This is a genomic window from Alphaproteobacteria bacterium (assembly GCA_019635875.1).
Taxonomy (GTDB): Bacteria; Pseudomonadota; Alphaproteobacteria; order Reyranellales; family Reyranellaceae; genus JAFAZJ01.
In genome coordinates this window covers 1-56,907 of the sequence record JAHBYP010000007.1, presented here as the reverse complement: position 1 = coordinate 56,907, position 56,907 = coordinate 1, and the positions used below count along the sequence as shown (strand labels likewise).

Genomic DNA, 56,907 nt, shown 5'->3' with positions numbered 1-56,907 from the left:
GCGCGACGCCGCTCCCAGCCTTCAGGTCGAGCGTCACGCCGCGCTTGTTGCGATTGACCATCAGGAAGGAATGGCGCGTCTCGTAGGGCGGCGGGTCCCCGTCGATGATGCCATCGAAGCCGCGCCACCAGTCGTAATGCGCGCACGACTCGACCTTGACGACATCGGCGCCGAGATCGGCGAAGTGCCGCGCCGCCAGCGGGCCGGCCCAGCCCATGGTCAGATCGAGGACGCGGATGCCCTCGAGCGGCAGCGTCGGCGTGCTCGTGCGTCGCTCCGGCGTTGAAGGGTCGGCCGCGCCTGTCTCGATATGGAAAGGCATGCTCGGTCCGAAGGCGTGGACACCGGGCACCGGCACGAAGCTGGCGCGGCCCTGCCAGTGCAACGTGCGCGGCAGATCGGCGAGGTTCGGCACAGGCGCCAGGGGAATGCGCCGGCGCTGACCCTCCTCCAGCAGCCATTTGGCCGATTTCGCGCGCAGCGCCGGCACCAGGATGGGGTCGAGCTCGTCGGCGCGCTCAAGGCGCAGCAGCGAGATCGCGTTGCGCCTGTCCTGCGCCAGCTCCGGGTGGTCGATCATGTCGCAGAACGACGCCCATTGCGGCGGCGTCAGCGCGGTGACGCCGATCCAGCCGTCGCTTGCCCGGTAGATGCCGCCGGGAAAGGTCGGCGTGAAGCGGTTGACGCCGCGGCGCACCACCTTGTCGCCGGTCAGCGCCAGCGTCGACGCACCACCCTCGGAGAAGCACAGATTGGCGGTGAGGATGTCGACGTCGACAAGCCTTCCCGTCCATCCGTTGTCGCGGCCGATGATCGCGCCCAGCGCGGCGATGAAGGCGGTGGCGCCGGCCACCACCTGCGGCGCGTGCCCACGCGGCAGCATCGGCCGGCCGTCCTTCGGGCCGGTGGCATAGGCCACGCCGCTCATCGCCTGGATCACCGCGTCGCTGCCGACCCGGTTGCGATAGGGACCATCCGGGGCGAACCAGGTGAGACCGACGCGGATCGTGTCGGCGGCACGCGCCGCATCGGCTGCCGCGATCTCGGCGATGCTCTGGCCGGCGATGATCAGGTCGAGCTTGCCGGCCGAAACGATGCTGTCGACGCGCCGCTTGCCGTGGTCGAGCCAGACGGCGTACGCCTCGCTCGCCCTGCCGCCGTAGCCGACGCCGGTCTGATCGGGTGCGCCGAGCTGCAGCACCGTCGCTCCGTGCCTGGCGAACAGCCGGCCGCAATAGCGCGCGGCCACGCCACCGGGCATCTCCAGCACGCGCAGACCGGTAAGCGGCGCAACCATCGGCTCAGCTCCAGTGGATCGCCGCAGGATTTGCTCGACGCGGCCTTGAGGCCACGCCGCAGTTGCAGCCTCCGCTCGACTCCCCTTGCATGCGCCACCCCCGGGGCCATCTTGAAGACGACCGCAACCCCAGGGAAGCCATGACAGATCATGCCATCAAGTCCGCTACACCGCAGGACGAGGCGGCCGTCGCCGACGTCCTGACGCTGGCCTTCTGCACCGATCCCGCCGCGCGCTGGAGCTGGTCGGATCCCCGACGCTATCTCGCGAGCTTCCCGCGCTTTGTCCGCGCCTTCGGCGGGCAGGCATTCCCGCGTGGCACGGCTCATGTCATCGAGGGCTGCAAGGGCGCGGCACTCTGGCTGCCGCCCGGCGCCGAACCCGATGAGGCGGCCATGGGCGCGCTGATGCAGGAGACCGTCGACCAGCACGCGCTCAGCGACGCCGGCGCGTTGATCGAACGGATGGCCAGCTACCATCCGACGGAACCACATTGGTATCTGCCGTTGATCGGTATCGACCCCGCTTGTCAGGGCAAGGGGTTGGGCAGCGCGCTCATGCGACATGCGCTGGCGGAATGCGATCGAGAGGGCAGCCTCGCCTATCTCGAATCGAGCAATCCGGCCAACGTGCCGCTGTATCGGCGTCACGGCTTCGAATTGCTCGGAACGATCCAGGTCGGCGGCTCACCCGAGATCTTCCCCATGCTGCGCCGGCCGCGCCGCAGAGGCTGATGCAGGCTTGCCGCACAGCGGCATTGCGGTGCGGGCGCTTGCGACTCCCGCGCCGGGGCAGGCTAGGATGCGCCCGAACGCCAGATCATCCAGCGGGAGGGAACTCATGAGCGCGGAACCCGTGGCATCAGGTGCGGCCAAGCAGGACATCGGCATCAGCAGCGAAGGCCATGTCGGCATCGTCGAGATCCAGCGTCCGCCGCACAATTATTTCGACAACGCGCTGATCAACCAGATCGCCGACGCCTACGAGGCGTTCGACCGCGACGACAACATCCGCGCCATCGTGCTGTGCGCGCAGGGCAAGTCGTTCTGCGCCGGCGCCGATTTCGCCAACCGCCCGGCGACCGGCGCGGCCGAGTCCGGCAAGCACCTCTACAAGGAGGCCACGCGCATCTTCCGGGCCCAGAAGCCGCAGGTCGCCGCCGTGCAGGGCGCCGCGATCGGCGGCGGGCTCGGCCTGGCACTGTCGGCCGATTTCCGCGTCACCTGCGAGGAGGCGCGCTTCTCCGCCAACTTCACGCGGCTGGGTTTCCACCCCGGCTTCAGCCTGACCTTCACCCTGCCGCGCCTGGTCGGCCAGCAGAAGGCCAATCTGCTCTTCTATACGGGCCGTCGTGTCACCGGCAGCGAAGCCGTCGCGATGGGCATGGCCGACGTCCTGGTGCCGTTGGCCGACGTGCGCAAGGGCGCGATGGCGCTGGCCAGGGAGATCGCCGAGTCGGCGCCGCTGGCGGTGCTGTCGACGCGCGAGACCATGCGGCGCGGCTTCGCCGACGAGGCCGAGCGCGCCACCGAGCGCGAGCTGGTCGAGCAGGACTGGACGCGCAAGACCGCCGACTTCAAGGAAGGCGTGAAGTCCTGGGCCGAGCGGCGGCCGGGCAATTTCCAGAAGCGGTAATTCTGTCATCCCGAGCGTAGCGAGGGATCCAGGGCATCCTGGATCCCTCGCCTTCGCTCGGGATGACGCGTTCGGGGAGACATCATCATGGGTCAGGTTGACGGCAAGGTCGCCCTTGTCACGGGCGGCGCGTCGGGTATCGGCGAGGCGTGTGCGCTCACCCTGGCGCGCGAGGGCGCGCGCGTGGTCATCACCGATATCGACGATGCGCGCGGCAAGGCGCTGGCGGCGAAGATCGGCGGCGGCGCGCTCTACCTCGACCAGGACGTGGTCTCGGAGCCGCGCTGGATCGAGGTCGTGGCCGAGATCGAGAAGCAATGCGGCAAGCTCGACGTGCTGGTGTCCAACGCCGGCATCGGCATCGCCACGCCGATCCTCGACATGACGCTGGAGGACTGGCAGCGCCAGCAGGCGATCAACCTCGACGGCGTGTTCCTGTCGGTGAAGCATTCGGTGCCGCTGATGCGCAGGGGCGGCGGCGGCTCGATCGTGCTGATGTCGTCGGTCGCCGGCCTGCGCGGCGCGCCGGGGCTGGCGGCCTATGCCGCGACCAAGGGCGGCGTGCGGCTGTTCGGCAAGTCGGTGGCGCTGGAGCTGACCAACGAGAAGATCCGCGTCAACACCATGCATCCCGGCATCATCGCCACGCCGATCTGGGGCAAGATCCCGACGGGTGCGCGCGGCATGGGCCACAACGCGCCGGTCGATCCCTACGAGCGCGCCAGGCTCGCGGTTCCCCTGGGCTTCGCTGGTGAGGCGCAGGATATCGCCAACGGCGTTTTGTGGCTGGCCTCCGACGCTTCGCGCTATGTTACCGGCATGGAGATGGTGATCGATGGCGGCATGATGGCCGGGAACCCCTGGCGCCGCCTGTAAGGAGAGCACGTCATGGCGGCCGAGGTCGGCGACATCAAGGACTGGCACGCCCATGTCTATTTCGACGCCGACAGCAAGGACGCGGCGCTGAAGCTGCGCGCCACCATCGTCGCGCGCTTCGTCGCCGAGATGGGCCGCGTGCATAGCAGGCCGATCGGCCCGCATCCGCGCTGGAGCTACCAGGTCGCCTTCCCGCCCGCGATGTTCGCCGAGTTCGTGCCGTGGCTGGCGCTGAACCGCGGCGATCTGGTGGTGCTGGTGCATCCCAACACCGGCCACGACCTCACCGACCACCGCGACCGCGCCCTGTGGCTGGGCGAGAAGGTCGACCTCGAGCTGTCCATCCTGAAGGACTGACGCGACGCGTCATCCTTCGCGGCGCACGCGATGACGCGAACGGGAGACTTCACCATGCAGGACCTGCTGCCCATCGCGGCGCGCATCGGCGAGCGGCTCAAGGCGCGCGGCGAGACGATATCGGTCGCCGAGTCCTCGATCGGCGGTCTCGTCTCCGCCGCCCTGCTCGCGGTGCCCGGCGCTTCGGCCTACTACGTCGGCGGCGCGGTGATCTACACCCGCGCCGCCGGCGACGCGTTGCTGATGATCCCGCCCGAAGCCCGCGTCGGTCTGCGCGCGTCGACCGAGCCCTATGCCATGCTGATGGCGCGCACCATCCGTCAGCGGCTGGGCACCACCTGGGGCATCTCCGAGACCGGCGCCAGCGGCCCCACCGGCAATCGCTATGGCGATGCCGCCGGCCACGCCTGCGTCGGCATCAGCGGGCCTGCGGAGCGCAGCATCACCATCGAAACCGGCAAGACGGACCGCGTCGACAACATGCGCCGGTTCGCGCTGGAGGCATTGACCCTGCTCGATGAAGCCCTGCGCTAGGCGGTCAACCTCCGATCTGACCTTAAGTGGTGACAGGACAACGAGAATCCCGATTCTCCAAAGAATCGGCAGGACTTAAAACAATTCCCTTGCGTTCACGATCAAATCACGATAAAAGATGGATCGTTAACGTTTAATTATTAATACACATTGATATGGGGGATTTCCGCTATGCGTTTTCTTCAGAACCTTCTGCGTGACGAGTCCGGCGCCACCGCCATCGAGTACGGTCTGATCGCCGCCCTGATCTCGGTCGCCGCCATCACCGCGTTCAGCACGGTGGGCACCAAGCTCAGCGGCATGATGATGAACACCTCCAACAGCCTGCAGTAGTCGGACGCGGAACACCGCTCCGGAGAGTCTGGGGATCTCAACAGCGTCAGCAAAGAGGCCGGCACCACGCGATGGTGCCGGCCTCTTGTCGTTCCGGGCCCGCTACACCCGCGCGTTGCGCCGCCGATCCTCGTCCCACATCAGGTAGTGCGGCCCCAGCGCGGCGAGATCGGGCGCGCCGATCTGGGCCATCACCAGGTCGACCTCGCGGCGGAAGATGCCCAGCGCCTTGGTGGCGCCGGCCAGGCCGCCGGCGGCGGCACCGTAGAGCGTCGGGCGACCCATGAAGATGAACTTCGCGCCCAGGCACAAGGCGGTGATCACGTCGGCGCCGCGGCGCACGCCGCCGTCGAGCATCAACGTCATCTTGTCGCCGACCGCCTCGACCACCGCCGGCAGCACGTCGAGCGGCGAGGGCGCGCGGTCGAGCTGCCGGGCGCCGTGGTTGGACACCATGATGCCGTCGACGCCGATCGACTGGGCGCGCAGCGCGTCGTCGGGATGCATGATGCCCTTGATGACGAACTTGCCGGGCCACAGGCGGCGGAAATTCTCGACGTCCTTCCAGGTCACCGAGGTCGGCGTCTGGGTGGCAACGAAGGCGGCGACGTCGTCGGCGCTGGCGCCCTTGGGCGCGTAGGGCTGCCAGTTGGAGAACATCGGCGTACCGGTGCGCAAGTACTCCATCATCCAGCCGGGATGGCGCAGCGCCTCGAACTTCACCGCCCAGGTCATGCGCAAGGGACGCGAGAAGCCGTTGCGCACGTTGCGCTCGCGGTTCGAGCCGACCGGCACGTCGACGGTCATCGCCAAGGTCTTCAGACCGGCGTCCTTCACCCGGCGGATCATGTCCTCGGAGATGCCGCGGTCCTTGGCCGTGTAGAGCTGGTACCAGCCGTGGTCCGGCGCCAGCTTGCCGAGATCCTCGATCGAGGCGGTGCTGGCGCCCGACATGATGAACGGCACGTTGGCGTCGCGCGCCGCCTGGGCCAGCATCAGATCGGCGCCGGGGCGGAACAGGCCGGCCAGCCCGGTGGGGGCAATCCCGAAGGGGCTCGAATAGCTGCGCCCGAACAGCACCGCGCTCTGGTCACGCTTGCTGACGTCGACCATGTAGCGCGGCACCAGCTCGCGGCGGCGGAAGGCGTTCTCGCAGCCGTCAAGGCCGTGCTCGTCCTCGACGCCGCCCTCGATGAAGTCGAAGGCGATCCTGGGCAGCCGTCGCTTGGCCGCCTTGCGCAGATCCTCGATGTTGACCACGCCGTCCACACGTCTCTCCCGCATGTCTTGTCGCGCCATTCTTGCCCGGACCGGCGGCCCATCCAAGGTCCGGCAGCGCATGGGAGCCAACGGCCCGCGTCTTGCGTATGATCGTCCCGGGACGGAAACACCACGGGGTTCGATGTCGATCGCCAGTCCGATCGTGCCGATTGCCGATGTCGAGGCCGCCACGCGCGCCGAGAGCATCCGTCGGAGCCTGGCCGACGAGATCATCACCGGCCGCCTGGCGCCCGGCACGCGGCTGGACGAGGTCGGCACGGCCGAGCGCTTCGCCGTGTCGCGCACCCCGGTGCGCGAGGCGCTGAACCAGCTGGTCGGCATCGGCCTGGCCCAGCGCCAGGGCCGCGGCCTGGTGGTCGCCCAGCTGGCGCCGGCCATGGTCACGGAAGCCTTCGAGCTGATGGCCGACCTGGAGGCGCTGTGCGCCCACTACGCGGCGCAGCGCATGACGCCGGTCGAGCGGCGCCTGCTGGCGCAGATCCACGAGCGCGCGGGCGAGGCAATGCGGCACGGCGTGCGCGAGGACTACGATGCGCTGAACACCGAATTCCATGCCGCGATCTACCGCGGCAGCCACAATCGCCCGCTCGAGGACGCCGCGCACGCCGCGCGACGGCGCGTCGCGCCCTATCGCACCGGGCAGTTCAACGTTTCGGGCCGGCTGGCGAGGTCCTTCGGCGAGCACGCGCTGGTGGTCGAGGCGATCCAGCGCGGCGAGGCGGCCCGGGCCGCCGCCCATGTGCGCGCCCATGTCCACACGGTGAGCGACGCGTCGCTGACCTATGTCGCGGCGGCGCGCGCGAGGTAGCCGCGCCAGCCGCCGCAGGAGGAGATGTCCTCGGCGCCCTCGACGGCCGCCGCTTCGCAGAGGAAGCCCTTCACCTTGCGACCGTCGGCGAGCGTGATGTCGCCCAGCCCCAGCGGCGAGGGAACGCGGGCCAGCAGCGCGCCGACCGCTTCCGTCGGCAGGCGCCAAATCTCGCCGTCGATCGCCACGCCTTCCGTGGCGACCCGGACCAACCCCGGTCGCGCCACGCCCGCTCCGGGCAGGCGGTAGAAGCGATAGGTCGGCGCCGTCGCGCAGGCCGACTCGAAGCGCGCGCCCAATGCCTTAAGCTCGCGATTGAGCGGCAGGTCGCGCATGTGCGCGCCGACCACGACGATCGGCATGTCGGGATAGTCCGGCGCGGCGCCCGCCACTTCCGCCGGCGGCAGCGCGACGCCGGTCGCGCCCATCGTGCCACCGACATCGCGATGGAAGGCCTCGCCGAGCGCCGCCAGGCGACCCTCGCGGAAAGCCGGCGCGATCAGCGTCAGCCCGGCGGGCAGTCCATCGGCACGCAAGCCGGCCGGCACGGCGATGGCCGAGAGGTCGAGCTGGTTCACGAAATTGGTGTAATGGCCGAGATTGCTGTTGAGCCGCACCGGATCGGCGAGCACCTCCTCGACACGGTAGATCGTGCCCGAGGTCGGCACCGCCAGCACGTCGCAGTCGGCGAAGATCGCTTCGGCGTGGCGGCGCAAGGCGCGCAGCCGGTCGCGCGCGCGATAGACGTCGACGGCGGTGGCCGTGCGGCCGCTGTCGATGATGGCGCGCGTCACCGGGTGCATGTCCGCACCGCGCTCGGCGATGAAGGCGTCGATCGCCGTGGTGCGCTCGGCGGCGCCGGCCGGGCTGTAGAGCACGGCGGCGGCTTCGGCGAGCGGCGCATAGTCGACCTCGACCAGGGTCGCGCCGAGGTGCCGCAGGCGGTCGAGCGATCGCGCATAGATCGAAGCGGCCTGCGCATCGCCGAAGAACGCGCGTTGGTCGGGCCGTGGCACGGCGCAACGGAACCGCGCCGGCGGCGCGGTGAGATCGGCGACGAAGCCGGCCGGCGCGGCACGCGAATAGATGTCGGCCGCATCGAAGCCCATCGCCGCGCGCAGCACGGCGAGGCTGTCGCCGACGCCGAGCGCGAAGATCGAGACCACGTCGAGCGCGCGACAGGCCGGCACCACGCCCGAGGTCGAGAGCAGGCCGATGCTGGGTTTCAGCCCGACGATGTTGTTGAAGCCCGCCGGCACGCGGCCCGAGCCAGCGGTGTCGGTGCCCAGCGCGAAGCTCACCAGTCCCGAGGACACGGCGACCGCCGAGCCCGAGCTCGAGCCGCCGGGCAGATAGGCGGCATCGAACGGATTGCGCGCCACGCCATAGGGCGAGCGCACGCCGACAAGACCCGTGGCGAACTGATCGAGGTTGGTCTTGCCGACGACGATCGCGCCCGCTGCCGTGAGCCGATCGACGACGGTTGCCGACTTCCCGGGTGTGTAGGCGAAGGCCGGGCAGGCCGCCGTCGTCGGTAGCCCCGCAACGTCGATATTGTCCTTCACCGCGAAGGGCACGCCGAACAGTGGCAGGCGATCGAGGACCGTCGGGTCGTCAGCCCATGCCCGGTCGAGCCCGACGGCCTGCGAGCGCAATGCGTCGTCGGGGAAGCGGCTGATCCACACCGCGTCATCGCCGGCGGCGGCGATGCGCGCCAGCACCGTTTCGATGACAGCCGACGGCCTGCGGCGGCCCGCGCAGTAGTCCTGACGCAGGCGCTGGATATCCAGACTGTCAGATGCCGACGCCATCACGCCTCCCCCTCGCATGATCCCCTTCTAATCAAGGCCTGTGCCACGCGTAGAACGCCGGATCAGTTCCAGCTTGCCTAATTAGTAGGCATGAAGCGACTTATTGTATGCAAAGTGGCTCCCCCCTCGTCAGACAACCCCGTGAATCCATGGGAAAGCCGCTGGCACACCCCTTGCTGCCTGTGCGTCGGGGCAGACGGGGAGATCCATCATGAAGCGCCGCACCTTTCTCGCATCTTCGAGCGCCTTGGCCACGTCAATGGCGGCGCCGGCGGTGTTCTCGCCGCTGAAGGCGCAGTCCCGGCAGGAGACGCTGCTGATCGTCGCCGAGAACACGCCCAACATGATGGACATCCACGGCGTGGGCGCCAACCGGCCGTCCTACGAGGTGTCGTGGAACACGCATGACCGGCTGATGACCTATGGCGTGAAGAAGGATTCCAGCGGTCACGACCACTACGACTATTCCAAGCTCGAGCCCGAACTGGCGACCGACTTCAACGTCACCGCGACCTCGGCGACCTTCAAGCTGCGCAAGGATGCCAAGTTCCACGACGGCACGCCGATCACGGCGAAGGACGTGAAGTGGTCGTTCGACCGCGCCGTCAAGGTGGGCGGCTTCCCGACCTTCCAGATGCGGGCGGGCTCGCTGGAGAAGCCCGAGCAGTTCGTCGCCGTCGACGATCACACTTTCCGCGTCGATTTCCTGCGCGCCGACAAGCTCACCATGCCCGACCTCGCCGTGCCGGTGCCAGTCGTCATGCATTCCGAGCTCTGCAAGAAGCACGCGACCGCCACGGACCCCTGGGCGATGGAGTGGACCAAGAACAACCTCGCCGGCGGCGGCGCCTACAAGGTCGAGCGCTGGCAGCCCGGCCAGGAGGTCGTCTACGCGCGCAACGAGGACTGGAAGAACGGCACGCTGCCCAAGATCCGCCGCGTGATCCTGCGCATCATTCCCAGCGCCGGCAACCGGCGCGCGCTTTTGGAGCGCGGCGACGCCGACATCTCATTCGATCTCGGCTCGAAGGATTTCGCCGAGCTCAAGGCCTCGCCCAAGCTCAGCATCGTCGGCACGCCGGTCGAGAACGCCATGCAGTACATCGGCATGAACGTGAAGCAGAAGCCGTTCGACAACGTCAAGGTGCGCCAGGCGGTGGCCTATGCCATCCCCTACCAGAAGATCCACGAGGCCGTGATGTACGGCCAGTCGATCCCGCTCTACGGCGGCGCCGACAACAAGGCCAAGGGCACGAGCTGGCCGCAGAAGCACGGCTACACAACGGACATCGCCAAGGCCAAGGCGCTGCTGGCCGAGGCCGGCCATGCCAACGGCTTCGAGACGACGCTGAGCTTCGACCTCGGTCTCGCCGGCATCAACGAACCGCTCAGCGTGCTGGTGCAGGAGGCCCTCGGCCAGATCGGCATCAAGGCGACGATCAACAAGATCCCCGGCGCCAACTGGCGTGCGGAGCTCTTGAAGAAGCAGATGCCGATGATCACCAACACCTTCGGCGGCTGGCTGAACTACGCCGAGTACTTCTTCTTCTGGTGCTATCACGGCCAGAACGCCGTCTTCAACACCATGAGCTACCAGAACCCCGCCATGGACGCGCTGATCGACAAGGCGCGTTTCAGCACGGGACCGGAATACGAGGCGGCGGTAAAGGGCTTCGTCGACACGGCGTTCGAGGACGTGCCGCGCATCCCGCTGTTCCAGCCGCTGCTCAACGTGGCGATGCAGAAGAACGTCACCGGCTACCGCTACTGGTTCCATCGCCAGCTCGACTACCGCCAGCTCGTCAAGGGCTGAGGTACATCGGCGATGCTCGGCCAGATCCTGTCGCGCCTGGCGACGGCCGTGCCGAGCGTCATCGGCGTGGTGATCGTCACCTTCATGCTCACCCGCCTGCTGCCGGGCGATCCGGCAGCGTATTTCGCCGGGCTCGCCGCCACGCCGCAGGCGATCGCCGAGATCCGCGCCAAGCTCGGGCTCGACAAATCGCTGCCCGAGCAGTTCGTCGTCTATGTCGGCGACCTGCTGAGCGGCAATCTCGGCACCTCGCTGTCGACCGGCCAACCCGTCGTCAGCGAGATCGCCACCCGCCTGCCCGCCTCGGCCGAGCTGACGCTGGTGGCGCTTTTCGTCTCAGCGGGGATCGCCATCCCGCTGGGTGTGCTGGCGGCGGTGAAGCAGGGCTCGTGGATCGACCATCTCTGCCGAATCGTCACCACCGCCGGCGTGTCCTTGCCGGTGTTCTTCACCGGCCTGCTCTTCGCCTATGTCTTCTATTACCTGCTGCAGATCGCGCCGGCGCCCACCGGCCGGCTCGACATCTTCGTCTCGCCGCCGACGCACATCACCGGTTTCTACCTGATCGACAGCCTGCTGACCGGCAACGGCGAGGCCTTCTGGGGCAGCCTGCGGCAGCTGGCGCTGCCCGCCTCGGCGATGGCGATCTTCTCGCTGGCGCCGCTGGCCCGCATGACGCGCGGCTCGATGCTGTCGGTGCTGGGCAGCGACTTCATCCGCACCGCGCGCGCCAGCGGCCTGGCGCCGCGCACCGTGATCTTCACCTACGCCTTCCGCAACGCCGTGCTGCCGGTGATCACCACGCTTGGCATGGTGTTCTCCTTCCTGCTGGGCGCCAACGTGCTGGTCGAGACGGTGTTCGCCTGGCCGGGCATCGGCCTGTATGCCGTCAACGCACTGATCACCTCGGACTACGCACCGGTGCAGGGCTTCGTGCTGACCATGGCGGTGCTCTACATCGCCCTGAATCTGGTGATCGACATCCTCTACGGCTTGGTCGATCCGCGCGTGAGGCTCGACGCGTGAGGGAGGCCACGCACCTTTACCTTCCCCCGAAGGGGGAAGGTGCCCGAAGGGCGGAAGGGGGATGTCGAAGACGGACTCTTGCGTTCGTCTTCGACATCCCCCTTCCGTCGTGCTGCGCGCGCCACCTTCCCCCTCCGGGGGAAGGGAGTTAGCCATGCTCCCCCTGCTGCGCCACGCCCGCTACGTGCTGTCGGAGAATCCGGTTACGGCCTTCGCCTTCGGCCTGTTCGCCCTGTTCCTGCTGGCGGCGATCTTCGGACCCGTGATCGCGCCCCATGATCCGCTGGCGACCAACACCAGCCTCGCCCTGAAGCCGCCCTCGGCGGCGCACTGGTTCGGCACCGACCAGCTCGGCCGCGACATCTTCAGCCGCGTGCTGGTGGCGACACGGCTCGATCTCACCATCGCCTTCGCCTCGGTGATCCTGGCCTTCCTGCTCGGCGCGGTCTCCGGCGTCGCCGCCGGCTATTTCGGGGGATGGCCGGACAGGATCGTCGGCCGGCTCGCCGACACCATCATGGCCTTCCCGCTCTTCGTGCTCGCCATGGGTATCGTCGCGGCGCTCGGCAACAAGGTCACCAACATCATCATCGCCACGGCGATCATCAACTTCCCGCTCTATGTCCGCGTGGCGCGCGCCGAGGCCAATATCCGCCGCGAGGCCGGCTTCGTCGAAGCCGCGCGACTATCGGGCAACGGCGAGGCGCGCGTGCTGTTCGGCCACATCCTGCCCAACATCATGCCGATCATGATGGTGCAGATGTCGCTGACCATGGGCTACGCCATCCTCAATGCCGCGGGCCTGTCGTTCATCGGCCTGGGCGTGCGCCCGCCGGCCCCGGAATGGGGCATCATGGTCGCCGAGGGCGCCAACTTCATCCAGTCGGGCGAATGGTGGATCGCGCTGTTTCCCGGCGCGACGCTGATGCTGGCGGTGTTCTGCTTCAACCTGCTGGGCGACGGGCTGCGCGACATCATCGACCCGAGGAAGCGCACATGAGGAAGCGCACATGAGCGCCGCGCCCGCGCTCGCCGTCGAGGATCTCAGCGTCGAGTTCCGTACCCGCTCCGGCGTGGTCAAGGTGCTCGACCAGGTCGGCTTCAGCATCGCCAAGGGCGAGACGGTGGCGCTGGTCGGTGAAAGCGGCTCGGGCAAGTCGGTCACCGCCTTCGCCGTCATGGGCATCCTCGATCCCGCCGGCCGCGTCACGTCAGGGACGGCGATGTTCGGCGGCTCCGATCTGCTGAGCCTGCCCGAGCGTGAGCTGGCCGAGCTGCGCGGTCGCGAGCTGTCGATGATCTTCCAGAACCCGCGCACGGCGCTCAATCCGATCCGCCGCGTCGGCGAGCAGATCGCCGACGTGCTGGTGCGCCACGGCGGCGCCACGCGCGCGCAGGCGCCGAAGCTGGCGATCGAGATGCTGAAGAAGGTGCGCATCCCCGACCCGGAACGCCGCGCCAAGGCCTATCCCTTCGAGCTCTCCGGCGGCATGTGCCAGCGCGTCATGATCGCCATCGCCATCGCCTGCCGGCCCAGCCTGCTGATCGCCGACGAGCCCACGACCGGTCTCGACGTCACGACCCAGGCGGTGATCATGGACCTGATCGCCGAGCTGGCACGGGAGACCGGCACCGCGACGATCTTCATCACCCACGACCTGACGCTCGCGGCGGAGTACTGCGACCGCATCGTCGTCATGCATGCCGGCCACATCGTCGAGAGCGCGCGCAGCGCCACGCTGTTCAACGCCGCGCGCCATCCCTATTCCGCCCGGCTGCTGGCGGCGACGCCCGGCGAGAGCGGTGCGCTGGCCTCGCTTGCCTCGATTCCCGGCTCGCTGCCCGACCTTCGCCGCGCCGACCTGCCGAGCTGCCGCTACAGCGAGCGTTGCGAGCGCCGCCTCGAGGCCTGTGCCGGGCCGCTGCCGCGCACCGCGCTGGCCGAGACGCACATCGTGGCCTGCCGGAATCCGCTATGAGCGCGCCACTGCTCGACATCGCCGAGCTGCACAAGCACTTCGAGGTCGGCGGCAAGCGCGGCGCCTGGCAGCGCCTGCGCGAGCGGCTGCGGGGCGAAGCGGCGCCGTCGCCGACGCTACGCGCGGTCGACGATGTCAGCCTCGCCATCGGCCGCGGCGAGACCGTCGGCCTGGTGGGCGAATCGGGCTGCGGCAAGTCGACTCTGGTGCGGCTGATCAACCGCCTGCTCGATCCCACCGACGGCATGATCCGCCTGGGCGCCACCGAGCTGTCGCTGTTCCGCGCCCGCGACTTCGCCGCCAACGAGAACCGCGCGCGCATCCAGATGGTGTTCCAGGATGCCGGCGATTCGCTGAACCCGCGCTACACCGCCTTCGACGCGATCGCCGATCCGCTGCGCCGCCTGAAGCGCACCAGCGGCGAAGCGTTGACCGACCGGGTCAACGACCTCGCCGACATGACCGGCCTGCCGCGCGAGTTGCTGAGCCGCTTCCCACACCAGCTCTCCGGCGGCCAGAAGGCGCGCGTCGGCATCGCCCGCGCCATCGCCGTCGAGCCCGAGCTGCTGATCCTCGACGAGCCCACGGCGGCACTCGACGTCTCGGTGCAGGTCGTGATCCTGCAGCTGCTGCAGGACCTCAAGGCGCGGCTGGGCATGAGCTATCTCTTCGTCAGCCACGACCTCAACGTCGTGCGCCTGCTGTGCGATCGCGTGCTGGTGATGTATCTCGGCAAGATCGTCGAAGCCGGTCCGGCGGCCGAGGTCTTCGCCAGGCCGCTGCATCCCTACACGCGCGCATTGATCTCGGCGATCCCGCAGGCCGATCCGGCGCGGCGCGCCGGCCGCCTGCGCCTGTCGGGCGAGCCGCGCAGCCCGATCGACCCGGATCCCAATGTGTGCCGCTTCTACGGCCGCTGCCCGGTGGGCACCCGCGACTGCGCCGAATCGATGCCCGCCTTGCGCCGCGTGAGCCCGGTGCGCGACGTTGCCTGCCACTTCGCCCAATCAGGGGAGGATTGAGCATGCAGCCCGAGGACGATACCGGCACCTATGTCGACGCCATGGCAAGGATCATCGGCCTGCCGATCGATCCGGCCTTGCGCGACAAGGTGATCGCCAGTTTCGATATCGCGCGCACCATCGCCGGGCTGGCGCTCGCCGCGCCGCTGCCCGACGCCACCGAGAGCGCGCCCGTGTTCGAGCCATGAGCCTCGATCCGACCTCGGCGCAGGCGACGGCCAGCGACATCGCGCTGGCGGTCAGGGCGAAGCGCGTCACCGCGTCGGCCGTGACCGAAGCGGCGTTGGCGCGCATCGCCGCGCGCGACGGCGCCCTCAACGCCTTCACCATCGTGACGACGGAACGCGCGCGCAGGAAGGCGGCGGCGATCGACGCGATGATCGCGGCGGGCGGCGATCCCGGCCCGCTCGCCGGCACACCCTTCGCGGTGAAGAACCTGTTCGACATCTCGGGCGTGCCGACCCTGGCCGGCGCGAAGATCAACGCCGACCTGCCGCCGGCGCCGCGCGACGCGGCCCTGATCGAGCGCATGGAGGAAGCCGGCGCCGTCCTGCTGGGCGGCCTGAACATGGGCGAATACGCCTACGACTTCACCGGCGAGAACAGCCACTACGGCCCTTCGCGCAATCCCCGCGATCCGTCGCGCATGACCGGCGGCTCGTCGGGCGGCTCGGGCGCCGCGGCGGCCGGCGGGCTGGTGCCGATCGCGCTGGGCTCCGACACCAACGGCTCGATCCGCGTGCCGTCGTCGCTCTGCGGCCTGTTCGGCCTGAAGCCGACCTATGGAAGGCTGAGCCGCGCGCGCAGCTTTCCCTTCGTCGACAGCCTCGACCATCTCGGCCCGCTGGCGCGTTCGGCGGCGGATCTCGCGCTGTCGTTCGACGCCATGCAGGGGGCCGACGAGGACGACCCGGTCTGCACCGGGCGACCGGCGATGGCGACCATGCCGCTGCTCGGGGAGGGCATCGGCGGTCTGCGTATCGCCGTCGCGGGCGACTACTTCGAGCGCCAGCTCGAGCCCGTGGCCGCCGAAGCCGTCGCCACCGTCGCGCGGGCTCTGGGCGCGACACGCAGGGTTGCGATCGTCGACGCCGCGCGCGCACGCGGCTGCGCCTACATCATCACCGCCTCCGAGGGCGCCGCGCTGCATCTCGACCGGCTGCGCGCCCAGCCGCAGGATTTCGACCCCGACACGCGCGAGCGCTTCATGGCCGGTGCGCTGATTCCGGCTGCCTGGTACATCAAGGCGCAACGCTTCCGCCGCGTCTTCCGCAGCCAGACGCTGAGGCTGTTCGACGAAGTCGACGTGATCCTCGCGCCGGCGACGCCGACCACCGCGCCGTCGCTCGGCCAGAAGACGATGAGCATCGCCGGAGTCGAGATGCCGGTGCGCGCCAATCTCGGCATCTTCACCCAGCCGATCTCGTTCATCGGTCTGCCCGTCGTGGCGGTGCCGGTGCAACGACCTGGGGGACTGCCGATCGCGGTGCAGGTGATCGCGCGGCCGTTCAACGAGCAGGCGGCGCTGCGTGTCGCCGCCTGGCTCGAGAGGGAAGGAATTTGCACCGCGCCGCCGGCGTGAATGCTGAACCCATCACTCTGTCATCCCGAGCGCAGCGAGGGATCCAGGATGGCGGCCCTGGATCCCTCGCTGCGCTCGGGATGACGGGGCAGCACTGCCGCATTCTGTGCTAAGGAAGACGCCGATGAGCCACGAGATCAACATCCCGGAGATCGTCCGGGAGGTCACCGATGCGTTCTATCGCTACGAGACGGCGCTCAACACCAACGATGTCGAGACGCTCGACGCGCTGTTCTGGAAGAGCCCGCACACGCTGCGCTACGGCATTGGCGAGCAGCTTTACGGCCATGACGAGATCGCCGCCTTCCGGTCCGGCCGCGACCCGGCCTTCGTGCTGAGCCGCGACCTTCTGAAGGTGTGGATCGTCACCTACGGTCGCGATTTCGGTACCGCCAATGTCGAGTTCCGGCGCCACGGCATGACGCGCACCGGCCGGCAGAGCCATACCTGGATGCGCACGCCCGAAGGCTGGCGCATCGTCACCGCGCATGTCTCCCTGCTCGGCGAAGCGACGCCGATGCGCCCGTGAAGTCGCCAACCGTGAAGCTGCTGCTGACGCATACACCGCAATCGCGCCGCCAATACTACGGCGCCAGGCCGCTCGAGCTGCTGCGCGGCCTGGTCGAGCTCAGCACGCATGAGGCAGACACGCCGCTCGATGCCGCAGGCCTGATCGCCGCGGCGCAGGACGTTGAGCTGGTCATCGTCGATCGCTCGACGCCGGTGCCGGCGGAGGTCTTTGCCGCCCTGCCGAAGCTACGCGCCGTGATGCGCACCGCCGTCGACATCCGCAACATCGACGTCGAGGCCGCCTCGAAGGCCGGCATCCTGGTGACGCGCGCCGAGCCGGGTTTCGTGAAATCCGTCGTCGAGCTGGCGTTGGGCTTCCTGGTCGATCTCTCGCGCGGCGTCTCGCGCGCCGCGGCCTCGTACCATGCCGGACAGAAGCCGGAGATCCGCGTCGGTCGCCAGCTCGCGGGCAGCACGGTGGGCATCATCGGCTATGGCCGCATCGCGCGTGATCTCGCGCCGCTGCTCACGGCCATCGGCATGACGGTGCTGGTGTCGGACCCCTACGCCCAGGTCGACGACCCGCGCTTCATCAAGCTGCCCATGGAGGAGCTGCTGGGCCGCGCCGACTATGTCGTCTGCCTCGCCATCGCCAACGAGGAGACCGAGAACCTGCTCGACGCGACCGCCTTCGCGCGCATGCGGCCGGAGGCCTTCTTCATCAACCTCTCGCGCGGCAATCTCGTCGACGAGGCCGCGCTGGCGGCGGCCCTGGCCGAGGGCCGCATCGCCGGTGCGGCGATGGATGTCGGCCGCGCACCCGACCAGATGCCCTCGCCCGAGCTGGCGCGCCTGCCCAACGTGATCGCCACGCCGCATATCGGCGGCCTGACGCCGCCCGCGAGCGAGAGCCAGGCGATGGACACGGTGGGCCAGGTGCGGGCGCTGCTGCGCGGCGAGATCCCGCCCGGCGCGGTCAACGCGTCGAGCTGGTCGCGCCGGCCATAGCGTTCACTCCGCCGCCATCGCCCAGGCATCGGCCGGCATGCGTGCGGCGACGCCCACGGCGTCACCGATCAGCACCAGCGCCGGCCGCGAAACATCGAGCGATGCCGCAAGCCCCGGCAGGCTCGCCAGGGTTCCGGCGATCACACGCTGCGTCGGCCGCGTGCCGTCGATCACCACCGCCGCCGGCGTGCTGCCCGGCAGGCGATGGGCGATGAGCTGACGCGAGAGCTGCGGCAAGGAGACGAGACCCATGTATACCGCCAGCGTCTGGCGCGGTCGGGCGAGCACGTCCCAGTTCAGATCGAGGATGCCGTCCTTGAGATGGCCGGTGACGAACAGGCAGGTATGGGCGTGATCGCGGTGGGTCAGCGGGATGCCGGCATAGGCGGCGCAGCCGGTGGCCGCGGTGATGCCCGGCGTCACGTCGCAGGCGATGCCGGCCTCGAGCAGCGCCTCGATCTCCTCGCCGCCGCGGCCGAAGACGAACGGATCGCCACCCTTCAGCCGCACGACGCGCCTGCCGGCGCGGGCATGCTCGATCAGCAGGGTATTGATGTCGGGCTGCGGCACGCAGTGATGGGCGCGGCGCTTGCCGACATAGATGCGCTGGGCGTCGACCCGCGCGAAGGCCAGGATCTCCTCACCGACCAGCCGGTCATGCACGATCACGTCGGCCGACTGGATCAGGCGCAGAGCGCGCAAGGTCAGCAGCTCGGGATCGCCCGGTCCCGCGCCGACGAGGTGCACGACACCGCGCGGCTGAGCCTCGGCGCCGCTCAGCAGTGCCCGCGCACGCCGATCCGCCTCCGCGACATCGCCGTCCAGCGCCGCCTCGGCGACGGCGCCCTCGAAGAAGCGCTCCCAGAACCGCAGCCGCGACGCGGGAAGCGGCAACGCGGCCTTCACCCGCGCGCGCCATGACTCGGCGAGACGGGCGAGAGCGGCCATCTGCGCCGGCACGGCCCGTTCGATGCGCGCACGCAGCAGGCGCGCGAGCGTCGGCGCGGCACCCGCGGTGCCGATGGCGATGGTGATCGGATCACGATCGACGATCGCCGGCCAGGTCACCGTGCAGTAGCGCGGCCGATCGACCGCGTTGACGGGAACGCCGCGCGCCCTGCACAGCTCGAAGGCGCGCCGGGCAGCGTCCTCGTCGGCCCCCGCGACAACGACCAGTGCGACATCGTCCAGGTCATCGGCCGTCGCGCGGTGGACCACCCGCGCGCCGAGCGACTCCAGCACCGCCGCCTTGCGTAGCGCGGCCTCGCCGCCGCCGATCACGAGGCAGAGGCGGTCACGCAGATCGTGGAAGAGCGGCAACGCGCGCATGAACAGCCCGCCGATCACGACGATGCACGACAACTGTGCCGCAGGGACCGTGCGACATCGTTGCCGCCCCGGTGACCCAATATAAGCAACCGGCATGCCAGCCCTGCGATTCCAATGGGTTATGGCTTCGTCGATAGCCCCATCTGAGCGAAATTTGTGCAATGCAGCGCACAATGGTGCGGCGCGGCATGGCGATTGCTAAGGAAGCGGGCATGAAGGGCACCTGCGATGCACCGCTGCGCATCCTGCTCGTCGACGCGGACAGCGAACGCGCGGCGATGCTGGAGCGCACCCTGGCGGATGCCGGGCATCAGGTCGTGGCGCGCGTGCCGGGCGCCGACGACCTGCTCGAGCGCGTGCGCACCCATACGCCGGACATGATCATCGTCGACGTCACCTCGCCCAACCGCGACATGCTTGAGCAGATGCGCTCGGTGTCGCGCGAACGCGCCCAGCCGATCGTGATGTTCGTCGATGAGACCGACGAGACGCTGGCCGTCGAGGCCGTGCGCGCCGGCGTGACGTCCTACGTGGTCGACGGGCTGAGCCCGGCGCGCGTCAAACCGATCATGGACGTGGCGATCGCGCGCTTTCGCGCCGTGCAGGAACTGCGCGACGAGCTGGCGCGCACCAAGGCGACGCTGGTCGAGCGCCGCCAGATCGACCGCGCCAAGGGCATCCTGATGAGCCAGCGCGGCATCACCGAGGATGAGGCCTACAAGGCGCTGCGCAAGCTGGCGATGGACAAGGGCAAGCGGCTGGTCGAGATCGCCGAGCAGGTGATCTCGGTGAGCGAGCTGCTCGGCAGCGGCAAGAGCTGAGCTGGACGAAACTTCGGCAGCCGCGCGCGCTTTGGGCAGCACGCGTCGGCTCGTGCAAGGCCGACCCAGCGCAAACGCGGCGTTTCAGGCTTGGCACGCTCCTTGAATAGAGAGCGGCGTTGCCCAACGGCGGGCGACTCCCGTGACCGGGCCAATGGCGGCTCGACCTCCGACGATCTGGAGTCGTTCGCGCCGTGCGTTCCCTGGAAAAGACCGAGCTGGATCTTGGCTTCGTGGCGCTGGTCGACGGCGCGCCGCTGATCGTGGCGCGCGAGCGCGGCTTCTTCGCCGACGAGGGCCTGTCGGTGCGGCTCGTGCGCCAGGCGTCATGGGCGGCGGTGCGCGATCTCGTGGGGTCGGGCGTGCTCGATGGCGCACACATGCTGGCGGCCATGCCGCTGGCCAGCGCGCTGGGCCTGAGCGGGCGGCGCGTGCCGATGACCGTACCCATGTCGCTCAACGTCAACGGCAATGGCGTGACGCTGTCGACGGCCCTGGCCGAGGACGTCGAGGCCGCGCGCACGAGGGGCGGGAGCGGCCCGCTTGCCACGGCGCGCGCGCTGCGCGCGGCGCTGGCGAAGCGGCGCGCCGACGGCCTGCCGCCACCGACCTTCGGCGTCGTCTTCCCCTACTCCAGCCACAACTACATGCTGCGCTACTGGCTGGCCGCCGGTGGCATCGACCCCGATCGCGACGTGCGCCTGCTGGTCGTGCCGCCGCCGCAGATGATCACCTACCTCACGGCGCGGCGCATCGACGGCTATTGCGTCGGCGCGCCGTGGAACAGCCTCGCCGAGCGCCTGGGTGTCGGTCGCGTCGTGGTCAACGGCTACGACATCTGGAACAACGCCCCCGAGAAGGTCCTCGCCGTCACGACCGACTGGGCGGAGCGCCATCCCGTCGCGATGCGCGCGCTGCTGCGCGCCCTGATTCGCGCCGCGGCCTGGCTGCGCTCGCCGGCCAACCACGCGGAGGCGGCGTATTGGCTGTCCAATCCGGAGGCCGTCAACGCGCCCGCCGACGCGATCGAGGACGCGCTGGCCACCGGCGCCGACACCGACGGCATCGGACCGACCTTCGATCGCTACGCCGCCAGCCTCCCCTGGCGTTCGCACGCGCGCTGGACGCTGAGCCAGATGCGGCGCTGGGGCCAGATGGGCGACGATGTCGATATCGCGGCGATCGCCGACACGGTCTACCGCCCCGAACCGTTCCGCCTGGCCGCCTCGGATCTCGGCCAGCCTGTGCCGGCCGACGACTTCAAGCGCGAGGGCGTGCATGCGGCGCCGTGGAGCGCCGCCGCCGCCAAGGGTGGGGCCGTCACCCTGGGTGCCGACCTGTTCTGTGACGGTCGCCATTTTGATCCGATGCGTGTCGATGCGTATCTCGCCGGTTTCGACGCAGGTCGGCCGGCCACTGAAAGCCATCCGGGAAGAGACGCAGAACCATCAGCGGCCCGGGAGGCCAGATCGACATGACCAAGCGACACGTCACCGCCGGCAGCCTGTCGGGAACCACCCGCAGGCGCACGCTGCTCGGCGCCGCCGCCTCCGCCCTCACCATCGGCCAGGCCGCGAGCCGGCGCGCGCAGGCGGCGAAGCTCGAGAAGGACACGCTGAAGCTCGGCTTCATCAAGCTGACCGACATGGTCCCGTTGGCCATCGCCCAGGAGAAGGGGTTCTTCGAGGACGAGGGCCTGTTCGTCAGCCTGGAGCCGCAAGCCAACTGGAAGGTGCTCCTCGACCGCACGATCGACGGCGCGCTCGACGGTGCCCACATGCTCGCCGGCCAGCCGCTGGGTGCCACCATCGGCTTCGGTACCAAGGCGGATGTCATCACCGCGTTCAGCATGGACCTCAACGGCAACGCCACCACGGTGTCGAACGAGGTATGGGACATCATGAAGGCCGTCGTGCCCCGGCAGCCCGACGGCAAGCCGGTGCGGCCGATCAAGGCCGAGTATCTCAAGCCGGTGATCGAGGCGTTCCGCGCCAAGGGCCGCGCCTTCAAGATGGGCATGGTCTTTCCGGTGTCGACCCACAACTACGAGCTGCGCTACTGGCTGGCCTCGGGCGGCATCCATCCCGGCTATTATTCGAGCACCGACATCACCGGCAACATCATGGCCGACGCCCTGCTGTCGGTGACGCCGCCGCCGCAGATGCCGGCGACCCTGGAGGCCGGCACGATCAATGGCTACTGCGTCGGCGAGCCATGGAATCAGCAGGCGGTGTTCAAGGGCATCGGCGTGCCGGTGATCACCGACTACGAGATCTGGAAGAACAACCCCGAGAAGGTCTTCGGTGTCACCCGTGCCTGGGCCGAGAAGCACCCGAACACCCATCTCGCGGTGGTCAAGGCGCTGATTCGCGCCGGCATGTGGCTCGATGCCGACAATGACAAGAACCGGCCCGAAGCGGCCAGGATCATCTCGAAGGCCGAGTATGTCGGCGCCGACTACAACGTCATCGCCAACTCGATGACCGGCACGTTCGAGTACGAGAAGGGCGACAAGCGTCCGGTTCCCGACTTCAACGTCTTCTTCCGCTACTTCGCGACCTATCCCTACTACTCCGACGCAATCTGGTACCTGAGCCAGATGCGCCGCTGGGGCCAGATTACCGAGGGCAAGCCGGACTCCTGGTACCACGACGTCGCCAGGAAGGTGTACCGGCCGGACATCTATCTCGCGGCCGCCCGGCAGCTGGTCACCGAGGGCAAGGCGAAGGAAGCGGACTTCCCCTGGAAGACCGACGGCTACCGCGCGCCGACCTCGGACAACATCGACGGCGTCGCCTACGACGGCCGCACGCCCAACGCCTACATCGACTCGCTGAAGATCGGCCTCAAGGGCATGCAGCGCGTCGACGGCGCCAAGGTCGTCAGCAACTGACATTGCGGCACCAGACCGCATCAACCGAAAGCGAGACCCGGCGATGAGCGCAATGGCGGAACAGGCGATGGCGACACCATCGGCATCGGCGGCGATCCGGCGCGAGCGGCTGCACGCCCGGATCAGCAAGATCGCCGGCTATCTCGACCTGGTCGGGATCGGCTGGGTCTCGCCGATCCTGCGCATGGCCGCGGGCGACGACATCCGCGTGCAGAGCCGCCACCTCTGGCGGTTGCTGGGTGTCCCGCTGCTGGCCATCCTGCTCTTCCTCGGCGCCTGGCATCAGGTGGCGCCGACCGTGCGCACCAGCCTGGGCGCCGTGCCCGGTCCCGTCGAGGTCTGGGATCAGGCCGTCGGCCTGTACCTCGACCACAAGGCCGAGCGGCGCAAGGCGGACGATTTCCACGCCCGCCAGGAGAAGCGCAACGCCGAGCGCCTGGCGGCCAATCCCGCCGCCGAGATCAGGTGGCGCCCGTACACCGGCAAGCCGACCTACTTCGACCAGATCCTGACCAGCCTGAAGACCGTGTTCCTCGGCTTCCTGCTCGCCACGCTGATCGCCGTGCCGCTGGGAATCCTGTGCGGGCTGAGCTCCAGCGTCAACGCGGCGCTCAATCCGCTGATCCAGATATTCAAGCCGGTTTCGCCCCTGGCGTGGCTGCCGATCGTCACCATGGTGGTGAGCGCGGTCTATGTCAGCGACGATCCGATGTTCGAGAAGTCGTTCCTCAACTCGGCGATCACCGTGACCCTGTGCTCGCTGTGGCCGACGCTGATCAACACCGCCGTGGGCGTGGCGTCGATCGACCGCGACCTGGTGAATGTCGGCCGCGTGCTGCAGCTCAAATGGACGACCAAGGTGTTCCGGCTGGTGCTGCCGTCGTCGCTGCCCCTGATCTTCACCGGCCTGCGGCTGTCTCTGGGCGTCGGCTGGATGGTCCTGATTGCCGCCGAGATGCTGGCGCAGAACCCGGGCCTCGGGAAGTTCGTGTGGGACGAGTTCCAGAACGGCTCCTCGGCGTCCCTCGCCAAGATCATGGTGGCGGTGCTCACCATCGGCATCATCGGCTTCATGCTCGATCGCCTGATGCTCGCCATCCAGGCCGCGTTCACCCACTCCGCCCAGCGCTGATCCGGAGCACCGTCATGGCGTTTCTCGAGCTGCGCGGCGTGCGCAAGAGCTACGGCGAAGGCGATCGCCGCTCGGTCGTGCTGCACGACATCAACCTCGAGGTGCGCGAAGGCGAGTTCATCGCCATCGTCGGCTTCTCGGGCTCAGGCAAGACGACGCTGATCTCGTCCATCGCCGGGCTGACCCAGCCGGATTCCGGCGACATTCTGCTCAACGGCCAGCCGATCACCGGCCCGGGGCCCGATCGCGGCGTGGTCTTCCAGAACTACTCGCTGATGCCGTGGATGACGGTCTACGGCAATGTCGCCCTGGCCGTCGATGCGATATTCGCCGGCGAGTCGCGGCGCGCGCGCGACGCGCGCACGCGCCGCTACATCGACATGGTCGGTCTGGGGCACGCCATCGATCGTCGACCGGCCGAGCTGTCCGGCGGCATGCGTCAGCGCGTGGCGGTCGCCCGGGCGCTGGCCATGAACCCCGAGATCCTGCTGCTCGACGAGCCGCTGTCGGCGCTGGACGCGCTGACGCGCGCCAAGCTGCAGGACGAGCTCGAACGCATCTGGTCGCAGGCGCGCAAGACCGTGGTGATGATCACCAACGACGTCGACGAGGCCATCATCCTGGCCGATCGGATCATCCCGCTGACGCCGGGCCCGGACGCCACGCTGGGTCCGTCGTTCAAGGTCGACCTGCCGCGTCCGCGCGATCGCGCGGCGATGAACCACAATCCGACCTACAAGGCCCTGCGCGCCGAGGTAACGCGTTACCTGATGGACATCGGCACCGAGCGCCGCTCGCCCGCGGACGAGGGACGTCAGCCGCCGAAGGTCGTGCCGATCACGCAACTGCCGCCGCCAAAGGCCTACACCGACGCCGCGCGCGCCAAGATCGAGGAGCGCTACGTCGAGTTCAGCCAGGTGAGAAAGGCCTACCCGACGCCGAAGGGGCCGCTCGTGGTCGTCGACGGCTTCGACATGAAGATGCGCCGCGGCGAGTTCGTGTCGCTGATCGGCCATTCCGGCTGCGGCAAGTCCACGGTGCTGTCGATGGCGGCCGGCCTGAACGAGACGACGACCGGCGGCATCATCCTCGACGGCCGCGAGGTCGACGGCGCCGGCCCGGAGCGCGCCGTCGTGTTCCAGGCGCCGTCCCTCTTCCCCTGGCTGACGGCGATCGAGAACGTGGCGCTGGGCGTCGATCGGGTCTATCCGCAGGCCACTGTCGCCGAGCGACAGGAGGTCTGCGAGTACTATCTCGGCCGCGTCGGGCTCGCCGATTCCCGCGACAAGCTGGCGTCCGACCTGTCGAACGGCATGCGGCAACGGGTCGGCATCGCGCGCGCTTTCGCCCTGTCGCCCAAGCTCCTGCTGCTCGACGAGCCGTTCGGCATGCTCGACAGCCTCACGCGCTGGGAGCTGCAGGAGGTCCTGATGGACGTCTGGCGGCGCACGCAGGTCACCGCGATCTGCGTCACCCACGATGTCGACGAGGCGATCCTGATGGCCGACCGCGTGGTGATGATGACCAACGGGCCCAACGCCCGCATCGGCAAGATCATGGAGGTCGACCTGCCGCGACCGCGCACGCGCAAGGCGCTGCTCGAGCACGCCCGCTACTACGAGTATCGCGAGGAGCTGCTGACCTTCCTCGAGGAGCACGAGGCCGGCGGCAAGCCGCGCGACGCCGCGCCGCGCGAGAAGGCCGCCTGAGCATGCGCCAGCGCCTCGTCGTCGTCGGCAACGGCATGGCGGCGCACAGGCTGCTGGAGCGCCTGCATGCGCGCGCGCCGGATCGCTGGTCGATCACCGTGCTCGGCGCCGAGCCGCGAGCCAACTACAACCGCATCCTGCTCTCGGCGGTGCTGGCCGGCGACAAGAGTGCCGAGGCAATCATGGAAAGCGACGCAGCGTGGTTCGCCGAACGCGGCGTCGCGTTGTCCGCCGGTTGCCGGATCACACGCATCAATCGCGCACGTCGCGTCGTGATCGACGAATGCGGCGGCGAGACGCCCTATGACCGCCTCGTGCTGGCGACCGGCTCCGATCCCGTTCTGTTGCCCTTGCCCGGCGCGAACCTGCCGGAGGTCATGACCTTCCGCGACCTGGACGACGTCGACCGCCTGATCGCGGCGACGAGGACGGCGCGCTCCGCCGTCGTCATCGGCGGCGGGCTGCTGGGCCTCGAAGCGGCCTCGGGCCTGCAGCGACGCGGGCTCGAAGTCACGGTCGTGCACCTGATGGGCCACCTGATGGAGCGCCAGCTCGACGCCGACGCCGGCGCCTATCTGCGCCACGATCTCGAGCGTCGCGGCATCGCCTTCGCGCTGTCGGCCAGTACGGCCGCGATCGAAGGCGACGGCCATGTCAGCGGCGTGCGGTTGCAGGATGGCCGCGTCCTGCCGGCCGACCTCGTCGTCATGGCCGTCGGCATCCGGCCCAACACCGCCCTGGCGCTCGAGGCCGGCCTTGCCGTCGGTCGCGGCGTGATCGTCGACGACACGCTCGTCACCAGCGATCCCCACATCTTCGCACTGGGCGAATGCGCCGAGCATCGCGGCCTGACCTATGGTCTCGTCGCGCCGGCCTGGGAGCAGGCCGCGGTTCTCGCTGCACACCTTGCCGGCGAGCCCGCGCGCTATCCGGGCTCGATCGTCGGCACCAACCTGAAGGTCGCCGGCGTCTCGGTGTTCTCGGCCGGCATCATCGAGGCCGCGGCGGACGACGAGGACCTGCTCTGCGTCGATCCCTCGGGCGCGCTCTATCGCCGGGTCATCCTGCGCGACGGCAGGGTGGTCGGCGCGATCCTGGTCGGCGATGCGCGCGACGGCGGCTGGCTGTTCGACCTGATGCGCGAGGGACGGCCGGTCGGCGCGCTGCGCGAGGCTGTCGCGCTGGGCCGCGATCTCGCCCGCGCGGCGGCGTAAGCCATGGACATCGCGCCGCGTCCACGGATCGCCGAGACGATCCGCACCACCTGTCCCTATTGCGGCGTCGGCTGCGGCGTGTGGGCTACTCCCGACGGCAATGGCGGCGCGCGAATCGCCGGCGATCCCAAGCACCCCGCCAATCTCGGCCGCCTGTGCTCCAAGGGCTCGGCGTTGGGCGAGACGCTGGGGATGGAAGGCCGCCTGCTGGCGCCGGAGATCGACGGCCGCGCCGCCGGCTGGGACGAGGCGCTCGACCATGTCGCGCGGCGCTTCACCGCGCTGATCGAGCAGCATGGTCCCGACTCGATCGGCTTCTATGTTTCCGGCCAGCTGCTGACCGAGGACTACTACGTCGCCAACAAGCTGCTGAAGGGCTTCATCGGCTCGCGCCACCTGGATACGAACTCACGCCTGTGCATGGCCTCGTCGGTCGCCGGCCATCGTCGCGCCTTCGGCGCCGACACCGTGCCGGGCACCTACGAGGATCTCGATCAGGCCGACCTCGTGGTGCTGACCGGCTCCAACCTCGCCTGGTGCCACCCGATCCTGTTCCAGCGCATCGTCGCGGCACGCGAGAAGCGGCCCGAGCTCAAGGTCGTGGTGATCGATCCGCGGCGCACCGCCACCTGCGACATCGCCGATCTGCATCTGCCACTGGCCGCCGGCTCCGATGTCGCGCTGTTCAACGGCCTGCTTCTGGCGCTCGAGTCCTCGGGCGCGCGCGCCGACAACTGGACCGCCGCCCATACCAGCGGACTCGATGCCGCGCTCGATGCCGCGCGCGCCGGCACGCCGGACATCGACGCTGTCGCCAGGATCACCGCGCTGCCTGTCAGGCAGTTGCGGGCCTTCTACGACCTGGTCGCGCGCACCGAGCGCACGGTCACCGTCTACTCGCAGGGCGTCAACCAGTCGTCGTCGGGCAGCGACAAGGTCAACGCCATCATCAACAGCCACCTGCTGACCGGACGCATCGGCCGGCCGGGCATGGGACCGTTCTCGGTCACCGGCCAGCCCAACGCCATGGGCGGCCGCGAGGTCGGCGCGCTCGCCAACCAGCTCGCCGCCCACATGGGCTACGACGATCCGGCCGACATCGATCGCGTGCGCCGCTTCTGGAAGGCGCCGCGCACCGCCACGTCGGCCGGGTACAAGGCGGTGGAGTTCTTCCGCGCTGTCGAGGCCGGCGAGATCAAGGCGGTCTGGGTGATGGCCACCAACCCGGCCGTCAGCCTGCCCGACGCGGCGCAGGTCGTGCGCGCGCTTCAGGCGGCCGAGCTGGTCGTGGTCAGCGAGTTCGTGCGCGACACCGACACGGCGCGCCACGCCCATGTGCGGCTGCCGGTGATGGCCTGGGGCGAGAAGAGCGGCACGGTCACCAATTCCGAACGGCGCATCTCGCGCCAGCGCGGCTTCCTGCCGGCGCCGGGCCTGGCGAAGCCGGATTGGTGGGTGGTGAGCGAGGTCGGCAGGCGCATGGGCTTCGCCAAGGCCTTCGACTACGCCGGCCCGGCCGACATCTTCCGCGAGCACGCTGCGCTGTCGGCCTTCGAGAATGATGGCCGGCGCGACTTCGACATCGGCGCCATGGCAGACATCGGCGACGCCGGCTACGAGGCGATGACGCCGTTCCACTGGCCGTGGCGCTCGGGCGAGGCCGAGCCGACGCGACGGCTGTTCGCCGAGGGCGGCTTCTTCACCCCCGACCGGCGCGCCCGCGTGGTGCCCCTGACGCCGCGCGCGCCGCGCAATGCGCCCGATGCCGACTATCCGCTGTCGCTGAACACCGGCCGCTATCGCGACCAGTGGCACACGATGACCCGCACCGGTCGCGCGCCGCGCCTGTCGAACCACCTGCCCGAGCCGCTTCTTGCGCTCAACCCCGCCGATGCCCAACGGCTGGGCGTTCGCGATGGCGCGCTGGCGCGCATCGAGAGCCGCTGGGGCGCCGCGACGCTGCGCGCGCGGATCACGACGGACCAGCTGACCGGCACCTGCTTCGCACCCATGCACTGGACCGCCGTGCTCTCGGGCACGGCGCGCGTCAACGAGGCGGTCAACCCCGAGACCGATCCGCTGTCCGGCCAACCCGAGCTGAAGGCAACGCCGGTACGGGTCTCGCCCGTCGCCACCGGCTGGGAGGGTTTCGTGCTCTCGCGCCGGGCGCTGGAGCTTGGTGGGTTCGACTATTGGGTGGCAGTGCGCGGCGAGGATCACTGGCGCTACGAACTGGCCGGAGCCGAGCCGCCGCAGCAGGCCTGGGCCCGGCTGAGCGCGCTCGGCGTCGCGACCGCCTCGGGCGCGGAATGGCTGCAGTATCGCGATCCCGGCATCGGCCGCTTCCGCGCCGCCGCCATCGCCTTTGGCCGCGTCGAGTTCGCCGCCTTCGTGGCGCGTGACGCCGAGGGATTGCCGCCGCGCGAGTGGCTCGGCGCGCTGTGCGGACGCCGCACGATCACGCCAGAAGAGCGCCGCTCGCTGCTGGGCGGACGCGCGCCCGGCCAGGCGGTCGATCAGGGGCCGCTGGTCTGCAGCTGCCATGCCGTCGGCCGCACCGCGATCGAGGCGGCGATCGCCGATGGCTGCGGCACGACCGCGGCGATCGGCGAGCGCACGAAGGCCGGCACCAATTGCGGCTCGTGCCTGCCCGAATTGCGTGCACTGCTGGCGGCGATGCGCCCCCGGCTCGCGGCCGAATAGCCCTACAGCCGCACCTTGCCGTGGGTGCCCGGCCGTTCTTCGGGGATGGTACGGGTGGCGATCGCCTTGGCCGCGTCGAAGACAAAGCGCACGCTTTCCAGACCGCCGCGATCCCAGTACTCGCCGCGCGCCGGCGCCACGCGGATCAGGCACAGGCGCCAGTCCTGCCTGCCCTCCGGGAACCACAGACGCCAGGATTCCCGCCAGTACTTGTCGACCAGCGCCTGGTCGACGATGACGTCGGCCGGGCCTTCGACGATGGCGAAGCGGTGGCCGCTCTGGAAGGTCACGACAACGTCGTCGTCGCGGCCGATCTCGCCCACCTTGGGTGAGCCGAGATCGCTGACGAAGTAGATGTCGCCGTTGTCCTCGACGGCCACAACCGCCATCGGCCGGCCATGCCGTCCGCCCGCGGGATCGCGCGTCAACAGGATCGCGGCGTCGAAGCGCTTGATGATCTCGATCAGATGCCGACGGTCGGAATGGGCGCTGGCCATCGGATCCACCTTCGCTTGAAGCATGGATCCACAACGTGAGCGGCGCGCACGACGTTCCTCAGGCGCTGCCGCTGCCGTAGGGACGCGTCAGGACCTCGAGCAGGTGGCCGTCGGGGCTCTCGAAATACATGCCGCGGCCGCCATCGTGGCGGTTGATCTCGCCTTCCTTCTTGCGGCCGGGATCGGCCCAGTATTTCAGCGAACGGTCCTTGATGCGCTGAAAGACGCCGTCGAACTCCGCCTCGCTGATCAGGAAGGCGTAGTGCTGCAGCACGAGGTTGTCGGGATCGGTATGGAAATCGAGCGACACGCCGTTGCTGAGCTCGACGACGTCGAAAATGCTGAACTGCGTCGCCGGCGGCAGGCCGAGGATATCCGTGAGAAAGGCGGCCGCCTTCTTCTGGTCGCGGCTCCAGACGATGGTGTGGTTGAGTTGAACGCTCATGCCGTCCTCCATTGCCCGGCATATGAGGCGGGCGACGGGGCGGCGCAAGGCACTTGCCGGTGACCGCCGCCCCGAAATCGGAACGGCGGCGGCGATATGGATCAGGCCGCGGCGGGGCGGCAGCGGGTCGGGGCGCCGGCGCGGCCGGCCCCGTACATCACCTCGCCAGCGCCTTCGAAGCTGCGCAGCGAGTGCGTGTCGGTGGCGTAGGAGAAGCCCGTGGTCGACGGCACCTGCGAGAGGGTCGTCGACGGACCGTCGGCCACCGTCTGCACCGAGGCGGTCTGCGCGCGCCCGTCAAAGGTGACGATGATGTTCACGCCGTTGGCGCAGGCGTAGTTCTGGCGGCGCAACTCCGGATCGCCGCCCAGCGGTGTGCCGGCCTGCTTGGTGGTGGTGGCGGTGCAGGCGCCCAGCGCCAGCGCACCCAGGGCCAGCCCCAGCAACATACCAGTCTTCATCGCAAACCCCCTCCTCTGCGGCTCGGCCGTCTCGCGCGGTCGGACCGTCACCCCTCCACCATGCCATGAGCGACGGCGCCGCCGCTAGCCCCGATGGGGTCTTGCCGATGGCCCCGCCGGCATGCCGATATGCCCCTGCCAGCGCGCGGAGGAAGACCAAATGGAACGGCAGATCGACACCGGCACCGGCCAGTTGCTGGCGGTGCTGCGCGAAGGCGTGCTGGTGGTCACCCTGAATCGGCCCGAGGCGCGCAATACGCTGTCGGTCGAGCTCAGCACCGCGCTACGCGCCATGATCAAGTTGGCCGGCGAAGACCCCGCGATTCGTGCGGTCATGCTGACCGGAGCCGGCAACGCCTTCTGCGCCGGCGGCGACGTCAAGGGCATGGGCGAGAACCGCAGGACGACCATGACGCCCGAGGAGCGGCTGGCCGACCTGAAGTTCCGCCAGATGGCCTCGACCGGCGCCATCCTGGCGCTGCGCAAGCCGACCATTGCCGCGCTGCCCGGCCCGGCGGTCGGCGCCGGCCTGGCGCTGGCGCTGAGCTGCGACATCCGCATCGCCGCCGCCTCGGCCTTCATCAGCACCGGCTATTCGCGCGTGGCGCTGAGCGGCGACTACGGCATCGCCTGGCTGCTGACGCGGCTGGTCGGCACCGGCCGGGCGCGCGAGCTGATGTTCACCAATGCCCGCGTCGATGCCGCGAGCGCCGAGCGGATCGGCCTGGTCAACCGCGTCGTGGCCGACGCCGAACTGCGCGACAGCGCCTTGGCCATGGCGCGCGAGCTGGCCGCCGGCCCGGCGATCGCGCTTGGCCTGATGAAGGACAATCTCGACCTCGCGCCGCTGGTCGACTACCGCACGGCGGCCGATCAGGAGGCCGAGCGGATGGTGAGAGGCCAGCAGACCGAGGACCACAAGGAGGCTGTGCGTGCCTTCATCGCCAAGCGGGCGCCGCTCTTCACCGGCACCTGACGCCGGTGTGAGCGCATGCGAGCCCACGACGGGTTAGGCTTGGGCCCGTGTCGTCCGCCCGCCGCCTGTCCCTGATCAAGCTCGCCGTCCTCATCTTGTCGCTGTTGCCGGCGGTCGAGCTGGTGCTGCGCTGGCAGACCGGCCGCCTGGGCGCCCGGCCGACCACCGCGGCGTTGTTGTGGACCGGCGACTGGGCGGTCGCCTTCCTGCTGATCACCCTGGCGATCACGCCGGCGCGCGCGCTCTTCGACTGGCCACCGCTCGTCACCCTGCGCCGTCGCCTCGGCCTGGCCGCCGCCGGCTATGCCCTCCTGCACTTCACGCTCTACGTCTTCGACCAGAAATGGAACCTGGTCGAGGTCGCGCTGGAGATCGTGAAGCGCTTCTATCTCACCATCGGCTTCGTCGCGGTGCTGATCTTCATCGCGCTGTCGATCACCTCGACCGATGGCTGGCAGCGCCGGCTGCGGCGCAGCTGGAAGCGCCTGCACTATCTCGTCTATCCGCTGGCGGTGCTGGCGCTGGTCCATTTCTTTCTGCAGTCCAAGGCGAACGTCTCGGATGCGGTGGTGGCCTCGGGCCTGTTCCTCTGGCTGATGCTGTGGCGCGCCCTGCCGCGCGACATCAGGAACAGGCCGCTGACGCTCGCCGGCCTTTCCATCGCCGCACCGATCCTCACCGTGATCGTCGAGGCTCTGTGGTATTGGGGCAGCAAGAACGTGCCGCCGATGCGCATCGTCGAGGCCAGCCTCGATCCACTGCTACTCCCGCGCCCGGCGCACATCGTGCTGCTGGCCGGCGCTGGCGTGGCCATCTGCGTTTTCGTATCAGATCAGTGGCGCAGATGGGCGATGCCCAGGCGTTCCCACATCCATGTGAAGTCGTAGCGGTACCCGGGTTCTCCGGGCCTGACCTTCGACGTCTGATTCTCCAGGTACTTCAGCCAGTCAGCGGCCTTCGCGCGACCTTCGTCGGTGCCCACGGCGGCACGAGGAGCCAAGCCGCCGAGAAACGGCACAGGCTCGTCGAGCACAGCGGTATAGTGGCGATCGAACATTTTTCGAGTCATCTCTTGTTGTTCTGCCGCTGACATATCGGGGGGCGGATCGCTCCCGGTCGGCAACGCTAACGTTGCCTCGTCGGTCGACTGGACTTCCGAGAACGGCGCTCCGACAAGCCCGGCGATCACCGGCTCGATGAGCGTACGCCCATCCACTTCCACACATCGGTTCCAGCCGAAGGCAAGGAGTCCTCGCGTCCAAGCGCAGCGATGAGGTCCTCTCTGGGCACGTCGGTGCGCAGCGGATAGAGCGTCGTGCTCGGCGCCAGTTCATCGCCGTCGGTGTTGGTCAGCGCGGGGAGCCTGCCGGTCAGAGGAGGAATGGACGCCAGCAGCCACGCCTCTGTGAAGGCCGGCGCGGCCTTGGCGAGTATCGTCGTCCACTCCTGCGCAGTCGCATCCGCAGCGACGCTGCGCAATGGCACGATCAGCGTCTCGGCTGCGTCGTAGGTGAACAGCAGCGTGCCCCCGCTCATCTCGAAGGCGTCGCCTCTTGGCATGATACGGGTCGCCAGGCGGTCCCACGGCCGCACCGAGCGTGAGCCGCTGCGCTCCAGGACGCGGATCGGTTCGCCGCCGCGAATCAGATCGCGCGCGAGAAACGATTCACCCGGCACCAGCTCACTGACCTCGTAGATGCTGACCACCGAGTCGCGCAGCGCCGCGATATAGGCCCTGGTTCGGGCGGTTTCCTTCCAGCTGCGACGCTTGAGGTAGTCATTGGCGAGATTTCGCCCATCCTCCAGCGTGCGGGTCAGCAGATCTTCGAAGACCCAACCCGAGATCTGCGAGAAGTGATTCGGGCCCAGGATATCCGCGATGTCCTCGACATCGAGCTCCAGTGCCCGTGCCGCCGAGCTCGTATGCTGATGATAAAGGACTTCGAACTGCATCGCCCAGTCATCGCGATTCAGCCAGCGCAACGCTCCATCGAGAATGTACTTCGCCATCGTGCCGCTCAGTTGAAGTGCAGGCCGCCGTTGGTCTGTACGGTCTGGCCGGTCATGTAGGCGTTGCCGATCACCATGAGCGCGGCCTGCGCCACTTCCTCCGACGTGCCCAGACGGCCCACGGGAATGCGCGCCATGGCGTCGGCGCGGCGCGCGCCGATCATGTCGGTGTCGATCAGCGAGGGCGCCACGTTGTTGACGGTGATGCCCTCCTTCGCCAGCCGCGCGGCGTAGCCCCGCGTCAGGCCTTCCATGCCGGCCTTCGAGGCGTTGTAGTGCGCGCCGACCATGCCGGCGCCACGCGCCGCGCCCGAGCTGATGTTGACGATGCGACCCCAGCGCCGCGCACGCATGCCCGGCAGGACCGCCTGCGTGCAGAGGAACGCCGATTTCAGGTTGACCGCGATGGTGCGGTCGAAATCGGCCTCGGTGAGATCGTCGAGGCCGCGCATGATGCCGATGCCGGCGTTGTTCACCAGCACGTCGATCGGGCCGAGCGCGGCCTCGACCTCGCGCACCATCCTGGTCACGGAGCGCGAGTCCGAGACATCGGCCTTCACCGCCAGCGCGGCGTGGCCGGCCTGGCGGATGGCGCCGACGACGGTCTCCGCGTCGGCCGCCCGCTCGACATAATTCACCGCGACCGCCGCGCCCGCATCGCCCAGCGCCAGCGCGATCGCCCGGCCGATGCCGCGCGAGGCGCCCGTGACGAGCGCCACGCGATCGGCGAGATCGGTCACTTCTTCTCCAGGTTCCAGAAGGCGAAGGACGGCGCCTTCACCAGGCCGGAGAGGCTCTTGCGGATCGCCGTCGGCGTGGTGAACTGGCCCAGCGGCACGTGCGTCGGATACTCCAGCACGCGCAGCTGCACCTGCTCGGCGATCGCCTTCTGCTTGGCCGCGTCGGTCTCCTTGGAATAGGCGTCGCGCAGCTTCTCCAGCTCGGGGTCGCACGGCCAGCCGAAGGTCGCCTTCTCGCAGCCGGCGTTGAGAAACGCCGCGCTCACCGGGTTGATCACGTCGACCGAGCCCCACGACGTGAAGAAGGCGCCCCAGCCGCCCTTGTCCGGCGCGTCCTTCTTGGCGCGCCGCGACACCAGGGTCTGCCAGTCCATCGGCTGCAGGTCGATCTTGAAGCCGGCGCGCTCGAGCTGCGCCTTGCCGACGGTGGCGAGGTTGTTGTGTCCCGCGGTGTCGGTCTGGTGCAGGAAGACGATCGGCGTGCCGTCATACTTGGCCTCGGCCAGCATCGCCTTGGCCTTGGCGATGTCGCCGTTGATCACGCCGTCCCAGCCCTTGATCGATTCCAGCGGCGTGCCGCAGGGGAACAGGGACTTGCACTCCTTGAACCACTTGGGATCACCGACATTGGCCTCGAGGAACTCGCGCTGGCTCAGCGCCACCATCGCGGCGGCGCGGATCTTGGGATTGTCGAACGGCTTGTGCAGCGTGTTGAAGCGCATCGCGTACTGGCGGCCCGCCGTGTTGGTCACCGTCAGCTCGATGTTGCTGTCCTTGGCCAGCAGCGGCAGCAGGTCGGCCGGAACGATCTCGATCAGGTCGATCTCGCCGTTCAGCAGGGCGTTGACCTGGGTCTGCAGGTCGGGGATCGCCAGCCACTCGACACGATCGACCTTGGCGACCTTGCCGCCGGCCAGGCCCGAGGCGGGCTCGGCGCGCGGCACGTATTTGGGATTCTTGACGTAGACCGCCTTCTCGCCCGCCTTCCACTGGTCCTTGACGAAGATGAAGGGGCCGGAGCCGGTGGTGTCGGTGATCTGCTGCTGCGGATCGGTGTCGGCGACGCGCTTGGGCATGATGAAGGGCGCGTTGGAGCCCGACTTGGCGAGGCTCTGCAGCACCAGGCCGTAGGGCTCCTTCATCTTCAGGCGGAAGGTCTTGGGATCGACCGCCTCCATCGCGGCCACGAAGGACAGCAGCTTCTGGCCCACCGAGTCGCGCGCGCCCCAGCGCTTGAGCGAGGCGATGACGTCGTCGGACGTCACCGGCGCGCCGTCGTGGAAGGCGAGGCCATCGCGCAGGGTGAAGGTCCACGTCACGCGATCGTCGCTCAGCGTGTACTTGTCGACCATCTGCGGCTTGACGGTGAGGGCGCCGTCGAGCGCGAACAGCGTGTCGTAGATCATGTAGCCGTGATGGGTCGAGATCAGCGCCGTCGTCCAGACCGGATCGATGATCTTAAGGTCCGAATGCATCGCCGCGCGCAGGGTGACCTGCGCCGAGGCCGGCGAGAAGGCGGGCAGCGCCGCCGCCGTCGACAGCACGGCCGCGCCGAGCGCCAGACGGGCGCTTCGCATCAGGTTGGACATTCTGGGTCTCCCGGGAAAGGCAACTGGGCGGACGCTACGCCGCTCTCCCCCGGCCTTGCAAGACACGGGCCCGCGACATGGGCCTTCGATGTCGCCATTGTCCCCGACAGCCTGCGCACCTGCGCGATACGCCGCGCCGCATGACGCGGCCGGGTCAATGCCTGTATGAAGCGCTGCCAGCACGCCGAAGAGGTTGCCGTGTCCATCATATCCAGCATCGAACAGCTCGAAGCCCTCTACGGCCTGCCCGGCGAGACCTCCACGGTGAAGGAGGTCGACCGGATCACGCCGCAGTACCGCGCCTATATCGAAGCCTCGCCGTTCCTGGCGCTGGCGACCGCGGGCCCGGAAGGCCTGGACTGCTCGCCGCGCGGCGACCTCGCCGGCTTCGTGCGCATCCACGACGAGCGCACCCTGATGCTGCCCGACCGCAGGGGCAACAACCGCGTCGACTCCCTGCGCAACATCGTGCGCGACCCGCGCGTCGCGCTGCTGTTCCTGATCCCCGGCATCGGCAACACCCTGCGCGTCAACGGTCGCGCGCGGCTCAGCATCGCGCCGGCGCTGCTCGAGTCCTTCGCCGTCGAGGGCAAGCCGCCGCGCTCGGTGACGGTGCTGACGGTCGACGCGATCTACTTCCAGTGCGCCCGCGCCCTGGTGCGCTCCGAGCTGTGGAACCCCGCGCGCCACCGCTCGGCCCGCGAGTTGCCCAGCGCCGGCGACATCCTCGCCTCGCTCAGCAAGGGCCGGGTAGGCGGAGAAGTTTATGACAGGGAATGGCCCGGTCGCGCGGCGAAGACGATGTGGTGAAGCGGCAATCTTGGTTTAGCTAAGCAGATTAGCTAACATCTCAGCATGCCCACCTACACGATCCACGCCGCCAAGACCAACCTCTCGAAGCTCGTCGCCCGCGCCGAGGCCGGCGAGGAGATCGTGCTGGCGCGCGGCAAGGAGCCGGTGGCGAAGATCGTGCCGCTGCCGCCCAAGCCAAAGCGCGTGTTCGGGCGTCTCAAGGGCAAGGGCCGCGTCGGGCCGGAGTTCTTCGAGCCGTTGCCCGAGGAAGAGCTGAAGCTCTGGGAGTGAGCGTGCGGCTGCTCCTCGATACGCACACCTTCCTGTGGTGGGTCTTCGCCGACAGCAAGCTGTCGCGGCGCGCGCGCGAGGCGATCCTCGATGAGCAGAACGAGGCGATCATCAGCGCCGTGACGGCCTGGGAGATCGCCACCAGGTATCGCATCGGCAAGCTGCCGGAGGCGTCCGTGGTCGCGAACGACATCGTCGGAGCTATTGCCGGCGAAGGATTCACCGAGCTGGCCCTCTCGGTGGCGCACGCTCAGCGCGCCGGCAGCATGGGCGGCAAGCACCAGGATCCGTTCGACCGGATGCTGGCCGCCCAGGCGCTGCTCGAGAACCTTGTACTGGTGTCGAACGATCGCGCGTTCGAACAGTACGCCATCGAGCGCCTGTGGTAGCTGATGATCGACTCGGCACCTATGACGCGGACGTCCGGATCTTCGCCTTCGACCAGCCCTGCAAGCCGCCGGACTGACGACATTGTCTGCCGACAAGAGCGGGGCTGAACTGCGGCGCGCGATGGCCTAGGCTGCGGGCCTCATTCGTCGGAGCCCGCCCATGCTGCCCTCGCAACGCGCGCTGTTCGATCTGCCGCGCGACGTCTGCTACCTCAACGCTGCCGCCTGGAGCCCGCTGCCGCTGGCCTCGCAGGAGGCCGGCCGCGTCGGCGTCGGCCGCAAGGGCCGGCCGTGGGAGCTCGATCCGGCCTTCGCCAACGCCATGCACGAGCGCGCGCGCAAGGCGGCGGCGGCGCTGATCGGCGCCGATGCCGCCGACATCGCGCTGGTCTCGTCGGTCGGCTACGGCGTGGCGATCGCCGGCAAGGTGCTGAGCATCGCGCGCGGATCGCGCGTGCTGACCTTGAAGGATGACCACACCTCGCCGGTGCTGGAGTGGATGAGCCGCGCCGAGGCCGGCGGTTTCCGCGTCGAGCCGGTGGCGCATGGCGGCGACGGCGACTGGACCTCGGCGGTGCTGGCGGCGATCGAGCGGTCGGGCGCCGAGCCGGTGGCGCTGGCCTCGATCTCCTCGGTGCACTGGTCCGACGGCGGCGCGCTCGACATGCCGCGCATCGCCGCCGCGCTGCGCAAGGCGGGCGCGATGCTGCTGGTCGACGCCACGCATGACGCCGGCGTGCGCCGCATCGACGTCAAGACGCTCGATCCCGACATCCTGATCTTCCCGACCTACAAATGGGTGCTCGGGCCGTACGGCCGCGCCTTCGCCTATGTGGCGAAGCGCCACCAGGGCGGCATCCCGGTCGAGCAGACCGCCTTCGGCCGCAAGCGCGTGGTGGCCGAGGATCCGGTGTATTTCACCGATCCCTCCTACGTCGACAGCGCCAAGCGCTTCGACATGGGCGAGCGCGATCACTTCATCTCGATGGAGATGGCGGCGATCGGCATGGAGATGATGGCCGCCTGGGGCAACGAGCCGATCGTCGAGCGCCTGTCGATGCTGACCAGGCGACTGGCCGCCGGCCTCGCCGGCGATCGCACCAACGCCGGCGCCACCGTGCTGGACGAGAAATTGCGCGCGCCGCACGTGCTCTGCCTCGGCTTCCCGCAGGGCATGCCGGCGGACCTGCCGAAGAAGCTGGCGGCGCAGAAGGTCTACGCCGCGCCGCGCCTGGGCCGCCTGCGCATCAGCCCGCATGTCTACAACGACGAGGAGGACGTCGACCGCTTCGTCGCGGCGTTCAGGACGGCGACGGTAGCGTAACCCGGGTCCAACCTGTCATCCCGCGTACGACGAGGCTCTCGATCTCGCATCGAGGGCCGCCTTGCGATTCAAGAAGGCTCGCTCGAAGCCAGCAGCCGGAGGGCGGCGACGACATCGTCCGTCCTGGCGACGGTGCCGAAGATGCCGTCCTCGACCGTCACCATGTGAATGGCGGCCTCGTGGGCGTAGGCGTCGCCGCTGGCGCAGGCGTCCTCGACAAGACAACACTGGAAATTGCGGTCATGCGCTTCGCGGAGCGTCGTGTGCACGCAGACATCCGTGGTGCATCCGGTGAAAAAGAGATGCGTTACGCCTTTGGCCCGCAGAACGTGCTCAAGGTCGGTGTGCGTGAAGGCTCCGTTCGCCGTCTTGTCGATGACGACGTCGGTGTCGGCGCGGCTGAGCTCGGGCACAATCTCGTAGCCTGGAGACGAGCGCAGCAGGATGTCGGTGCCTTCAAGACCGGCGCGCCGACGCCGCCAGCGCTCGTAGGGCGTCATGTCGGCGAGATCGGCCCGGTAACCCTGACGCGTGTGAACGATGAGGAGGCCGGCCGCCCGCGCGGCCTCGATCAGCCGATTGACCGCCGGCAGGATGGCGCGCAGCGGAGCCGGATCGTAGCCCTTGCGGGCGAAGTAGCCGTCCGGCGAGAGGAAGTCGCGCTGCAGGTCGATGACGAGCAGAGCCGTTGCCGCAGCAATCAACCTGCCGTCATAGGGGTAAGGGAATGGCCGTGCCGGAATCGAGATGCTGCCCAATGGCCGAGCGCTCCGACGTTGTGCCTCGAAGGCAGACTATGAAGATCTCGCCTTGGCCGCAAACCGAATGGCGGCGGCGCGCCCTACAGCTCCACCACCCGGCTGGTGACCGGCACCGTGCTGCCGCCCCATAGCGGCATGTAGGTCATTTTCGCGCCGGCGCCGCCGGCGACGATGATGTGGATGTCCTCGGGCTGGCGCGCGACCTCGGTGCCCAGCTCGCTGCAGCGCTGGAACAGCCATCGCTGCGTGCGCGCCAGATCCCAGTCGCGCTTGCCCAGCAGCCGCGCCAGCTCGGGCGGCAGCAGCAACGCTTGCTCGCCGCGCTCCGGCTTGCGCGACGCGCCGCCGGCAAGCGCGCCGGCGCACATGATATGCGGCACGGCGGCGAGCGATGATTCAGGCGTGTCGCCGGGCGGCGTGATCAGCACCTCCATGGTGCCGGATACACCGAGGACCGTGACGGCGTCTGCGCCGCCGGGAACGCCGTGGCGCGTGGCGAAGGATGGGAATGCCGCCTCGGCCGCCGGGTCCTCGGCATCGGCCTCGGCGAAGCAGAAGGTGTACTTGCCGGGCTGGCCCATGGTCGCCATGTCGCCGATCAGCGGCCGCGCGCCGCCGATGTTGCGCAACACCAGCGCCACGGCGCGACCGATGCAGGCATTGGCGCGGTTGCCCGGGCCCAGCATGTTGGTGCCGGCGTTCATCTCGAGTCTCTGCGCCACAGGCCCATGCACGATGGTGACGACGCAGGCCGTGCCTGTCGTGGTCGAGATGCCCAGCAGGTTGAAATCCGGCATCAGGCACGAGGCCGCCGCCGTCACCACCAGCGGCAACTCCGCCGGCCGGCAACCCGCCAGCACGCATTGATAGGCCACAGCGGCCGGCGTGACCTCGCCGAACAAAGGCGGCATCGGACCGTAGGAACTCTCGGGCGCGCCGACGCCCTCGATCATCGCCTCGAGACGACGGCGGGTGGGCGGCACCATGGGCAGGCCGTCGGCCTGCTCGGCCTCGGCCAGCGCGGCCTGCACGTCCTCGAAGACGGTGCCGTCGTCGAAGACCGGCAGGTTGCCCCATTCCATCAGGAAGTGGCCATCGTTCAGGTCGGCGGCGCGACGCGCACCGAGCTGACGGTGGTGCCACCGAAGGACGGGATGAAGGCGGAGTGCTTGCCCGGCCCGCCGGCCACCAGGATGTGGATGTCCTGCGGGGTGGGCGCGATGTAGTAGTAGTCGCCCTGCCGCGGGCGGTTCGACCCCGCGTACTCCCGCTGGTTTTCCTTCGAGACGCGGTCGACGTGCACCTTGGACCGCTCGTGGATCGCGGCCTGCATGCTCTCGATGGTGTAGCCGTCGCGCGCCAGGGTCGCGGCATGCTCCGGTCCGACCACCACGAAGTACGGACCCTTGCCGTAGATCGTGTTGGCGCCGACCTGCCCGATCGTGCCGGCCATGGTCGTGATGATGCCGTCGCCCGAGGTGCTGCCGTGGTCGTTGATGTTGTGCGGCGCCTCGCCGGCCATCGCCGTCACCACGCTGTCTTTCGCGTTGAAGCCGCGGCGCACGTGGTAGGGCTCCCACGGGCTCTCTTCCTCGTTCTCGCCGAAGCAGAAGGTGAACTTCGCCGGCGAACCCTGGGTCGAGCGATCCATCTCGCCCGGCTTGGCGCCGCCGACGTTGAGCAGGATCAGGCCCAGCGCGCGGCCGATGGTGGCGTTGGCCTGCCAGCCCTGGCCGAAGCAGTTGCTGCCGCAATTGATCTTCAGCGTGTGCCGCATCGGCCCGCTGACCAGCAGCATCGGCGCGCAGGGATGCGTCGTCGCCAGCGTGCCGTGCAGGTTGTAGTCCGGGTTCAGCACGGCGTGCAGCGCCGCGGTGACCACCGGGAAATATTCCGGCTTGCAGCCGGCCATCACCGCGTTGGCGGCGAGGCTCTGCAGGGTCGGCACCACCGAGCGCGGCGAGACCGGCAGGAACGGCCGGTTGTCGCCGCGACAGACCGCGACGAACTTCTCGACCGCCGCCTCGGTGGGGATATAGAGCGGCATGCCGTCGCTCCAGCCCTGCTGCACCGCATAGTCGTTGAACGCCGCGACGTCGACGTCGCCGACGTCGATGAGTTCGGCGTCGGCGGGATCGGCCTGGGACGTATCGGTCATGGCGTTCCGTCACTCACTTCAAGTCAGCCGCCGCTCATGACCTTGGTCAGGCCGGCGGTGGCGGTCTCGATGCGCTCGGCGAGCTCCTGGGCATTGAGGCCGCCGATGGGATGCTTCACGACGATCAGCCGCGGGGTGATCTTGCGCGCCTTGGCCTGCGCAAGAACCAGCGACTTGAACGTCTCGGTGGCGATCACGTAGGCCGTGACGCCCTTCTTCTCCAGTTCGACGCTGTCGTGGAAACTCCACGATGAACAGGAGCCTCAATCGGCTATGGCGAGGAGCGCCGCCTTGTAGTTCCTGGCGACCTCGTCATACAGCGCGGAGGGCGCCGGCTGGCTGGCGCTGTCCTTGCCGAGGAAGTCGATATTGTCGATCGGCCGGATCGCGCCGAGCTTGGTGCGGATGCCGTCGAGCAGCTCGCGCGCGTTGGGCTTGGCGTTGGTGACCAGCGCGATCGGATCGCGCAGCCAGTCGACCGCCGCGGTGGCCATCTTCTCGCCGCCGGTGGCCGACAGGCCGAAGCTGGGGTTGACGATCTTCATGCCGACCTTCCTCCCGGATGGTTCGTGGTGCCGGGACTTTCGACCCTGCGGCGCGCCCTGACAAGTGCGCCCGGCGAAGCCCTGCCCCGCAAGGTCTTCCCTTCCCCCGAAGGGGGAAGGTGGCGCGCGCAGCGCGACGGAAGGGGGATGTCGAAGATGGACTCCTACGTTCGTCTTCGACATCCCCCTTCCGCCCTTTGGGCACCTTCCCCCTCCGGGGGAAGGTAAGATTGTCAGCGATGAGAAGCGGCCCAGGCGGCAGCGGCAGCGCCGGCCTTCTCCGCATCGGCCAGCGCCTGCGCGATGGTTTCGGGCGCGCCCGAGCGCACGTCGCCGGCCGCGAACAGGCCCGGCGCCGAGGTCGCGCCATCGGCGCCGACGACCAGCGCGCCCGCGGCATCGCGCTCGGCGGCGACGAAGCCGCAGGCCGGCTTGCGGCCGACATAGGGAAAGAGCGCGCGCGTCTCCAGCCGCATGGTCTGCCCGCCGCGCTCGATCACCAGCCCCCGCAGGCCGTCGTCGCCATCGAGCGCGATGATGCGGCCGGGCATGGCGGTGACGTTGGGCAGCGACGGCGCCGCCTCGGCAATGACCGTGACGGAGCCGACCATGCCGGCGAGCTCGCGCGCTTCCTGCACCGCCCAGCCCTCTCCGCCGACCACGACCACCGGCTGGCCGGCGTAGAGCGGCCCGTCGCAGGCGGCGCAGTGCGAGATGCCCTGCCCGAGGTAGCGTTCCTCCTCGGCCAGACCGAGCGTGCCATGGCTGAGACCCGAGGCGACGATCACCGCGCGCGCGGCATGCGTCTCGTCGGCGATCACCGACCAGGTCGCACCGGGGTTCAATGCCGTGACCTCGCCGAAGCCCATCTCGACGCCGGCCTCGGTGGCCTGGTCGAGCAGCGCGGCGATGAAGTCCGGCCCGGTCATGTCCGCGGCCTCCGCCGGCGCATCGTGGATCTCGCCGAGATTCATCATCAGGCCGCCCGGCCCGAGCTTGTCGATGCACATCACCCGCGCCCCGGCCCTGGCCGCGACGGCGGCGGCCCGCAGGCCCGCCGGGCCGGCACCGATCACGACGACGTCCCAGATCTCGCTCATGTCTCGCTCATGCCCTCGCGGCCTCCCGCCAGCTGCCGCCCGCCCGGTTGGCGACGACGATGACGCCCGTGGTGGTCAGGATCATGGCCAGGCTCAGCACCGCGATGGCGCCGATGTCGCCGCTTTCCTTGAGGTCGAAGATCAGCACCGACACCACCTTGGTCTCCGACGTGAAGAGGATCACCGCCGCCGACAGCTCGCGTATCACGGCGACGAAGATGATGCACCAGGTGGCGATCACGCCGGAGCGCAGCAATGGCGCGGTGACGTCGCGCAGCGCGCCCAGCCGCGTGGCGCCGAGGATGCGGCTGGCCTCCTCGAGCTCGGGATGCACGGCATGGAAGGCCGAGCGCAGCTGCTGATAGGCCGCCGGCAGCTCGATGGTGATATAGGCCAGCAGCAGGATCCACAGCGTGCCGTAGAGCTGCAGCGGCGGGCGCGTGTAGCTCAGGAACAGGCCGACGCCCAGCACGATGCCGGGGATCGCCAGCGGCGCGGTGGCGAGGAAGCCCAGCGCGCGATGGCCGCGCGCCGCCTGCCGCGCCACGACATAGGCAATCACCAGCGCGAGCAGCGCGCAGAGCGTCGCCGACAGCACCGCCAGCAGGAAGGTGTTCTTCAGCGCCGGCATGGTCGAGCTGAGCTCGAAGAAGGTGAAGTGGACGTTGTGCAGGGTGACGGTGTCGAACGAGATCAGCCGCGAGGCGATGCGCGAGAATGCGGTGTTGAGCAATGCCAGGTAGGGCAGCACGACAGGCATCATCAGCACGGTCAGGCCGAAGGCCAGCGCCGGCCATTTGAGCGCGCCCAGCCGCACGACGCGCGGCGCGCCGTACTTGCCGCCGACGACGCTGTAGCCGCGCCGCCCGAGGATCCAGGATTGCGTGCGCAGGAGCACGATGGTCAGCACGAGCAGCGGCAGGGCCGCGGCGGCGGCCAGCTCGGGCTTGGGCGGGAACTGGAACAGGCTCCAGATCTTGGTGGTGAGCGTGTGGAAGCCGGCCGGCAGGGCGAGGATCGCCGGCGAGCCGAAGAGGTTCAGCGCCTGTAGGAAGGCGACCAGCGCGCCGGCGACGAGGGTCGGCAGCGCCAGTGGCACGGTGATGCGCCGGGCGGTCTGCCAGCGCCCGCCGCCCAGCATCGAGGATGCGTCCTCGAGCTCGCCGGGCATGCGGTCGAGCGCGTTGGACACGAGGATGAAGACGTAGGGGAAGGTGTAGCAGGCGATGACGAAGATCAGGCCGCTGAGCGAGTAGATGTCGAGCAGCGCCTGGTCGGGCGGCGCGCCGGTGAGGATGCGGTAGAGCTGGTTGAGCAGGCCGCTGTTGGGCGCCGCCAGCATCTCCCAGGCGATGGCGCCGACGAAGGGCGGCGTCACCAGCGAGGCCATGACCAGCACGCGCACCGTGCGCCGCAGCGGCATGTCGGTGCGCGCCACCAGCCAGCCCAGCGGTGCCGCGACCAGGCAGCATATCGCGCCGACCGAGGTGGCGATGATCAGGGTGGTCATCAGCGGCCCGGCGAAGCTGGGATCGCCGAACAGCGTGACGAAATTGTCGATCGTCATGCCGCCCTGGCGGTCGCCGAGGCTGAAGATCACCAGCCACGCCAGCGGCAGCACGATCAGCACGCAGAGGATCGCGATGAACGCGATCAGCACGGGGCGCGAGAAGTCGAGCGTGCGGGTCATCGAACGACCCATAGCTTCCCCCGGAGGGGGAAGGTGGCGCGCGCCGCGCGACGGAAGGGGGATGTCGAAGACGGACTCTCGCGTTCGTCTTCAGCATCCCCCTTCCGCCCTTCGGGCACCTTCCCCCTCCGGGGGAAGGCAAGAGCGTCAGCCCTCATGCCCTGAAGCGGCGCTGGCGTGGCGCGGCCATGCTCACACCTTGAACAGCTGGACGTAGCGTTCCTTGATGCGCTCGGCATCCTTGGCCACCGCCGCGGCGTCCTCGCGCAGCAGCTTGACGTCCTTGAGCGCCGGCCGGCCGGGGAAGGCCTTGACCTGCGGATGCACCGTGCGCAGCGCGCCGATCTCGACGTTGAGCTGCTGCGCCTCGGCCGACATCGACCAGGAATGGAACAGCCGCGCCGCGTTGGGATTGGGTGCGCGCCTGAAGATCGCCGACGGGCCGGTGATCAGCGGTGTGCCCTCGCTGGCATAGACGATCTCGATCGGCTCGCCCTTGGCCTTCATCAGCGAGCAGACGTATTCCGTGCCGTCGGCCATCACCGCGCGCTCGCCCAGCACAACTTTCTTCGGCGGATCGGCGGCGGACTGCACCTGCATGATGCGCTGCTTGGCCAGGCGCTCGAAGAACTCCCAGCCGAGGTCGCGCGAAAGCTGCTGGGTGGCGGTCATGATCGTGCCGCTGTAGCCGGGATGCGCCTTGACGATCTTGCCCGTCCACTTCGCGTCGAGCAGGTCGCTAAAACCCTTGGGCGCGTCCTCCGCCTTCACCAGGCGGGTGTTGTAGGCGATCGGCGAAAGCGTGATGCGCCAGGTCGCGTACATGCCGTCGGCGTCGCGATGGGCCGCCGGGTAATGCTGCGCCACGTCCTCGGGCAAATAGGGCGCCAGCAGCTCGTCGCGCTTCCACACGATCAGGTGCGCGGCGTCGGAGCTGTTGACCACGTCGACGTTGTAGATCTTCGCCGCGTACTCCTGGCCGATGCGCTGGTAGATGCGCTCGGCGCCGGAGCGCTGCACGCGCACGGCAATGCCGGGATAGCGCGCCTCGAAGGCCTTGCCGATCCGCTCCGCCACCGGCAGGTCGACCGAGGTGTACCAGGAGAGCTTGCCCTCCTTCTTCGCCGCCTCGATCAGGGCGGGCGTGATCTTCTGCGCCTCGGGCGGCGCGCCGCGTACCGGTGTGGCGATCGCGCCAGCGGCAAGCAGCGCCGAGCCCTGCAGCAGGCTGCGCCGCGACAACGTCTTCTTCGTCATGGCCTGATCCTCCCGCGTCACCTTGCCAGCGCCCGGCAATGCTCCGCCGGCAGATGGAGCCAGACCGCCGTGCCCGGCGCAATGGCCGGCTCGGGCGGCGCCGTCACCCGCAGCTCGGTGCCGTCCTGCAATGTCAGGAAGAAGTCACGCGTCGCGCCGAGGAAGATCTGCCGCGTCACGGTGGCCGGCAGGACATTGCCGAGGCTGGCGTCGGGCGCCGCGCCCAGCAGACGGATGGCGTGCTGGCGGATCGACACCGGCACCTCCCGGCCGGGCTCGAGCGCCAGGCCGGAGGTGAGCAGCGCCACCCCGGCGATCATCACCCGCGCCTGGTCGGCGGCAAGGCCGCGCAGGATGTTGCTGCCGCCGATGAACCGCGCGACGAACTCCGATGACGGCCGGTAATAGACCTCCTCGGGCGAGCCCAGCTGCTCGACCGTGCCCTGATTCATCACGGCGATCAGGTCGGCGGTGGTCATCGCCTCGGCCTGGTCGTGGGTGACGTAGACCGTGGTGTAGCGGTACTGGTCGTGCAGGCGGCGGATCTCGAAACGCATCTCCTCGCGCAGGTTGGCGTCGAGGTTGCTGAGCGGCTCGTCGAGCAGCAGGGTCTCGGGTTCGACCACCAGGGCGCGCGCCAGCGAGACGCGCTGCTGCTGGCCGCCGGAGAGCTCGGCGGGATAGCGCTCGGCCAGCGGCTTGAGCCGGGTCGTGCTCAGGATCGCGTCGAGCTTGCCGGCGATGGTGGCCGCATCGAACTTGCGCAGCTTCAGGCCATAGGCGACGTTCTGCGCCACCGTCATGTGCGGCCACAGCGCGTAGCTCTGGAAGATCATCGACATGTTGCGGCCCTCGGGCGGCACGGTGCGCGCCGCCGAGGAGACCACCTTCTCGCCCACCACGATCTCGCCGGCCGACGGCTCGATGAAGCCGGCGATCAGGCGCAGGGTGGTGGTCTTGCCGCAGCCCGAGGGGCCCAGCAGGCAGACCAGCTGGCCGTGCTCGATGCGCAGCGAGACGTCGTCGACCGCCGCCGTGGCGCCGAACCGCCGGGTCAAGTTCCTGAGCTCGACGGATGCCACGTCGCCTCCCCACGCTCTCGTTGAGCCTGTCATATCAGGATTGGGCGGCCCAAAGCACGCCGGCTGCGCTATAACCGCCGCCGATGGAGGAAATCGGCATGCAGGACCAGAAGCTTTTCGGACACCGCGACGGCCATGTCGGCCACGTGGTCTTCAACAACCCGGCCAAGCTCAACGCCGTGTCGCTCGACATGTGGGAGCGCATGGTCGGCGTGCTGGGCGACTTCGCGCAGGATCCCGAGATCCGCTGCGTCGTGGTCAGCGGCACCGGCGGCAAGGCCTTCGTGTCGGGCGCCGACATCTCGAAGTTCGAGAGCGAGCGCGCCAACGCCGAGGCGCAGGTGCGCTACGACGCGATCTCCAAGGACGGCTACGAGGCGCTCTACAACTTCCCCAAGCCGACCATCGCCAAGATCAACGGCTACTGCATCGGCGGCGGCATGAACCTCGCCGCCTGCTGCGACCTGCGCTACTGCAACGAGGCGGCGCGCTTCGGCGTGCCGGCGGCGAAGCTCGGGCTGGGCTACGGCTTCCTGCGCATCGAACGGCTGTCGCGCATCGTCGGCCTGCCGCGGGCGATGGAGTTCCTGTTCACCGCCAAGCAGTACTCCAGCAGGGAAGCCGCCGAGATGGGCCTGGTGCACGGCGTCGCCGCGACCGACGCCGAGCTCGACGCCATGGTCGGCAGGATCACCCAGGCGATCGGCGAGAACGCGCCGCTGACCATCGCGCTCGCGAAAGCATCCGCGCGCGAGATCGCCAAGCCCGAGTCGAAGCAGGATCACGCCAGGCTCGAGCGCATGGCGGTGGAATGCTTCGACAGCGAGGACTACCAGGAAGGCCGCCGCGCCTTCATGGAGAAGCGCAAGCCTGTCTTCAAGGGGAGGTGAGTGTCATGACCGGTCTGCCGCTTTCGCATCTCTTCGTGCTCGACCTGACGGCGCATCGCGCCGGCCCCACGGCGGTGCGCCAGCTCGCCGACTGGGGCGCGACGGTGATCAAGATCGAGCAGCCCAGCGACGGCAAGATGGACTCGATGGGCGGCGCGCGGCACGGCTTCGACTTCCAGAACCTGCATCGCAACAAGAAGGCGATGACGCTCAACCTCAAGAGCCCCGAAGGCCACGCCATCTTCATGAAGCTGGCGGAAAAGGCCGACGTCATCGTCGAGAACTACCGCTCCGACGTGAAGCATCGCCTGAACATCGACTACGACGCGGTCTCGAAGGTCAACCCGCGCATCGTCTACGGTTCGATCGCCGGCTTCGGCCAGAGCGGCCCCGACGCCGCACGGCCCGGCGTCGACCAGATCGCCCAGGGCATGGGCGGGCTGATGTCGATCACCGGCGAGCCCGGCAACGGGCCGATGCGCGTCGGCATCCCGATCGCCGACCTGACGTCGGGCCTGTTGCTGGCGCAGGCGATCATCCTCGCGCTGTACGACCGCGAGCGCACCGGCAAGGGCCAGTGGGTGCACACCTCGCTGATCGAGGCGCAGATCTTCATGCTCGACTTCCAGGCCGCGCGCTGGCTGATGAAGGGCGAGGTCGCAAAGCAGGCGGGCAACGACCATCCGACCTCGATTCCCACCGGCGTGTTCCCGACCAGCGACGGCTACATCAACATCGCCGCCTCGGGCGACAAGATGTGGAAGCGGTTTGCGCTGGCGGTGGGCGCGCCGCAGCTGATCGAGCATCCCGAGCACGCCACGCCGGCCCTGCGCTCGCAGAACCGCAAGGCGCTGAACCAGCGCATCGGCGAGGTGACGAAGACCAACACCAGCGCGCACTGGATCGAGGCGCTGAACAAGGCCGGCGTGCCCTGCGGGCCGATCAACACCATCGACCGGACCTTCGCCGAGCCGCAGGTGCAGCATCTCGGCATCGCGCGGCCGGTGAAGCATCCCAGGCTCGGCGACATCAAGGTCGTCGGCCAGCCGATCAACATGAGCGCCGCGCCGCAGCCCAAGGAGCTGAAGCCGACGCCCGAGCTCGGCCAGGACACCGAGGAGGTGCTGGCCGGCCTCGGCTACGACGGCGCCGCGATCGACAGGCTGCGCGCCGGGGGTGTGGTGTAGCGTGCTTCTTACCTTCCCCCGGAGGGGGAAGGTGGCAGCGCGTAGCGCTGACGGATGGGGGATGTCGAAGACGAACTCCTGCGTTCGTCTTCGACATCCCCCATCCGCCCTTCGGGCACCTTCCCCCTCCGGGGGAAGGTAAGAGGAGATTGCGATGCCCCCACGCCGCACCGCGCTGATCACCGGCGCCGGCCGCAACATCGGCCGCGCCTGCGCGCTGTACCTCGCGCAGGACGGCTACAACGTCGTCGTCAACGGCTCGTCCGACCGCGCGGCCTGCGAGAAGGTGGCGCAGGAATGCACCGCGCACGGCGTCGAGGCGCTGGTGGCGATGGGCGATGTCGGCGAGCCCCGCGACGCCGCGCGCATCGCCTTCGAAGGTATCGCCCGCTTTGGCGCGATCGACGTGCTGGTCAACAACGCCGCGATCCGGCCCGGCAAGCCGTTCCTCGAGACCAGCGACGAGGAATGGCGCCGCGTGATGGCGGTCGATCTCGACGCCGCGGTGTGGCTGTCGCGCGCCTGCCTGCCGAAGATGATCGAGCGCGGCTGGGGCCGCATCGTCAACTTCACCGGCATGAACGCCATGCAGGGCACCGGCGGCCGGCCCTCCGTTACCGTGGCCAAGCACGGCATCTGGGGCCTGACCAAGGCGCTGGCGCGCGAGTTCGGCGCCAGGGGCGTCACGGTGAACGCCATCTCACCCGGCCCGATCGCCGGCGATCGCGACAATGACGACCCGGCCTCGGTGACGCATCGCCAGGACAGCGTGCGCAACGTGCCGCTGGGCCGTATGGGCACGGCGGGCGAGATCGCCGGCGCGCTGCGCCTGCTGGTCGGCGACGACGGCGCGTTCATCAACGGCCAGATGCTGCAGATCAACGGTGGCGCCGCGACCTGAGCGCCTCGCTGTCATCCCGAGCGCAGCGAGGGATCCAGGCGGCTTCCATGGATCCCTCGCTGCGCTCGGGATGACAGTGGCATTACGCGCGCCTCGCCTTCTGCCGCTGCCACAGCGTCAGCACGACGATGATGCCGGCGATCGCCAGGCCGCCGAAGACCAGGCCGATCGCGCCGCCGATCATGCGCGCCATGCCGCCCATCAGCCCGCTCTCGATCGCCAGCACCACCTTGGGCTCGCTGCGGCCGTCGGGCAGCGTGCCGGTGATGCGGTACTCGCCCGGCGCGCTCACGGCGAAAGTGAAGATCGAGTGGCCCTTGCGGCTGCCGAACTTGTAGGTCATGCCGCCGCTGTTGGGCACCAGCTTCACCTCGCTGCCATCCGGCCCGCGCATCGCGACCCTGAGCCCACCGACGTTGGTGCCGGCATAGACCCGCCCGTCCACCACGCTCTGGCTTTCGTGATAGATCGTGTAGGTGCCGGGCTGGCTGAGGTTCAGCGTGGCGCTGCCGGGCACCACGACCTGCATCAGCCGGTCCTCCATCCCGCCGATGCCGGAGAACAGATGGAAGCCGCCGGCGACGAAGCCGCCGACGCCGATGATGGCCGCGAGCACGAACCACAACGGGCTGCGCATGATGATCTCCCTTCTTCTTCCCCTTCCCCCGGAGGGGGAAGGTGGCGCGCAGCGCCGGATGGGGGATGCCTCAACGAAACCGGTGTCCGGCTTCGACATCCCCCTTCCGCCCTTCGGGCACCTTCCCCCTCCGGGGGAAGGAAATGACTCTACGCCACCGGCAGCTCGATCATACTCGCCTTCTCGCCGCCGCTCAGCACGGTGAGCAGCGGCGGGCGGCCGTGCGGCGTCTGCACGAAATGATCGGCATCGCCGCCGGCGATCGAGACGCGGATGCGGCTGCCCTGGGCGAAGCGCCACGCCACCGGCAGCAGCGCGAAGCGCAGCAGCTGCGGCTCGCCCGCCGGCATCGGCTTCGCCGCCGCACGGCTGAAGCTGCGCCACGGCCAGGCGGCGCGGTAGTTGCGCGGTGCGGCCGCCTCGGCGCGATGGATGGCGCGCAGCAATCCCTCGGTGACGTAGCGCGCGGTGCCGTCGGCCTCGATCTCGCTGAGATAGACGAAGACCGCCGCGTCGGGCTCGCTCGAGGCCAGCCACAGCGACGCCACGGGATGGCCGGCGATCTCCAGGTCGCGCTCCAGCGCCGCGCCGGTGAAGCTCAGCAGCTGGTCCTGCCGCTGCGACCAGTCGGCATAGTAGTTGACGGCCTCGACGCCGGCGATGCGCTCGTAGCGCGTCTGGAAGCCGGTGCCCGCCGCGAAGCTGGCCTGATAGGTCACCGTGCTGGGTGCATTGGGCTGCGCCGTCGCGAGCCGGCCGTCGGGCGCGGTGTAGAGCTCGGCCTTGCCCTTCACCGGCGGCCATTCGGCGGCGGCGCGCCACTCCTCGGCGTGCACGGTGAAGTAATGGATCGGCGCCTCGTCCTTCAGCCCGGCGTCGCGGCCGGCGAGATGCTGGTCGAAGAAGCGCAGCACCTCGCCGAGCACCGGCAGCTCGGGCTCGACCCGCGCGCGCCACGGCGAGGCGTTCACCCGCGCGCCGTGATCCCACGGCCCCAGCATGACGCGGCGCTCGGCGTTGGGCAGGGTGAGGTAGCGCGCCAGCGTGCCGTTGGCGTAGCCGGCGCCATCCATCCAGCCGGAGATGGCGTAGACCGCGACGTCCTTCGGAATCTGGTCGAGATAATTGCACGGGCTGAACGAGGCAGGCGTGAACGAGGCATCGTAGGGCAGCGAATCGTCGCGGAACTTGAACTCCGTCATGAAGTCGGGCATGCGGAAATTCGCCAGATGCTCGCGCACCGCCGCGCGCGCCAGCGCGCCGTCGCGATCGTCGTCGACCGGCTGCGGGCCCTGCAGCGCCGGATTGCTGAAGTAGGAGAACTGGCCGCGCAGGTCGCGCCGGTCGTGATCGAGCGCCAGCATCAGCTCGTCATAGACCAGCGCCAGCCGCTTGATCAGCAGGCCGCCGGGATAGTAGTTGTCGCTCCAGGTATCCCAGACGGCAAAAAGCGGCGCGATCGCCTTGACCGCCTTGTGCCCGGTGCTGGCGAGGAAATCGCACGCCGCGCCGAGATAGGAGATGCCGGTGGCGCCGATCGCGCCGTCGCTCCACGGCTGCGCCACGATCCAGTCGGCGATGGCACGGTAATCCTCGCGCTCGCGCGGCGAGCGGAAGGAATCGCGCGTCCCGAAGCTGGCGCCGGTGCCGCGCGCGTCGACCACGACCACCGCATATCCGCGCGCGCAGAACATGTCGCGGTAGCGGTAGGTGTTGGGCGAGGCCTCGACATCGTTGGCGCCCTCGGCCAGCGCGAAGCGCCGCACATAGGGCGTGAGGATCAGCACCGTGGGCCAGCGCCTGCCCGCATCGCCGCCGGGCAGATGCACGTCGAGCGCGATGCGGCAGCCGTCGGCCATGGCGACGTAGAGCGAGAACGGCCGCGGCACCGCGTGCTCGGCCGGCCGCCCGGCGAGATAGGCGCTCGGCGTCACCTTCCAGGCCGCACCAAGGTCGTCGCGATCGGGCATGAGCGTCTCCCCTACTCTTGATCTTCCCCCGGAGGAGGAAGGTGGCGCGCAGCGCCGGATGGGGGATGTCGAAGACGGACTCCCGCGTTCGTCTTCAACATCCCCCTTCCGCCCTTCGGGCACCTTCCCTCGGTGGAAAAGTAGCACGCTTGATGGCGATCACACCCTTCCTCCGCCTGCGGGGAGAGGGTTGGTGAGGGGCTCCCGATCGTTGAGCCCAGCCGCGGTCAGCGCACGAACCCTTGATCCGCCTCGCTGGCGCTCGGCACCTTCTCCCCGCCTTCGCGGGGCCCTGAAGGGCCGTTACGTGTGCGCCGCCTTCATCGCCGGCAGGACGTTGCGCGCGATGCGTCTGCTCGTCGGCGATCGGGTAGTAGAGCGCGATCTCCGTGATGCCAAGCGCGATCACCTGCCCGACCGTCCGCGTGAAGGCCTCTTCCGAGTCGTAGTAGTTGACCCTGCCGCCGCTCTGCCGCGCCATCGCGTCGAACATGAGATAGGAGCGCCGCAGCGTCGCCGGTTCGCGGCCGATCGCGGCGCACCTTGCGTCGAGCGCGGCGACGCGGCCGCGTGTCTCCTCGAGCTGGGCCTCGAAGGTTCTGGCGAAGCTGATGCTGTTCCAGATGTCGGCATGCCGCGCGGTATGCCCCAGCATGAGCGGCCCCATCGCGGCGATCATGATGGGTGGGCGCGGTGACTGGACGGGACGCGGACCGAGCGCCGCGCCATCGACCTGGTAGTAGCGCCCCTTGAAATGCGTCTCCTCCTGCGACAGCACCCGGTCGACGATCTCGACATATTCGCCGAAGCGCGCGACGCGTTCCTTCGCGCTCCAGTTCTCGATGCCCATCATCCGGTACGACGGGTCGATCGTCAGGCCGGTTCCGAGGCCAACGTCGAGCCGGCCACCGGAAATGTGATCGGCGGTCAGCGCCTGCAGCGCGAAGTGGACCGGGTTGCGCAGCGGGATTCTGCGCGACCAAAGTCGTCAGGCGAATACGGGTGGTCGCCTGGGCGACGGCCGCGACCTGCGTCCACAGCTCGAACCAAGGGCCTTTGTTGCCGGCCCAGTCGACGAGGTGGTCGGCGAGGCCGATAGAGTCGAACCCGAGCGCCTCGACTTCGCGACAGCGGCGCAGGAACTCGGGCCACGGCACGTTGGGCAGCACGAGGACGGAGAAGCGGAGTTGGTTGATCACGTCTGTTTCCTGTTCTGGCTCCGGCGCCGTTCGGGCTCAGGTCAGCACCTGTCGTAAGGTATGCGGTGAAAACGACCACACGACTACGGAGCAGATTCCTCGCCATCGCCTAGCCGTGTACGCGTTCAACGGCTAACACGCGGTCTCGCCGCGACTCCACCCAGCGCAGTGCTGGAGAGCTCGAACTGCCAACGATGTCCGAGTTTCATGCCCGACCTCCCTGTTGGGATAGCATATGCGGCTCTGCCGGCCCGCCGCTGGCGATGGTCGAGAAGGCTTTGTGCCTGCCAAGAGGGCATCGACAATTGAGGATCGGAATGGTTGCTTAGAGCCAGCAACAAGCTTGAAGCGCGTGCTTGGCCGGTTCGACACAAGGGCTTCGCAAAATCTGAAGGTTCTCGCACTAGATATAGGAGTCTGTTACGATTCACCCCATGTGTTCTATATTTGTTCTCAGAAGGCGACTCTTGGGATGTCGAACCGAGGTGGGTAGTGGCTGCTGACGGCAAGATTGATCGCTGGGCCGCGCAACTTGGGATGGTTCGCACGCGAATCTTCGCTGGCGAAGATCATCCTTCAGGCGAACACGCGCTCATGCTTAATGGTGCGCGCGGCAGCTTTGGCATGTCGATACCCGACGACGAGTTGCGCTTCGATGAGGCGGCGAGCTGGGCGTGGTCGGCCGATGTCGCATGTCATGTCCACATCTATCAGGCGCATGTGGTGGTTTCGCGCTGGGACGAGGTTCGTCCAACACAGTACTCACTGAATCGAGTATCGGATCAGCTCGAAGCCTTCTACGAGCGAGTAATTGAACGAGAGCCAAAATATCTCGTAAGCGTTGCTCGGCTCATTGGCGACACGCTTCGTCGGATTCGAAGTGCCGAGGAAACAGGCGAGACCGATCGCGCGCTCGCTGCACTGCTCTACCTTCTTGCAAACTGGCGCGTTCGCAGCACAAGCGAATCCTCGTCCTTTCCCGCGTTTGATCGGTTGTACCAAATCGAGGCGTTGCGAGATCGATCTGTTCAAAGGCTTGCAAATACCTTCGAGAACCATTTCCGAAACGTTGTCGATCGACCACGTTTCGGCTCTTCGATAGACCTCAAGACATGGCCAAGCCTAGTACTGAGGCACGCAACTCCCATTGTTTTTCAGCAGGTCCACATGGAGATGGAGGCCCGCGGCGAGGTCGACTTGTTCGGAGCGAAACCAGCAAGCCTCGGCGAGCGCCGCGGAACTGGCGTTCATTTCACACCACCAGGAATCGCGCGGAGTGTCGTTGAGCAGGCCATTGAAGACATCGATATTCATACGCAGTGGCCGACATCGATTACCGTACTCGACCCTGCATGTGGTTCTGGCGCCTTCCTCATCGAGGTAATGCGCAAATTCTCGGATGCTGGGTACAGCGGTCGTCTACGCATAGTTGGCTACGACATCTCAGAGAGCGCGGTGTTGTTGGCGCGCTTCGCACTTAGTGTTGTAGCTCAAGAATGGCCACTCGGCTCTAACAAGGTTGAAGTGTCCATCACGCGCCGTGATGCACTGAGCGAAGCAACTTGGGAACCTGCCGACCTTATCGTAATGAACCCTCCCTTCATCCCCTTGGTTGAGCTTGACGACTCAATGCGCAAGTCTGCTGCTAGTTGGCTCGGGAAGTTTGCAGTAGGTCGGCCTGATCTATCGATGGCCTTTGTCGAGCGCGCGACGCAATCCATAAGGGCGAACGGTACAGTAGGATCATTGCTTCCTTCTTCTGTTTTGCGCCTCAAATCGGCAGATCCTTGGCGCCGAAGCATCTCCGAACGCCTTGCCGTTCGAAGCCTTGCCTCTCTTGGCGAGTTCACGCTGTTCAGAGATGCAACTGTTGATACTGCATTTGTTGTTCTTCGAAGAGGTGAGCAGCAGCTAGATTCAAGTCGGTTGACTCGCTTGTTGTGGTGCGGCGAGACGCAAGGCGCGTCGTCGAGTGGGCTTCGCGCCCTCAGGAAGTTCGGTGACGCAGGTCGCGCCGACGACGACTACGGACGTTGGTCGATTCGCACAATCGCGCAAACAACACTTGCGCGGCAAATGGATTGGCAGCCTTGGCCCGGGCGAGCCGTTGATTTGCTCGAAAAGGTGACCAAGAGCGTACGGTCTAGGGTCGGGGATACTTTTGATGTCAAGCAAGGCGCCCTGCCTGCGCCGAGGGAAGCTTTTATCCTTTCGACCGAGCAAATGAAGGATTTGCCCCGAGAGGAGCAGCAATGGTTTCGACCCGTTCTTGAGAATGAGAATATTAGAGATGGCCAAATTGGATCGATTGAGAACTATGTTTTTTATCCTAACTCCGAGTGG

Annotated in this window: 56 protein-coding genes (1 of these 56 only partly in view); 33 read left to right on the top strand and 23 right to left on the bottom strand. The window is 68.5% G+C overall.

Translation table 11 applies throughout. The features are described from left to right. Positions 1–1,297 carry the 5' portion of a CoA transferase gene (locus tag KF889_22860; GenBank protein ID MBX3502292.1) on the bottom strand. It extends 929 nt beyond the left edge of the window, so the window shows 1,297 of its 2,226 coding nt (coding positions 1–1,297); it begins with the start codon at positions 1,295–1,297; the stop codon falls past the left edge of the window. A 140-nt stretch (positions 1,298–1,437) separates the two neighbouring features. Between KF889_22860 and KF889_22855 the strand changes: the two genes are divergently transcribed. The 6 genes from KF889_22855 (at position 1,438) to KF889_22830 (ending at position 5,032) form a co-directional block, all read left to right on the top strand. After that, positions 1,438–2,031 carry a GNAT family N-acetyltransferase gene (locus tag KF889_22855; protein MBX3502291.1) on the top strand — a complete coding sequence of 198 codons (594 nt, stop codon included), beginning with the start codon at positions 1,438–1,440 and terminating at the stop codon, positions 2,029–2,031. Positions 2,032–2,137: 106 nt separating this feature from the next. Beyond that, on the top strand, positions 2,138–2,932 hold the full coding sequence (locus KF889_22850; protein MBX3502290.1) for an enoyl-CoA hydratase/isomerase family protein: 795 nt from the start codon (positions 2,138–2,140) through the stop codon (positions 2,930–2,932). An 84-nt stretch (positions 2,933–3,016) separates the two neighbouring features. Continuing rightward, on the top strand, positions 3,017–3,808 hold the full coding sequence (locus KF889_22845) for a glucose 1-dehydrogenase (GenBank protein ID MBX3502289.1): 792 nt from the start codon (positions 3,017–3,019) through the stop codon (positions 3,806–3,808). Positions 3,809–3,820: 12 nt separating this feature from the next. Next, entirely contained in the window at positions 3,821–4,165 is a 345-nt protein-coding gene (locus tag KF889_22840) for a DOPA 4,5-dioxygenase family protein (protein ID MBX3502288.1), read from the top strand. A gap of 54 nt (positions 4,166–4,219) precedes the next feature. Continuing rightward, positions 4,220–4,699 carry a CinA family protein gene (locus KF889_22835; protein ID MBX3502287.1) on the top strand — a complete coding sequence of 160 codons (480 nt, stop codon included), beginning with the start codon at positions 4,220–4,222 and terminating at the stop codon, positions 4,697–4,699. A gap of 171 nt (positions 4,700–4,870) precedes the next feature. After that, positions 4,871–5,032 carry a Flp family type IVb pilin gene (locus KF889_22830; GenBank protein ID MBX3502286.1) on the top strand — a complete coding sequence of 54 codons (162 nt, stop codon included), beginning with the start codon at positions 4,871–4,873 and terminating at the stop codon, positions 5,030–5,032. A 102-nt stretch (positions 5,033–5,134) separates the two neighbouring features. Here KF889_22830 and KF889_22825 read toward each other — a convergent pair whose 3' ends face one another. Further along, positions 5,135–6,316 (bottom strand): alpha-hydroxy-acid oxidizing protein, encoded by a 1,182-nt coding sequence (locus KF889_22825; GenBank protein MBX3502285.1) that lies wholly within the window; start codon positions 6,314–6,316, stop codon positions 5,135–5,137. Between the two features lie 118 nt (positions 6,317–6,434). Between KF889_22825 and KF889_22820 the strand changes: the two genes are divergently transcribed. Continuing rightward, complete coding sequence (locus KF889_22820; GenBank protein MBX3502284.1) at positions 6,435–7,121, top strand: GntR family transcriptional regulator; 687 nt, start codon at positions 6,435–6,437, stop codon at positions 7,119–7,121. Here the strand turns inward: KF889_22820 and atzF are convergent. Further along, positions 7,094–8,932, bottom strand: a complete 1,839-nt coding sequence (atzF, locus tag KF889_22815) for an allophanate hydrolase (protein MBX3502283.1) — start codon at positions 8,930–8,932, stop codon at positions 7,094–7,096. The two genes, KF889_22820 and atzF, sit on opposite strands and share 28 nt — an antisense overlap. 211 nt (positions 8,933–9,143) lie before the next feature. Between atzF and KF889_22810 the strand changes: the two genes are divergently transcribed. The 9 genes from KF889_22810 (at position 9,144) to KF889_22770 (ending at position 17,872) form a co-directional block, all read left to right on the top strand. Further along, entirely contained in the window at positions 9,144–10,745 is a 1,602-nt protein-coding gene (locus tag KF889_22810) for an ABC transporter substrate-binding protein (GenBank protein MBX3502282.1), read from the top strand. A gap of 12 nt (positions 10,746–10,757) precedes the next feature. After that, positions 10,758–11,771, top strand: a complete 1,014-nt coding sequence (locus tag KF889_22805) for an ABC transporter permease (protein ID MBX3502281.1) — start codon at positions 10,758–10,760, stop codon at positions 11,769–11,771. Positions 11,772–11,925: 154 nt separating this feature from the next. After that, positions 11,926–12,771: an ABC transporter permease gene (locus KF889_22800; GenBank protein ID MBX3502280.1), complete on the top strand. Its 846-nt coding sequence runs from the start codon at positions 11,926–11,928 to the stop codon at positions 12,769–12,771. Positions 12,772–12,781: 10 nt separating this feature from the next. Beyond that, positions 12,782–13,750 carry an ABC transporter ATP-binding protein gene (locus KF889_22795; GenBank protein ID MBX3502279.1) on the top strand — a complete coding sequence of 323 codons (969 nt, stop codon included), beginning with the start codon at positions 12,782–12,784 and terminating at the stop codon, positions 13,748–13,750. Further along, entirely contained in the window at positions 13,747–14,772 is a 1,026-nt protein-coding gene (locus tag KF889_22790) for an ABC transporter ATP-binding protein (protein ID MBX3502278.1), read from the top strand. The genes KF889_22795 and KF889_22790 overlap by 4 nt, the downstream gene beginning before the upstream one ends. Positions 14,773–14,774: 2 nt before the next feature. Further along, positions 14,775–14,960, top strand: a complete 186-nt coding sequence (locus KF889_22785; protein ID MBX3502277.1) for a DUF4089 domain-containing protein — start codon at positions 14,775–14,777, stop codon at positions 14,958–14,960. Continuing rightward, positions 14,957–16,354 (top strand): AtzE family amidohydrolase, encoded by a 1,398-nt coding sequence (locus KF889_22780; GenBank protein MBX3502276.1) that lies wholly within the window; start codon positions 14,957–14,959, stop codon positions 16,352–16,354. The genes KF889_22785 and KF889_22780 overlap by 4 nt, the downstream gene beginning before the upstream one ends. Before the next feature lie 124 nt (positions 16,355–16,478). After that, positions 16,479–16,883, top strand: a complete 405-nt coding sequence (gene hpxZ / locus KF889_22775) for an oxalurate catabolism protein HpxZ (GenBank protein MBX3502275.1) — start codon at positions 16,479–16,481, stop codon at positions 16,881–16,883. 11 nt (positions 16,884–16,894) lie between these two features. After that, entirely contained in the window at positions 16,895–17,872 is a 978-nt protein-coding gene (locus KF889_22770; protein ID MBX3502274.1) for a hydroxyacid dehydrogenase, read from the top strand. Between the two features lie 3 nt (positions 17,873–17,875). On the opposite strand, the gene cysG is transcribed toward KF889_22770, so the two are convergent. Then, positions 17,876–19,201 carry a siroheme synthase CysG gene (gene cysG, locus KF889_22765; GenBank protein ID MBX3502273.1) on the bottom strand — a complete coding sequence of 442 codons (1,326 nt, stop codon included), beginning with the start codon at positions 19,199–19,201 and terminating at the stop codon, positions 17,876–17,878. Positions 19,202–19,413: 212 nt separating this feature from the next. On the opposite strand from cysG, the gene KF889_22760 reads away from it, so the two are divergent. From KF889_22760 to KF889_22730, 7 genes are all read left to right on the top strand, one after another. Further along, the gene (locus KF889_22760; protein MBX3502272.1) at positions 19,414–20,022 is read left to right on the top strand and encodes an ANTAR domain-containing protein; all 609 of its coding nucleotides are present in this window, start codon (positions 19,414–19,416) and stop codon (positions 20,020–20,022) included. A gap of 194 nt (positions 20,023–20,216) precedes the next feature. Then, on the top strand, positions 20,217–21,500 hold the full coding sequence (locus KF889_22755) for an ABC transporter substrate-binding protein (GenBank protein ID MBX3502271.1): 1,284 nt from the start codon (positions 20,217–20,219) through the stop codon (positions 21,498–21,500). Further along, complete coding sequence (locus tag KF889_22750) at positions 21,497–22,915, top strand: ABC transporter substrate-binding protein (protein ID MBX3502270.1); 1,419 nt, start codon at positions 21,497–21,499, stop codon at positions 22,913–22,915. The genes KF889_22755 and KF889_22750 overlap by 4 nt, the downstream gene beginning before the upstream one ends. A 43-nt stretch (positions 22,916–22,958) precedes the next feature. Then, positions 22,959–24,047 (top strand): ABC transporter permease, encoded by a 1,089-nt coding sequence (locus KF889_22745; protein MBX3502269.1) that lies wholly within the window; start codon positions 22,959–22,961, stop codon positions 24,045–24,047. 14 nt (positions 24,048–24,061) lie between these two features. Continuing rightward, complete coding sequence (locus KF889_22740; protein MBX3502268.1) at positions 24,062–25,756, top strand: ABC transporter ATP-binding protein; 1,695 nt, start codon at positions 24,062–24,064, stop codon at positions 25,754–25,756. Between the two features lie 2 nt (positions 25,757–25,758). Beyond that, entirely contained in the window at positions 25,759–26,970 is a 1,212-nt protein-coding gene (locus KF889_22735; GenBank protein MBX3502267.1) for an NAD(P)/FAD-dependent oxidoreductase, read from the top strand. A 27-nt stretch (positions 26,971–26,997) separates the two neighbouring features. After that, positions 26,998–29,673: a molybdopterin-dependent oxidoreductase gene (locus KF889_22730; GenBank protein ID MBX3502266.1), complete on the top strand. Its 2,676-nt coding sequence runs from the start codon at positions 26,998–27,000 to the stop codon at positions 29,671–29,673. A gap of 2 nt (positions 29,674–29,675) precedes the next feature. Here the strand turns inward: KF889_22730 and KF889_22725 are convergent, their stop codons facing one another. From KF889_22725 to KF889_22715, 3 genes are all read right to left on the bottom strand, one after another. After that, positions 29,676–30,170, bottom strand: a complete 495-nt coding sequence (locus tag KF889_22725) for a pyridoxamine 5'-phosphate oxidase family protein (GenBank protein MBX3502265.1) — start codon at positions 30,168–30,170, stop codon at positions 29,676–29,678. 58 nt (positions 30,171–30,228) lie between these two features. Further along, positions 30,229–30,615, bottom strand: coding sequence for a VOC family protein (locus KF889_22720; protein MBX3502264.1), 387 nt, complete (start codon positions 30,613–30,615; stop codon positions 30,229–30,231). Positions 30,616–30,716: 101 nt separating this feature from the next. Further along, positions 30,717–31,076 carry an MliC family protein gene (locus tag KF889_22715; protein ID MBX3502263.1) on the bottom strand — a complete coding sequence of 120 codons (360 nt, stop codon included), beginning with the start codon at positions 31,074–31,076 and terminating at the stop codon, positions 30,717–30,719. A 160-nt stretch (positions 31,077–31,236) separates the two neighbouring features. On the opposite strand from KF889_22715, the gene KF889_22710 reads away from it, so the two are divergent. Together KF889_22710 and KF889_22705 are read left to right on the top strand one after the other, a co-directional pair. Then, on the top strand, positions 31,237–32,052 hold the full coding sequence (locus KF889_22710) for an enoyl-CoA hydratase (protein ID MBX3502262.1): 816 nt from the start codon (positions 31,237–31,239) through the stop codon (positions 32,050–32,052). A 47-nt stretch (positions 32,053–32,099) separates the two neighbouring features. Next, on the top strand, positions 32,100–32,939 hold the full coding sequence (locus KF889_22705) for a sulfoxide reductase heme-binding subunit YedZ (GenBank protein ID MBX3502261.1): 840 nt from the start codon (positions 32,100–32,102) through the stop codon (positions 32,937–32,939). Here KF889_22705 and KF889_22700 read toward each other — a convergent pair. From KF889_22700 to KF889_22685, 4 genes are read right to left on the bottom strand one after another with little or no spacing between them, the layout of a single operon-like run. Next, positions 32,885–33,274, bottom strand: coding sequence for a hypothetical protein (locus tag KF889_22700; protein ID MBX3502260.1), 390 nt, complete (start codon positions 33,272–33,274; stop codon positions 32,885–32,887). The two genes, KF889_22705 and KF889_22700, sit on opposite strands and share 55 nt — an antisense overlap. Next, positions 33,238–34,062: a hypothetical protein gene (locus tag KF889_22695; GenBank protein MBX3502259.1), complete on the bottom strand. Its 825-nt coding sequence runs from the start codon at positions 34,060–34,062 to the stop codon at positions 33,238–33,240. Before KF889_22695 ends, KF889_22700 begins: the two co-directional genes overlap by 37 nt. 8 nt (positions 34,063–34,070) lie before the next feature. Further along, positions 34,071–34,802: an SDR family NAD(P)-dependent oxidoreductase gene (locus KF889_22690; protein MBX3502258.1), complete on the bottom strand. Its 732-nt coding sequence runs from the start codon at positions 34,800–34,802 to the stop codon at positions 34,071–34,073. Continuing rightward, positions 34,799–36,379 (bottom strand): ABC transporter substrate-binding protein, encoded by a 1,581-nt coding sequence (locus KF889_22685; protein ID MBX3502257.1) that lies wholly within the window; start codon positions 36,377–36,379, stop codon positions 34,799–34,801. Before KF889_22685 ends, KF889_22690 begins: the two co-directional genes overlap by 4 nt. 210 nt (positions 36,380–36,589) lie before the next feature. Between KF889_22685 and KF889_22680 the strand changes: the two genes are divergently transcribed. The 4 genes from KF889_22680 (at position 36,590) to KF889_22665 (ending at position 39,187) form a co-directional block, all read left to right on the top strand. After that, positions 36,590–37,201 carry a pyridoxamine 5'-phosphate oxidase family protein gene (locus tag KF889_22680; GenBank protein ID MBX3502256.1) on the top strand — a complete coding sequence of 204 codons (612 nt, stop codon included), beginning with the start codon at positions 36,590–36,592 and terminating at the stop codon, positions 37,199–37,201. A 45-nt stretch (positions 37,202–37,246) separates the two neighbouring features. Further along, the gene (locus KF889_22675) at positions 37,247–37,474 is read left to right on the top strand and encodes a type II toxin-antitoxin system prevent-host-death family antitoxin (protein MBX3502255.1); all 228 of its coding nucleotides are present in this window, start codon (positions 37,247–37,249) and stop codon (positions 37,472–37,474) included. A 2-nt stretch (positions 37,475–37,476) separates the two neighbouring features. Further along, the gene (locus KF889_22670) at positions 37,477–37,863 is read left to right on the top strand and encodes a type II toxin-antitoxin system VapC family toxin (protein MBX3502254.1); all 387 of its coding nucleotides are present in this window, start codon (positions 37,477–37,479) and stop codon (positions 37,861–37,863) included. A gap of 160 nt (positions 37,864–38,023) precedes the next feature. Further along, positions 38,024–39,187, top strand: a complete 1,164-nt coding sequence (locus KF889_22665; GenBank protein ID MBX3502253.1) for an aminotransferase class V-fold PLP-dependent enzyme — start codon at positions 38,024–38,026, stop codon at positions 39,185–39,187. A gap of 68 nt (positions 39,188–39,255) precedes the next feature. Here KF889_22665 and KF889_22660 read toward each other — a convergent pair whose 3' ends face one another. From KF889_22660 to KF889_22620, 9 genes are all read right to left on the bottom strand, one after another. Beyond that, positions 39,256–39,930, bottom strand: a complete 675-nt coding sequence (locus KF889_22660; protein MBX3502252.1) for a cysteine hydrolase — start codon at positions 39,928–39,930, stop codon at positions 39,256–39,258. A gap of 98 nt (positions 39,931–40,028) precedes the next feature. Then, positions 40,029–41,030 (bottom strand): hypothetical protein, encoded by a 1,002-nt coding sequence (locus KF889_22655; GenBank protein ID MBX3502251.1) that lies wholly within the window; start codon positions 41,028–41,030, stop codon positions 40,029–40,031. A 17-nt stretch (positions 41,031–41,047) separates the two neighbouring features. After that, the gene (locus tag KF889_22650; protein ID MBX3502250.1) at positions 41,048–42,106 is read right to left on the bottom strand and encodes a hypothetical protein; all 1,059 of its coding nucleotides are present in this window, start codon (positions 42,104–42,106) and stop codon (positions 41,048–41,050) included. Positions 42,107–42,129: 23 nt separating this feature from the next. Then, positions 42,130–42,330 carry a hypothetical protein gene (locus KF889_22645; GenBank protein MBX3502249.1) on the bottom strand — a complete coding sequence of 67 codons (201 nt, stop codon included), beginning with the start codon at positions 42,328–42,330 and terminating at the stop codon, positions 42,130–42,132. A 39-nt stretch (positions 42,331–42,369) separates the two neighbouring features. After that, entirely contained in the window at positions 42,370–42,651 is a 282-nt protein-coding gene (locus KF889_22640; protein ID MBX3502248.1) for a hypothetical protein, read from the bottom strand. Positions 42,652–42,884: 233 nt separating this feature from the next. Next, a complete protein-coding gene (locus KF889_22635; protein ID MBX3502247.1) occupies positions 42,885–43,751 on the bottom strand; it encodes an FAD-dependent oxidoreductase in 867 nt (288 codons plus the stop codon). Between the two features lie 7 nt (positions 43,752–43,758). Beyond that, entirely contained in the window at positions 43,759–45,453 is a 1,695-nt protein-coding gene (locus KF889_22630; protein ID MBX3502246.1) for an iron ABC transporter permease, read from the bottom strand. Positions 45,454–45,633: 180 nt separating this feature from the next. Beyond that, positions 45,634–46,698, bottom strand: coding sequence for an extracellular solute-binding protein (locus KF889_22625; GenBank protein ID MBX3502245.1), 1,065 nt, complete (start codon positions 46,696–46,698; stop codon positions 45,634–45,636). A 17-nt stretch (positions 46,699–46,715) separates the two neighbouring features. Further along, entirely contained in the window at positions 46,716–47,780 is a 1,065-nt protein-coding gene (locus KF889_22620) for an ABC transporter ATP-binding protein (GenBank protein MBX3502244.1), read from the bottom strand. 98 nt (positions 47,781–47,878) lie between these two features. Here KF889_22620 and KF889_22615 point away from each other — a divergent pair, with 98 nt between their 5' ends. From KF889_22615 to KF889_22605, 3 genes are all read left to right on the top strand, one after another. After that, the gene (locus tag KF889_22615; protein MBX3502243.1) at positions 47,879–48,670 is read left to right on the top strand and encodes an enoyl-CoA hydratase/isomerase family protein; all 792 of its coding nucleotides are present in this window, start codon (positions 47,879–47,881) and stop codon (positions 48,668–48,670) included. Between the two features lie 5 nt (positions 48,671–48,675). After that, on the top strand, positions 48,676–49,857 hold the full coding sequence (locus KF889_22610) for a CoA transferase (protein MBX3502242.1): 1,182 nt from the start codon (positions 48,676–48,678) through the stop codon (positions 49,855–49,857). Positions 49,858–50,011: 154 nt separating this feature from the next. After that, positions 50,012–50,758, top strand: a complete 747-nt coding sequence (locus KF889_22605; GenBank protein ID MBX3502241.1) for an SDR family oxidoreductase — start codon at positions 50,012–50,014, stop codon at positions 50,756–50,758. Positions 50,759–50,840: 82 nt separating this feature from the next. Here KF889_22605 and KF889_22600 read toward each other — a convergent pair whose 3' ends face one another. The 3 genes from KF889_22600 to KF889_22590 form a co-directional block, all read right to left on the bottom strand. Continuing rightward, on the bottom strand, positions 50,841–51,395 hold the full coding sequence (locus tag KF889_22600) for a hypothetical protein (protein ID MBX3502240.1): 555 nt from the start codon (positions 51,393–51,395) through the stop codon (positions 50,841–50,843). A 149-nt stretch (positions 51,396–51,544) separates the two neighbouring features. Beyond that, entirely contained in the window at positions 51,545–53,365 is a 1,821-nt protein-coding gene (locus KF889_22595; protein ID MBX3502239.1) for a CocE/NonD family hydrolase, read from the bottom strand. 320 nt (positions 53,366–53,685) lie between these two features. Next, positions 53,686–54,564 carry an LLM class flavin-dependent oxidoreductase gene (locus tag KF889_22590; protein MBX3502238.1) on the bottom strand — a complete coding sequence of 293 codons (879 nt, stop codon included), beginning with the start codon at positions 54,562–54,564 and terminating at the stop codon, positions 53,686–53,688. Positions 54,565–55,056: 492 nt separating this feature from the next. Here KF889_22590 and KF889_22585 point away from each other — a divergent pair. Further along, the coding region (locus KF889_22585; protein MBX3502237.1) for an N-6 DNA methylase at positions 55,057–56,907 on the top strand (1,851 nt) is incomplete at its 3' end.

Excerpts from the sequence above, each read along its gene's own strand:
- KF889_22855 (MBX3502291.1), top strand. The coding sequence starts at position 1,438 with ATGACAGATCATGCCATCAAGTCCGCTACACCGCAGGACGAGGCGGCC.
- KF889_22850 (MBX3502290.1), top strand. The coding sequence starts at position 2,138 with ATGAGCGCGGAACCCGTGGCATCAGGTGCGGCCAAGCAGGACATCGGC.
- KF889_22840 (MBX3502288.1), top strand. The coding sequence starts at position 3,821 with ATGGCGGCCGAGGTCGGCGACATCAAGGACTGGCACGCCCATGTCTAT.
- KF889_22835 (MBX3502287.1), top strand. The coding sequence starts at position 4,220 with ATGCAGGACCTGCTGCCCATCGCGGCGCGCATCGGCGAGCGGCTCAAG.
- KF889_22830 (MBX3502286.1), top strand. The coding sequence starts at position 4,871 with ATGCGTTTTCTTCAGAACCTTCTGCGTGACGAGTCCGGCGCCACCGCC.
- KF889_22825 (MBX3502285.1), bottom strand. The coding sequence starts at position 6,316 with ATGCGGGAGAGACGTGTGGACGGCGTGGTCAACATCGAGGATCTGCGC.
- KF889_22820 (MBX3502284.1), top strand. The coding sequence starts at position 6,435 with ATGTCGATCGCCAGTCCGATCGTGCCGATTGCCGATGTCGAGGCCGCC.
- atzF (MBX3502283.1), bottom strand. The coding sequence starts at position 8,932 with ATGGCGTCGGCATCTGACAGTCTGGATATCCAGCGCCTGCGTCAGGAC.
- KF889_22810 (MBX3502282.1), top strand. The coding sequence starts at position 9,144 with ATGAAGCGCCGCACCTTTCTCGCATCTTCGAGCGCCTTGGCCACGTCA.
- KF889_22805 (MBX3502281.1), top strand. The coding sequence starts at position 10,758 with ATGCTCGGCCAGATCCTGTCGCGCCTGGCGACGGCCGTGCCGAGCGTC.
- KF889_22800 (MBX3502280.1), top strand. The coding sequence starts at position 11,926 with ATGCTCCCCCTGCTGCGCCACGCCCGCTACGTGCTGTCGGAGAATCCG.
- KF889_22795 (MBX3502279.1), top strand. The coding sequence starts at position 12,782 with ATGAGCGCCGCGCCCGCGCTCGCCGTCGAGGATCTCAGCGTCGAGTTC.
- KF889_22790 (MBX3502278.1), top strand. The coding sequence starts at position 13,747 with ATGAGCGCGCCACTGCTCGACATCGCCGAGCTGCACAAGCACTTCGAG.
- KF889_22785 (MBX3502277.1), top strand. The coding sequence starts at position 14,775 with ATGCAGCCCGAGGACGATACCGGCACCTATGTCGACGCCATGGCAAGG.
- KF889_22780 (MBX3502276.1), top strand. The coding sequence starts at position 14,957 with ATGAGCCTCGATCCGACCTCGGCGCAGGCGACGGCCAGCGACATCGCG.
- hpxZ (MBX3502275.1), top strand. The coding sequence starts at position 16,479 with ATGAGCCACGAGATCAACATCCCGGAGATCGTCCGGGAGGTCACCGAT.
- cysG (MBX3502273.1), bottom strand. The coding sequence starts at position 19,201 with ATGCGCGCGTTGCCGCTCTTCCACGATCTGCGTGACCGCCTCTGCCTC.
- KF889_22760 (MBX3502272.1), top strand. The coding sequence starts at position 19,414 with ATGAAGGGCACCTGCGATGCACCGCTGCGCATCCTGCTCGTCGACGCG.
- KF889_22750 (MBX3502270.1), top strand. The coding sequence starts at position 21,497 with ATGACCAAGCGACACGTCACCGCCGGCAGCCTGTCGGGAACCACCCGC.
- KF889_22745 (MBX3502269.1), top strand. The coding sequence starts at position 22,959 with ATGAGCGCAATGGCGGAACAGGCGATGGCGACACCATCGGCATCGGCG.
- KF889_22740 (MBX3502268.1), top strand. The coding sequence starts at position 24,062 with ATGGCGTTTCTCGAGCTGCGCGGCGTGCGCAAGAGCTACGGCGAAGGC.
- KF889_22735 (MBX3502267.1), top strand. The coding sequence starts at position 25,759 with ATGCGCCAGCGCCTCGTCGTCGTCGGCAACGGCATGGCGGCGCACAGG.
- KF889_22725 (MBX3502265.1), bottom strand. The coding sequence starts at position 30,170 with ATGGCCAGCGCCCATTCCGACCGTCGGCATCTGATCGAGATCATCAAG.
- KF889_22720 (MBX3502264.1), bottom strand. The coding sequence starts at position 30,615 with ATGAGCGTTCAACTCAACCACACCATCGTCTGGAGCCGCGACCAGAAG.
- KF889_22715 (MBX3502263.1), bottom strand. The coding sequence starts at position 31,076 with ATGAAGACTGGTATGTTGCTGGGGCTGGCCCTGGGTGCGCTGGCGCTG.
- KF889_22710 (MBX3502262.1), top strand. The coding sequence starts at position 31,237 with ATGGAACGGCAGATCGACACCGGCACCGGCCAGTTGCTGGCGGTGCTG.
- KF889_22695 (MBX3502259.1), bottom strand. The coding sequence starts at position 34,062 with ATGGCGAAGTACATTCTCGATGGAGCGTTGCGCTGGCTGAATCGCGAT.
- KF889_22685 (MBX3502257.1), bottom strand. The coding sequence starts at position 36,379 with ATGCGAAGCGCCCGTCTGGCGCTCGGCGCGGCCGTGCTGTCGACGGCG.
- KF889_22675 (MBX3502255.1), top strand. The coding sequence starts at position 37,247 with ATGCCCACCTACACGATCCACGCCGCCAAGACCAACCTCTCGAAGCTC.
- KF889_22665 (MBX3502253.1), top strand. The coding sequence starts at position 38,024 with ATGCTGCCCTCGCAACGCGCGCTGTTCGATCTGCCGCGCGACGTCTGC.
- KF889_22655 (MBX3502251.1), bottom strand. The coding sequence starts at position 41,030 with ATGGAATGGGGCAACCTGCCGGTCTTCGACGACGGCACCGTCTTCGAG.
- KF889_22650 (MBX3502250.1), bottom strand. The coding sequence starts at position 42,106 with ATGACCGATACGTCCCAGGCCGATCCCGCCGACGCCGAACTCATCGAC.
- KF889_22640 (MBX3502248.1), bottom strand. The coding sequence starts at position 42,651 with ATGAAGATCGTCAACCCCAGCTTCGGCCTGTCGGCCACCGGCGGCGAG.
- KF889_22635 (MBX3502247.1), bottom strand. The coding sequence starts at position 43,751 with ATGAGCGAGATCTGGGACGTCGTCGTGATCGGTGCCGGCCCGGCGGGC.
- KF889_22630 (MBX3502246.1), bottom strand. The coding sequence starts at position 45,453 with ATGGGTCGTTCGATGACCCGCACGCTCGACTTCTCGCGCCCCGTGCTG.
- KF889_22625 (MBX3502245.1), bottom strand. The coding sequence starts at position 46,698 with ATGACGAAGAAGACGTTGTCGCGGCGCAGCCTGCTGCAGGGCTCGGCG.
- KF889_22615 (MBX3502243.1), top strand. The coding sequence starts at position 47,879 with ATGCAGGACCAGAAGCTTTTCGGACACCGCGACGGCCATGTCGGCCAC.
- KF889_22610 (MBX3502242.1), top strand. The coding sequence starts at position 48,676 with ATGACCGGTCTGCCGCTTTCGCATCTCTTCGTGCTCGACCTGACGGCG.
- KF889_22605 (MBX3502241.1), top strand. The coding sequence starts at position 50,012 with ATGCCCCCACGCCGCACCGCGCTGATCACCGGCGCCGGCCGCAACATC.
- KF889_22600 (MBX3502240.1), bottom strand. The coding sequence starts at position 51,395 with ATGCGCAGCCCGTTGTGGTTCGTGCTCGCGGCCATCATCGGCGTCGGC.
- KF889_22595 (MBX3502239.1), bottom strand. The coding sequence starts at position 53,365 with ATGCCCGATCGCGACGACCTTGGTGCGGCCTGGAAGGTGACGCCGAGC.